Origin of the sequence: Paraburkholderia sp. RL17-380-BIE-A, assembly GCF_046028085.1 — a bacterium.
Lineage (GTDB): Bacteria > Pseudomonadota > Gammaproteobacteria > Burkholderiales > Burkholderiaceae > Paraburkholderia.
Genome location: NZ_JARESQ010000011.1, coordinates 170,668 through 228,338, shown reverse-complemented (window position 1 = coordinate 228,338; position 57,671 = coordinate 170,668). Strand labels below are relative to the sequence as shown.

Genomic DNA, 57,671 nt, shown 5'->3' with positions numbered 1-57,671 from the left:
CACGAGTTGCTTCAGGAAGCCGCCGAGGCGCAGAAACGCCGGGTCGAGGATCGTGCCGATCCGCAAGCGCCCGCGTACTTCGTGGCGCAGCGATTGCGCCGCCCGCTGCACGTCGTTCGCCGCGCCAAGCGCGCGTTCGGCGTGCGGCAGCAGCGCCTGGCCGTCGCGCGTCAGCGAAAGCCCGTGCGAGGTCCGCGTGAACAGCGTCACGCCGAGCGTCTCCTGCAAATGCTTGATTTGCAGGCTGACGGCGGGTTGGGTCAGGTGAAGCTGCACCGCGGCGCGCGTGAGGTTGCCCTCGCGCGCCACGGTGACGAAGGCCCGGAGCAGAGTCAGATCCATATCCTGATATTAACCCGCCTTATAACGCAGTTGAGCATTACTCATTGGATTTGCCGGCCCGAAGCGCCGTACGCTTCAGCTTCAGCACGCCTTGATCGAGCCGCAGGCGCCGGGGCGGAAGACTTCACAGGAAAGAGGACACCATGAGCGAGACATATCAGGACGAAGCCGTGCGCAGCGCGAAGAGCGCGAACGCGCTGACGCATTTCATCAATGGCAAAACCGTCGAAGGCACGAGCGGCCGCTTCGGCGACGTCTTCAATCCTGCTCAAGGCAGCGTCAGCGCACGCGTGCCGCTCGCGAGCGTCGCCGAAGTGGACGCGGCCGTCGCCGCCGCCAAAGACGCGTTCCCGGCATGGAGCGAAACCGCGCCGATCAAGCGGGCGCGTGTTCTGTTCAAGTTCAAGGAGCTGCTCGACCGTCATCACGACGAACTGGCGGAACTGATCACGCGTGAGCACGGCAAGGTGTTTTCGGACGCGAAGGGCGAAGTGATGCGCGGCATCGAAATCGTCGAGTTCGCCTGCGGCATTCCGAATCTGCTGAAGTCCGACTTTACCGATCAGATCGGCGGCGGCATCGACAACTGGAACCTGCGCCAGCCGCTCGGCGTGGTCGCCGGCATTACGCCGTTCAATTTCCCGATGATGGTGCCTTGCTGGATGTTTCCCGTCGCGATTGCGTGCGGCAACACGTTCGTGTTGAAGCCGTCCGAGCGTGATCCTTCCTGTTCGAACCGGCTGGCCGAATTGTTGAAGGAGGCCGGCTTGCCGGATGGCGTCTTCAACGTCGTGCACGGCGACAAGGTGGCGGTCGACGCATTGCTCGTGCATCCGGAAGTCAGTGCGTTGTCGTTCGTCGGTTCGACGCCGATCGCCGAATACATCTACACGGAAGGCACGAAGCACGGCAAGCGTGTGCAGGCTTTGGGCGGAGCGAAGAATCATCTGGTGGTGATGCCGGACGCGGATCTCGACCAGGCGGTCGACGCCTTGATCGGCGCGGCGTACGGCTCGGCGGGCGAGCGATGCATGGCCATTTCGGTGGCCGTCGCCGTCGGGCATATCGCCGATGAACTGGTCGAGCGGCTCACGCCGCGCGTGAAGAGCCTGAAGATTCTCAACGGCATGGAGTCGGATGCCGAGATGGGACCGTTGGTCACGGCGGTGCATCGCGAGAAAGTGGTGGGCTATATCGACTCTGGCGTCGCGGCGGGCGCGAAACTGGTTGTCGATGGGCGAGGCCATCAGGTCAGTGGACACGAGAAGGGATTCTTTCTTGGCGGCACCTTGTTCGACGATGTTTCGACCGACATGAAGATTTACCGGGAAGAGATTTTCGGACCCGTGCTTTGTGTGGTGCGCGTGCCGGATTTTGCGTCCGCGGTGGAACTCATCAACGCCAATGAGTTTGCCAACGGCGTGTCGCTGTTTACGTCCGATGGCGGTGTCGCTCGCGCGTTCTCGCGCCAGATCCAGATCGGCATGGTTGGCATCAACGTGCCGATTCCGGTGCCGATGGCGTGGCACTCGTTTGGTGGCTGGAAGAAGTCTCTCTTCGGCGACCATCACGCGTATGGTGAAGAAGGCGTGCGGTTTTACACTCGCTACAAGAGCATCATGCAGCGCTGGCCGGACAGCATCGCCAAAGGCGCTGAGTTTACGATGCCGGTGGCTAAGTAGATTGAGGCATTGGCCTTCGGCAGCGCTGCTCGTGGCGGTCGAAGGCAGTAGCGCAACGGCCGCCGCAGATGCAGAAGAAAGGCTGGAAACACAATTAGAGCCCAACGCCACGGTCGCATGCCAATCATGCGACCGGTCGGCAAAAAAGCTTAGGAGACTGAACAATGAGCGATTCCGACACCAGGCTCGAGACCGCGCGGCGGCTCGAAGGCGAGTTCGATTACATCATCGTGGGCGCGGGGACGGCGGGCTGTGTGCTGGCCAATCGCCTGAGCGAAGATCCGGACGTGCGGGTATTGCTGCTCGAAGCCGGCGGCAAGGACGACTACCACTGGATTCATGTGCCGGTCGGCTACCTCTATTGCATCGGCAATCCGCGCACGGACTGGCTCTACAAAACACAATCTGAGCCGCGGCTGAATGGCCGCGCGCTTTCGTACCCACGCGGACGCGTCCTGGGCGGAAGCTCCTCAATCAACGGCATGATCTACATGCGTGGGCAGCGCGAAGACTACGACGAATGGGCTCGCGTCACGAACGACTCGTCCTGGTCGTGGAACTCGGTGTTGCCCGTCTTCAGGCGCAGCGAAGATCACTATGCCGGCGCGACCGAGTCGCATGGCGCGGGCGGTCCTTGGCGCGTGGAGAAACAGCGGTTGAAATGGAAAATACTCGAAGAGTTTTCACGCGCTGCGCAGGAGACCGGCATCCCCGCCACGGACGACTTCAATCGCGGCGATAACACCGGTGTCGGCTACTTCGACGTCAATCAGAAGCGCGGCATTCGCTGGAATGCGTCGAAGGCATTTCTGCGTCCCGCACTCAAGCGGCCGAATCTCATGGTCATTACCGGCGCGCACACGCAACGCGTCGTATTCGAAGGTCGCCGTTGCACAGGCGTCGAATATCGCGGCGACAACACGGACTATCTGGCCAAAGCACGCTGCGAAGTGATCCTCAGCTCTGGTGCTGTCAATTCGCCGCAATTGCTCGAACTCTCCGGTATCGGCAACGGTGCGCGTCTGCAGAACCTGGGTATTGAAGTCGTCAACGATCTGCGCGGCGTGGGAGAAAATTTGCAGGACCATTTGCAATTGCGAATGGCCTATAAAGTCGATGGCGTGCGCACACTCAACACAGCGTCCGCGCATTGGTGGGGCAAGCTGATGATCGGCATGCAGTACGCGCTGTTTCAAAGCGGGCCGATGTCGATGTCGCCGTCGCAACTCGGCGCGTTTGCCAAATCAGACCCGAATGATCGCTCGCTGACGCGGCCCGATCTCGAGTATCACGTCCAGCCGCTTTCGCTCGATCGCTTCGGCGAACCGCTGCACCGATTCAACGCGTTCACTGCGTCCGTGTGCCAGTTGCGGCCCACCTCGCGCGGCAGCATTCACATTGAATCAGCCGATGCGTCAGCGCCGCCGTTGATCGCCCCCAACTATCTCTCTACCGATTACGACCGGCACGTTGCCGCCAATGCGCTGCGTCTCACGCGACGCATTGCCGCGGCGCCCGCGCTCTCGCGCTACCGGCCGCAAGAGATTTTGCCGGGCGTCCAGTACCAGACCGAGGAAGAGTTGCAGCAGGCTGCCGGCGCCGTCGGCACGACCATCTTCCATCCGGTCGGCACCTGCCGCATGGGCACGACCGACGACCCCGGCGCGGTGGTCGACAACCGGTTACGAGTTATCGGTGTTGACGGATTGCGGGTGGTCGATGCATCTGTCATGCCGACCATCACCTCGGGCAACACCAATTCGCCCACGCTGATGATCGCGGAGCGCGCCAGCGAGATGATCCGCGAGGATCGCCGTGCGCGCGTTGCCGGCAGTTCCGTGGCGCAAACAAGCTCGACGCCTTCCGTGTTCGCCGTGTGACAAGTGTCATACGGCTCGCATGAGATGCCCGTCCGACGTGCACGGCGGGCGTGTCATGCTTAGGGTCATGTTGCAGACCGGCATCATCCACTAAGTGCAAATCCCAATGAATGCGCTGCATCATTGGCGCGACAATGGCAGCCATGCTGCGTGTGGCCCCATGGATTACCGTCCGGATTGGTGCAGCACGCCAACGAGCGGCACGGGGTGCCGCCGTCATAAAAAGTCGCGCAGCGGTTCGCGCGGAAGATCGTAATGCTTCGCCTTACTCCGTATGGAAGGGAACATGATTCTCGGCGATACGATTCTCGAAACGCGCGGCCTCACCCGTGAGTTCAAAGGCTTTATCGCCGTGAACGGTGTGAACCTGCGCGTGCGCCGTGGCTCGATCCATGCGCTGATCGGCCCGAATGGGGCAGGCAAGACCACCTGCTTCAATCTGCTCACCAAATTTCTCGAACCGACTGCGGGTCAAATCGTTTTCAACGGTATCGACATTACGAGCGAACGCCCGGCGCAAATCGCACGGCGCGGCATTATCCGGTCATTCCAGATTTCTGCTGTATTTCCGCATCTGACAGCATTGCAGAATGTGCGCATTGGCTTGCAGCGTCAGCTCGGCACGGCATTTCATTTCTGGAAGAGCGAACGCACGCTTCGCCAACTCGATGATCGCGCAATGGATCTGCTCACGCAGGTCGGATTGACCGATTTCGCCGACGTGTTGACGGTCGAACTTTCCTACGGCCGCAAACGCGCGCTGGAAATCGCCACCACGCTCGCCATGGAGCCGGAGCTCATGCTGCTCGACGAGCCCACGCAAGGCATGGGCCACGAAGACGTCGATCGCGTGACGGCGCTGATCAAGAAGGTATCGAGCGGCCGCACCATCCTGATGGTCGAGCACAACATGAACGTGATCGCCGGCATTTCCGACACGATTACCGTGCTGCAACGTGGCGAAGTGCTTGCCGAAGGCAGCTACGCCGAAGTGTCGAAGAATCCGCTCGTGATGCAAGCCTATATGGGCAGCGCCGACGCGGCGCTTGCCGGAGCCCACGCATGAATACGATTGCCGAGCGCGAAAGTCTCGACGTTAGCGGGACGGATAACGCCGTGCCTGCGCTGGACATCAAGGGTTTGCAGGCGTGGTACGGGGAATCCCACATTCTGCATGGCGTCGATCTGACGGTGAACCGCGGCGAAGTCGTCACGCTTCTGGGCCGCAATGGCGCGGGACGGACCACGACGCTGCGCGCCATCATGGGTCTGAGCGGTCGGCGCACTGGTTCGATCCGCATTGCCGGTCGTGAAACGATCAATCTCCCCACGCATCGCATCGCGCATTGCGGCATTGGTTATTGCCCGGAAGAGCGCGGTATTTTTTCGAGCCTCTCCTGCGAGGAGAATCTGCTGCTGCCGCCGCCTGTCGGGGACAAGGCGCACATGATGTCGCTCGAAGAAATCTATTCGATGTTTCCGAATCTGCACGAACGCCGCATGAGCCAGGGCACGCGGCTCTCAGGCGGCGAACAGCAGATGCTCGCGGTAGCGCGCATTCTGCGCACCGGCGCAAGCTTGCTGCTGCTCGACGAAATCTCGGAAGGGCTTGCGCCTGTCATCGTTCAGGCGCTGGCACGCATGATCATGACGCTCAAGGCGCGCGGCTACACCGTGGTGATGGTCGAGCAGAATTTCCGCTTTGCCGCGCCGCTTGCCGATCGCTTCTACGTGATGGAGCACGGCGCGATTGTCGAGCACTTCGGGGCAAGTGAACTCGAAACCAAGATGCCGGTCCTGCACGATCTTTTGGGCGTTTAAAAAACCGCCCGATTTGCCTCTGATAACCACAAGCGAAGAAACCAGGAGACAGGAATGAAAAAGAACCCACTCGCGCGGCTAGCCTCCCTTTGTTTCGCGGTCGCCGCCGGCGCCGCTCTGACGATGGGCAGCGCGCAAGCGGCTGACGACGCGGTGAAGATCGGCTTCATCACCGACATGTCGGGTCTGTATGCGGATATCGACGGCCAGGGCGGTCTCGAAGCGATCCGCATGGCGGTGGCGGACTTCGGCGGCAAGGTCAACGGCAAGCCGATCACGGTGGTGTATGCGGACCACCAGAACAAGGCGGACATTGCGGCCTCACGCGCACGCGAGTGGTTCGACCGCGACGGCGTCGACCTGCTGATCGGCGGCACGAATTCGGCAACGGGTTTGTCGATGAACACCGTTGCCGGTGAAAAGAAGAAGGTGTACATCAGCATCGGCGCGGGCGCCGACACGCTGACCAACGAGCAATGCACGCCGTACACGATCCACTATGCGTACGACACCACGGCGCTGGCCAAGGGCACGGGCTCGGCGGTGACGAAGCAGGGCGGCAAGACCTGGTACTTCCTGACTGCCGACTACGCGTTCGGCAAGGCGCTCGAGAAAAACACCTCGGACGTGGTGAAGGCGAATGGCGGCCAGGTGCTGGGCGCGGTGCGTCATCCGCTGTCGGCATCGGACTTCTCGTCGTTCCTGTTGCAGGCGCAGGCGTCGAAGGCACAGATTCTGGGCCTCGCCAACGCGGGCGGCGACACGATCAATTCGATCAAGGCAGCCAAGGAGTTCGGCATCACCAAAACGATGAAGCTCGCCGCGCTGCTGGTGTTCATCGACGATATCCACAGCCTGGGCCTCGAAACCACCCAAGGTCTCGTTCTGACGGACAGCTGGTACTGGAACAAGGACGCGACCACTCGCAAGTGGGCGGAGCGCTACTTCGACAAGATGAAGAAGATGCCGTCGAGCCTGCAGGCCGCCGACTACTCGGCGACCATGACCTATCTGAACGCGGTGAAGGCGGTGGGCTCGACCGACTCCGACAAGGTGATGGCGCAACTGAAGAAGACCAAGATCAACGACTTCTACGCGAAGGGTTACATCCGTCAGGACGGCAGCATGATCCACGACATGTACCTGATGCAGGTGAAGACGCCGGCCGAGTCCAAGGAGCCGTGGGACTACTACAAGATTACGGCGACGATCCCCGGCGAGCAGGCGTTCACGACCAAGACGGAAACGCGCTGCGCGTTGTGGAAATAAACGTCGAATGGTAACCAGATAGCCGTCCGTCTGCTCGTACTGGCGGGCAATATACAGTGCTGCGTTGGTACACAGGCTGACGGCGAACCGTTTCACATGCCGCGCACGATCGGCGTCGCTGACGCTCACCGTGCGCCGGCCGGATCGTGCGTGACCGATCTCACCTTGGCGATGGCTTAAGGGGTTAAGGCTTCAATGGAAATCTTTGGCGTTCCGCTACCGGCGATGCTGAGCCAGCTGCTGCTGGGGCTCGTGAACGGCTCGTTCTACGCAATTCTGAGTCTTGGGCTGGCGGTGATCTTCGGCCTGCTCAATGTGATCAACTTTGCGCACGGCGCGTTATTCATGCTCGGCGCGATGCTCGCGTGGATGGGCCTGTCGTATTTCGGCTTGCCTTACTGGGTGATGCTCGTACTGGCGCCGCTGCTCGTCGGGTTGTTTGGCATGGCGATCGAACGCTCGATGCTGCGCTGGCTCTACAAGCTCGACCATCTGTACGGCCTCTTGCTGACCTTCGGACTCACGCTGGTCGTGGAAGGCGTGTTCCGTTCCATCTACGGTTCGTCCGGCCAGCCGTACGACGTGCCGTCGGCGCTTTCCGGTGCGACCAATCTCGGCTTCATGTTCCTGCCGAACTATCGCGCGTGGGTCGTGGTGGCCTCGCTGGTGGTTTGCTTCGCGACGTGGTTCGTGATCGAGAAGACGCGCCTCGGCGCCTATCTGCGCGCGGGCACTGAAAATCCGAAACTGGTCGAAGCGTTCGGCATCAACGTGCCGTTGATGATCACGTTGACCTATGGCTTCGGCGTCGCGCTGGCCGCATTTGCCGGCGTGCTCGCCGCACCGGTGATTCAGGTCTCGCCGCTGATGGGCCAGCCGATGATCATCACCGTGTTCGCGGTGGTGGTGATCGGCGGCATGGGTTCGATCATGGGCTCGATTCTCACCGGCTTGCTGCTGGGCGTGATCGAAGGGCTCACACGCGTGTTCTACCCGGAAGCGTCGGCGACCGTCGTCTTCGTGATCATGGCGCTCGTGTTGCTGGTGCGCCCGGCGGGTCTCTTCGGCAAGGAAAAATGATGCAGAGAAAAGTGCTCTACGGTCTGCTGCTGATCGTGCTTCTCGCGGTGCCCGTGCTCGGCATCTATCCGCTCTTCGTGATGAAAGTGCTGTGCTTCGCGCTGTTCGCGGCGGCGTTCAATCTGCTGATTGGCTATACCGGACTGCTGTCGTTCGGCCACGCCATGTTTCTCGCGTCGGCCGGCTACATTACCGGCTATGCGATGCAGACGCTCGGCTTCTCGCCGGAGCTGGGCGTGCTCGCCGGCACCGCGGCGGCGACCTTGCTTGGGTTGATCGTGGGCATCTTCGCGATTCGCCGCCAGGGCATCTACTTCGCGATGGTGACGCTGGCGCTCGCGCAGATGGTCTACTTCGTGTTCCTGCAGGCGCCGTTCACGCATGGTGAGGACGGTCTGCAAGGCGTGCCGCGCGGCAAGCTGTTCGGCGTGCTGGATCTCTCGTCCGATACGGCGTTGTACTTCGTCGTGCTCGCCGTGATGGTGCTCGCTTTCCTGCTGATTGTGCGGATCGTGCATTCGCCGTTTGGACAGGTGCTGGTGGCGATCAAGGAAAACGAGCCGCGCGCGGTGTCGCTCGGTTACGATACGGATCGCTTCAAACTGCTGGCGTTTATTCTGTCGGCGGGAATTGCCGGTCTCGCGGGTTCGCTCAAAGTGCTCGTGCAAGGCTTCGAGACATTGAGCGACGCGTATTGGACCATGTCGGGCCTCGTGATCCTGATGACGCTGGTCGGCGGCATGGGCACCTTGTTTGGACCGCTGCTCGGCGCCGCATTGATTGTCGCGCTCGAAGACCGGCTCGGCGATTTCGGCGGGGCGCTGGCGTCATCCACCGGCGTTGAGTGGTTCCGTTCGCTGGGCGAATCGGTAACCATTGTGACCGGCGTGATTTTCATCGCGTGCGTGCTGGCGTTCCGGCGTGGCATTGTCGGTGAGATCATCGCGCGGGTGCGGCCGCTGCGGGCCTGAACGCAGCGAAATTCGCCATTGTTTCGGTATCCGATATAGTTTGCCGCTCTTGATGTAATGAAGCGGGAGCGCGGGTTGCCAAGGCTCCCGGCGGGGTTGAACAGGTTCCGGCAAGCGTGCCCCAATTCAGTGCCGCAGTGCACCACTAGGGTAATTGCTAGTTGTAGTAGGGCGGGTGCTCCTTTAATCTTCATGCAGTTCTGATGCACCACGAAATTTGCAGGTGGAGAACGAGGAGACAATGAGGCACTCAGTGCCCAGACGAAAGCGCTGTTGGATTGATATCCAACAGCGCTTTTTATTTGTGTTTTCGGCTATTCGCTATTCGAATTTCCCGCTAATTCGGTGACCCTTTTTATTCACCGAACCTGTCTCTGTTTCGCAGCGCACAACCCTGCAAAACGCTTGCCGCGCATGGCTTCCGTCCGCTAAACTCGCTATTCACCGACCGCTGGGTCGGGATTTAAATCCACGGATTTAGATTCGAATGAATAACGGGGTAGACAGAGGAGCGGGATGAAGTCGGCATTGCGTTGGATCAGCGCGGCATTAGTCGCCACTGGAATCACTGCGGCATGGAGCGGCCATGCGTTCGCAGACGTGAAAATCGGCGTGACCGTGTCGGCAACGGGTCCTGCCGCGTCGCTCGGTATCCCGGAAAAGAACACGATTGCGCTCCTGCCTAAAGAAGTGGCGGGCCAGAAGATCGAATACATCGTGCTCGACGACGCCACTGATTCGACTCAGGCCGTCAAGAACACCCGCAAGCTCACCAGCGAAGATCACGTGGATGCGCTGATCGGCTCGACCGTCGTGCCGAACTCGCTGGCCATGATCGACGTCGCTGCCGAAACCACTACGCCCATGATCTCCATGGCCGCCGCGGCAAGCATTGTCGAGCCGATGGATGCGAAGCGCGCGTGGGTCTTCAAAACGCCGCAAAACGACATTCTGATGGCGACCGCGATCGCGCAGCACATGTCGAATCACGGCGTGAAGACGGTCGCGTTTATCGGCTTCTCGGACGCTTACGGCGAGAGCTGGTTCAAGGAATTCGGCAAGGCAGCGGACCTCGCGAAGATCAAGATCGTCGCGAACGAACGCTTCGCGCGCAATGATGCTTCGGTGACCGGCCAGGTGCTGAAGGTCATGTCGCAGAATCCCGATGCGGTGCTGATCGCAGGCGCGGGCACACCGGCTGCGCTGCCGCAGAAAACGCTCAAGGAGCGTGGCTACAAGGGCAAGTACTATCAGACGCACGGCGTCGCCAACAACGACTTCCTGCGCGTGTGCGGCAAGGATTGCGAAGGTACGTATCTGCCCGCCGGCCCGTTGCTGGTCGCGGATCAATTGCCCGATTCGAATCCGGTGAAGAAGAGCGCGCTCGCCTATAAGCGCGCGTACGAAACCGCTTACGGCGCCGGCTCGGTGTCGACTTTCGGCGGCCACGCATGGGACGCCGGCTTGCTGCTGCAACGCGCGATTCCGCTGGCGCTGAAGAAGGGGCAGCCGGGCACGCCTGCGTTCCGCGAGGCGTTGCGCGCAGCGCTGGAAAGCACCAAAGACATGCCCGCGTCGCACGGCATCTTCAACATGAGCGCGAATGACCACTCTGGCCTCGACCAGCGGGCGCGCGTGATGGTGGAGATTGTCGGCGGCAAGTGGAAGTTGTCCGGCGACTGAGCGAGGGCGAAGCGATACGGAACCTCATCGAAAAAGACGCGTGCAGTTGACGCGTCTTTTTTATTGTCCGCTTCACGTGAAAAAGTGTGGTTGCGCGGCTTCAGGACAAACCCGTATTTGGGTTGCGGTCTATTGACCGTCGTTCATGCAGAACGCAATACTACTAACATGTTAGTGTTTTGTTCGCAGGATTTCGCAGCAGTTTGCAGCCGTCGTACGTAGCAAAGGAGTGGCACCAAAGCGGCGAAGGCATCCGCGCTGAGCAGGGAAAACCATGCTTGGCACGCCTCCACCCGATAACTAGATTCAGACACCCGGCCCGTGAGTCGGATTACAGATACGCGCTTCAAAGCGTTTGGAGACTTGCAATGAAAAAGACAAAGCAATGGGTATGCACCGGCATCGCCATGGCGTTGATGTGTGGCGCGGGCGCGGCGTTTGCCCAAGTGAAGATCGGCGTGACACTTTCCACGACGGGGCCGGCCGCATCGCTCGGGATTCCTGAAAAGAACACGATTGCGCTGTTGCCGAAAGAGATCGGCGGCAAGACCGTGCAGTACATCGTTCTCGACGACGCATCGGACACCGGCAAGGCCGTGCAAAACACGCGCAAGCTGATCGACGAAGACCACGTCGACGCGATCATCGGCTCGACCGTTACGCCGAATTCGCTGGCCATGCTCGACGCCGCTTCCGAAGGCAAGACGCCGGTGATCTCGCTGGCGGCATCGGCGGCAATCATTTCGCCGATGGACGCGAAGCGCGCATGGGCCTTCAAACCGCCGCAAAACGACAGCCTGATGGCTGACGCCATCGCCGACTATATGGAGCATCACGGCGTGAAAACCGTGGGCTTCATCGGCTTCGCGGATGCGTACGGCGACGGCTGGAATAACGTCTTTACCGCTGCGGCCGCCGCGCACAATCTGAAGATCGTGTCCAACGAACGCTTCAACCGCACCGACGCATCGGTCACGGGCCAGGTGCTGAAGACGATTGGCGCGAACCCCGACGCGGTCCTGATCGCGGGTGCGGGCACGCCGTCGGCATTGCCGGCCAAGACGCTCAAGGAGCGCGGCTACAAGGGCAAGGTCTACCAGACGCACGGCGTCGCCAATAACGACTTCCTGCGCGTGTGCGGCAAGGATTGCGAAGGCGAATTCCTGCCGGCTGGACCGATTCTCGTGGCGGATCAACTGCCTGACTCGAACCCGGTGAAGAAGTCGTCGCTGGCCTATAAAGCGGCGTATGAGAAAGCATATGGCGCGGGCTCGGTGGCGACGTTTGGCGGTCACGCATGGGACGCCGGCCAGATGTTGCAAGCAGCCATTCCCGTTGCGCTGAAGACGGCGCAGCCGGGCACGGAAGCGTTCCGCGTGGCACTGCGCGGCGCACTTGAGAACATCAAGGAGCTGCCGGTTTCGCACGGCATCATGAACACCACCACGACCGACCACAACGGCCTCGACAAGCGCGCACGCGTGATCGTGCAGATCGTCGACGGCAAGTGGAAGCTGCAGAACGACTAAGCATAAAAGCGGTACGCGCCTCTCGCGCAACGTGCGGCATGTGACGCCGCATTGCCATTCTGTTCGATGACAATGGCATCGACCGCCGCGCCGTGTTCCGGCGCGGCGGTCGCCTTTTCAGGCATTGCGGGTCCGCGGACGGCCGCGAGTTTTGCCGCCACAACGGTTTCCCAGTTTCGATTACGACGCTTCAGGACGAGGAAGTATGGATCTATCAATTGCGGCGATCCTCGCGCAGGACGGCATCACCACCGGCGCGATCTACGCGCTGCTGGCGCTCGCGCTGGTGTTGGTGTTCTCCGTGACGCGGGTGATCTTCATCCCGCAGGGGGAGTTTGTTTCGTACGGCGCGCTGACGCTCGCCGCGCTACAGACACAGAAATTTCCGGCCACCTGCTGGCTGCTGATGGCGATGGGCGCGGCCTGCTTCGTCGTCGAGGTAGCGGGGCTGGTACGCCATCCCGAGCGGCGCCGGCATGCGGCGCGCACGCTGGTCATGCTGGTCGGCAAATACCTGCTGTTTCCGATCGCGGTCTACGCGCTCACGCAGGGCGTTTTCATGCATACGCTGCCGATGTTCGCGCAGATCGCGTTGACGCTGCTGATCGTGATTCCGATGGGACCGTATGTTTACCGGCTTGCGTATGAGCCGATCGCGGAGGCGTCCACGCTGCTGCTGCTGATCGTGGCGGTGGCGGTGCACTTCGCGATGGTCGGCCTGGGTCTCGTGATGTTCGGTGCGGAGGGTTCGCGCACCACGGCGTTTTCCGACGCGACCTTCAACGTGGGCAGCCTGTCGATCTCCGGGCAGAGCTTGTGGGTCGTCGGCACGGCGGTCGTGTTGATCGGTGCGCTGTATCTGTACTTCGACCGCTCGATCTCCGGCAAGGCGTTGCGCGCAACGTCGGTGAACCGGCTCGGCGCACGGCTCGTCGGCATCGGCACGACGCAAGCGGGGCGTCTCGCCTTCACGCTGGCGGCGGGCCTCGGTGCGCTGTGCGGCATCCTCGTCGCACCCCTCACCACCATCTACTACGACTCGGGCTTCCTGATCGGCTTGAAGGGCTTCGTGGGGGCGATTATCGGCGGCCTCGTCAGTTATCCGCTGGCGGCTGCGGGCTCGATCCTGGTCGGTCTGCTGGAGTCGTATTCGTCGTTCTGGGCGAGTGCTTATAAAGAAGTGATCGTGTTCACGCTGATCATTCCGGTGCTGCTCTGGCGAAGTCTTGCCAGCCCGCACACCGAAGAGGACGAGGAGTGACGCGATGAAACGGATCATGCAAAACAAGTTCTTCTGGTTGTTCCTCGTGGTGCTGTTCGCGCTACCCGTATTGCCGCAACCGATTCACGTGCCGGAATATTGGGTGACGCTGCTCAACTACATCGGCCTGTATTCGATCGTGGCGATCGGCCTGGTGCTGCTGACCGGTATCGGCGGAATGACGAGCTTCGGCCAGGCCGCGTTTGTCGGCATCGGCGCCTACGCGACCGCGTATCTGACGACGCGATACGGCGTCTCGCCGTGGCTCGCGCTGATCGCGGGCGTGGTGGTGACGGCCCTGATCGCGTTGATGCTCGGGTTGGTGACGATGCGTCTGTCCGGGCACTTTTTGCCGCTCGGCACGATCGCGTGGGGGCTCGCGCTGTTCTACCTGTTCGGCAATCTCGACATGCTGGGCAAGTACGACGGCATCAACGGAATTCCTGTGCTGAATGTTTTCGGCATCAACCTGGAGTCCGGGCGCCATATCTATTACCTGATCTGGGTGGTCGTGCTGGGTGCGGTGATTTCCGTTCAGAATCTGCTTAATAGCCGGCCGGGACGAGCAATCCGCGCGCTGCGCGGCGGCGGCATGATGGCCGAAGCAATGGGCGTGAACACCGGGTGGATGCGCGTGGTGATCTTTGTCTACGCGGCGGTGCTGGCTTCGGTGTCGGGCTTTCTCTACGCCCACCTGCAACGCGCGGTAAACCCGACGCCGTTTGGACTGAATCACGGTATCGAGTTCCTGTTCATGGCGGTGGTGGGCGGGGTGTCGCACGTCTGGGGCGCCGTGCTCGGTGCGGCGATCCTGACAGTGCTGCAGGATTATCTGCAAACGCTGCTACCCAAGCTGCTGGGTGAGAACGGCAACTTCGAAGTGATCGTATTCGGCATCTTGATGGTGCTGCTGCTGCAGTACGCGCGCCAAGGCGTATGGCCGTTTGTCGCGCGCTTTTTCCCGAAAGGTCCGCGTGCCCATTTGGCCGACCATGCCGAACCGTTGCCGCAGCGCAGCAAGCCGGAGGCCGGTGAAGATCTGCTGACGGTGAACAAGGCGCGCAAGCAATTCGGCGGTCTGGTCGCGGTGAACGATGTCAGCTTTGAGGTGAAAGCAGGGCAGATCATCGGCTTGATCGGGCCGAACGGCGCCGGCAAGTCGACGACCTTTAATCTCGTCACCGGCGTGCTGCAAACGACCAGCGGCGAGATCAAGTTCCGTGGCGAGCGAATCGATTCGTTGAGTTCACGTGAAATCGTCAAGCGCGGGATTGGCCGCACCTTCCAGCACGTCAAGCTGCTGCCGGGAATGACGGTGCTCGAGAACGTCGCGATCGGCGCACATCTGCGGGGGCAGGCGGGCGTATGGCGCAGCGTCGTGCGCCTGAACAGCGCGGAAGAAGCGCGCTTGATGGCCGAAGCCGCGCGCCAGATTCGCCGCGTCGGCCTGGAACAGCACATGTATGACGAGGCGGGCAGTCTTGCCTTGGGACAGCAGCGGATTCTCGAAATCGCACGCGCATTGTGCTGCGACCCGACGCTGTTGTTGCTGGATGAGCCGGCCGCCGGTCTTCGTTATCAGGAAAAACTCCAGCTGGCCGATCTGCTGCGTCGCCTCAAGGCGGAAGGCATGAGCGTGCTGCTGGTTGAGCACGACATGGATTTCGTGATGAATCTCACCGACCGGCTGGTGGTCATGGAGTTCGGGACCCGGATCGCGGAAGGTTTGCCGCAAGACGTACAACAGGATCCGGCTGTGCTGGAAGCGTATCTCGGTGGGGTGGAGTGATGGAGAACACGATGAATGCTGCTGATCCCATTCTCGACGTAGACGGATTGTCGGTCCGCTATGGCAAGGTCGAGGCGCTGCACGGCGCGGCGATCAAGGTGCGGGCTGGGCAGATCGTCTCGGTGATCGGCCCGAATGGCGCGGGCAAGTCCACGCTGCTGAACGCGATCATGGGTGCACTGCCGACCACGGGTCATGCCAAGGGCGCCGTGGTGTATCGAGGCGAAGATGTCAGCGCCGTGCCGGTCGAGAAACGTGTCGCGCGCGGCATGTGCCTTGTGCCGGAAAAGCGCGAGCTGTTTGCTTCGATGACGGTCGAGGACAACCTCGTGCTCGGCGCTTACCGTCGCAAGCGGGCAGGGGAGCGCAACTTTCTCGACCAACTTGAGCCGGTCTTCACGCTGTTTCCACGACTGAAGGAGCGCCGCAAGCAGGCGGCCGGCACCTTATCGGGTGGTGAACGGCAAATGCTTGCGGTGGGCCGGGCATTGATGGGCAAGCCCGATCTGCTCATGCTGGACGAGCCGAGTCTTGGCCTTGCGCCGCTGATCGTAAAAGAAATCTTCCACATCATCAGCGCGCTGCGGCAGACCGGCGTAGCCACGCTGCTGATCGAGCAGAACGCCCGAGCCGCGTTGCAAATCTCCGACTACGGTTATGTGTTGGAGACGGGCGAACTGGCGCTGGAAGGGCCGGCGGCAGACCTGGCGCAGAATCCGCGCGTGATCGAAACGTACCTTGGGCTGGCCAAAAAAGTGGCGTAACGCTCCCGCTCTACGCTGATCGCCGACGATTAAAGCGGTGTGTTTCACGTGAAACACACCGCTTTTTTTATGGATTGGCCGTTCGGACGAAATTCGGGCCTAAACCGAACCCGTTATAATTCGCCCATACATTTCCTTTGAAAGGCTCACGCGATGATCTGGCGTGAGATCCGCGATGCTCTTTCCCACAGAATTTGACGTAATCGTCGTCGGCGGCGGTCATGCCGGCACGGAAGCCGCGTTGGCTTCAGCACGCATGGGCAATACGACGCTCCTGCTGACCCACAACATCGAAACGCTCGGCCAGATGAGCTGCAACCCGTCGATTGGCGGTATTGGCAAGGGCCATCTGGTCAAGGAAGTCGACGCGCTCGGCGGTGCAATGGCGGCCGCGACGGACGAGGGCGGCATTCAATTCCGCATCCTGAATTCGTCGAAGGGCCCGGCCGTCCGTGCGACGCGCGCTCAGGCCGACCGTTTGCTGTACAAGCAGGCTATCCGGCATCGGCTGGAGAATCAGCCGAACCTTTGGTTGTTCCAACAGGCGGTTGACGATCTGATGGTGGAAGGTGACCGCGTGATTGGCGCTGTCACGCAGGTGGGGATCCGTTTCCGTGCGCGCGCGGTGGTGCTGACGGCTGGGACCTTCCTCGACGGCAAGATTCACGTGGGTTTGAACAACTATACGGGGGGGCGTGCTGGTGATCCGGCGTCCGTGTCGTTGTCGGCGCGTCTCAAGGAATTGAAGCTGCCGCAAGGTCGGTTGAAGACCGGGACGCCTCCTCGTATCGACGGCCGCACCATCGACTTTTCCCAACTCGAAGAGCAGCCGGGCGATCTGGATCCGGTGCCAGTGTTCTCGTTTCTGGGGCGTGTTGAGCAGCATCCGCGGCAGGTGCCGTGTTGGGTTACGCACACCAACGAGCGGACGCACGACATCATTCGCGGCGGCCTCGATCGTTCGCCAATGTACACCGGCGTGATCGAAGGGGTGGGGCCGCGGTATTGCCCATCGATCGAAGACAAGATCCACCGATTCGCATCGAAGGAATCGCATCAGATCTTCCTTGAGCCTGAAGGGCTGACCACCAACGAGTTTTACCCAAATGGGATCTCCACGAGCCTGCCGTTCGACGTGCAGCTGGAGTTGGTGCGTTCGATGCGCGGCTTGGAGCATGCGCATATCCTCCGGCCGGGATATGCGATTGAGTACGACTACTTCGATCCGCGTGGACTGAAGGCTTCGCTGGAAACGAAAGTCATTAACGGGTTGTTCTTCGCCGGTCAGATCAACGGCACGACTGGCTATGAAGAAGCCGCCGCGCAGGGTTTGCTGGCTGGGATCAACGCGGGTCTGTACGTGCAAGGTAAGGAAGCATGGTGCCCTCGGCGCGATCAGGCTTACCTTGGCGTGTTGGTCGACGATCTGGTTACGCGTGGCGTGTCGGAGCCGTATCGCATGTTTACGAGCCGTGCCGAATATCGCCTGAGCCTCCGTGAAGACAATGCGGATATGCGTCTGACTGAGATCGGCCGCGAGCTGGGCGTGGTGGATGACGTTCGGTGGGATGCCTTCAGCCGCAAACGCGACGCTGTTTCACGTGAAACAGAGCGCCTTCGCACCACGTGGGTCAATCCTAAGACGTTATCGGCTGACGAGGCGACGGCTTTGCTCGGCAAGCCAATCGATCACGAGTACAGCCTGGCGGATCTGCTGCGCCGCCCGGGTGTGTCTTACGACGGTGTTTGCGGGTTGCGTGCCGGTGCTTGCGCTGCGCCTGAAACGTTGGCGGAAGACGACGTTCTGCTTGCCCAGATCAAGGAGCAGATCGAGATCGGGATCAAATATCAGGGCTACATTGACCGTCAGGCGGGAGAGATTGAGCGGAACGAGGCGCACGAAAGCACGCGTCTACCTGAAGGATTGGATTACGCGGAAGTCCGGGGCCTTTCCTTCGAGGCGCGCCAGAAGCTGACGCAGTTCCGCCCTGAAACCATTGGTCAGGCCTCGCGCATCTCCGGCATTACGCCGGCGGCCATCTCGCTGCTCATGGTCCATTTGAAGCGTGGTTTGGGTCGTCGTCCGGCGAAACCCACTGAGCCGGGCACCGACAGCACGCCGGTGACGCAATGACGGTAGGCCAGAAGGGAAGCGGTAGGGAGGCGTTGGCGCCGCTGCTCACAGAGGGTGTGCGCGAGCTCGGCCTCGATCTGAGCGACACGCAACTCGGCAAGCTGCTCGACTACGTCGCGTTGCTGTCGAAGTGGAACGCCGTCTATAACCTCACGGCGATCCGCGATCCGCGGCAGATGCTGATTCAGCACATTCTAGACTCGCTTTCAATCGTGCCGCATCTGGCTCCGCTCGGGCCGTCCTCGGTACTCGACGTCGGCTCCGGTGGCGGTTTGCCGGGCATTGTGCTGGCGATTGTTTTGCCGGAGTGGACGGTGACGGTGAACGACATCGTTCATAAAAAAACGGCGTTCCAGTCTCAGGCCAAGGCAGAGCTCGGCCTTGCGAATCTCTCGGTGGTGACCGGCCGAGTCGAGACTTTGCAGCCGGGCGCCGAAGTACCGGCAAAGTTCGACGTAATTGTCTCGCGCGCATTCGCAGAACTCGCGGATTTCGTTACACTGGCCCGTCATCTCGTTGCGGAGCAGGGTGCGATCTGGGCTATGAAGGGCGTACGCCCGGACGGCGAGATCGAACGTTTGCCGGCGGGCGCCCACGTGGAACAGGTTATTCGGCTGAATGTGCCATCGCTCGACGCCGAGCGACACCTGATCAAGGTTTTGGTGGATGCCGGCAGCTAGCGGCGCGCTCAGGCTTGTCATGCATCCGCACCCTGTATCACCGACGATTTTCACTTTATCCAAGCAGCAAAAGGGACACACCAACGATGGCAAAAATCTTCTGCGTTGCGAACCAGAAGGGCGGCGTCGGTAAAACGACGACCACAGTCAATCTGGCCGCGAGCTTGGCAGCGCAGGGACAGCGAGTCCTTCTCATCGACCTGGACCCGCAAGGCAACGCCACGATGGGTAGCGGCATCGACAAAGCCGCGTGCGCGAGCACGGTCTACGAAGTGCTGGTGGATGGCGTCGCGGTGGCCGATGCGCGAGTGCGGCCCGAAGCCGTTGGTTACGACGTGCTCCCGGCGAACCGTGAACTCGCCGGTGCCGAGGTCGAGTTGGTCAGCGTGCAGAACCGCGAGCGTCAATTGAAGGTCGCGCTCGCGGCAGTCGAAAACGAATACGATTTTGTGCTGATCGACTGTCCACCGGCTTTGTCGCTGCTCACGCTCAACGGCCTGTGCGCCGCACACGGCGTGGTGATTCCGATGCAGTGCGAGTACTTCGCTCTCGAAGGCTTGTCAGACCTGGTCAACACGATCAAGCAGGTGCACGCGAACCTCAACCGTGACCTGAAAGTGATCGGCCTGCTGCGCGTCATGTTCGATCCGCGTATCACGTTGCAACAGCAAGTCTCAGATCAGTTGAAAGAGCATTTTGGTGACAAGGTGTTCGACGCCGTGATCCCGCGCAACGTGCGCCTCGCCGAGGCGCCCAGCTATGGTTTGCCGGGCGTGGTGTTCGACAGGGCATCGCGCGGCGCGCAAGCGTACGTGCAGTTCGGCGCGGAAATGATTGAGCGGGTGCGCGCATTGAATGACGCGCCCCAGGCATCCTAAGTGGATCGGGAAAGCACGATGAACGCAGTAGCGAGAAAGAAGGGGTTGGGACGAGGCCTGGAAGCATTGCTTGGCGGCACTGCGGACATCACCGAGGCGGTGACGATCGAGGGTGCGCCGAACGTGCTGCCACTCAGCAAGTTGCAGGCGGGCAAATACCAGCCGCGTACGCGTATGGATGAAGGCGCATTGCAGGAGCTGGCGGCCAGCATCCGGGCGCAGGGCTTGATGCAGCCGATTCTCGTGCGGCCCGTCTCCGCGGACAAGTACGAGATCATTGCCGGCGAGCGGCGTTTCCGCGCGGCGCGTCTCGCAGGTCTCGACGAAGTGCCGGTGCTGGTGAAGAACGTGCCGGACCAGGCCGCTGCCGCGATGGCGCTGATCGAGAATATTCAGCGCGAAGATCTGAATCCGCTGGAAGAAGCGCAGGGCATCCAGCGCTTGCTCGACGAGTTCAATTTCACGCACGAACAGGCGGCGGAGTCGGTCGGCCGATCGCGTAGTGCCGTGTCGAATCTGCTGCGCTTGCTCAATCTGGCGTCGCCCGTACAGACGATGCTGCTGGCCGGCGATCTCGACATGGGGCACGCCCGCGCGCTGTTGGCCGTCGACGCTGCAACGCAGATTACGCTGGCCAACCAGGTTATCAACAAGCGCATGTCGGTGCGCGAAACCGAAAAGCTGGTAACGACGACGACCAAAGCCGCGCCAGCAGTGAAGGCGCGTGCGAATCCGGACGGTGGTCGTGATACGCGACGACTCGAAGAAGAGTTGTCGGATTTGCTGGCGGCGACGGTCAAGATCAAACTCGGCCGACGCGGGCGAGGGCAGGTACTGGTGGACTTCGGCGATCTGGACGCGCTGGAAGGCATCTTGGTGAGGTTGCGCGGCAACGCCACCGCCTGATCGGCGCGTTGAACGTGAGTGGCAACGAAGGCTTGCGATCAGGCTCAATACAGATCGCAAGCTATTTGGTGCGCTGCGCGCCTTTGGCGCCCCAGCTTTCCTGGCGAGTCGCAAACACATAGAGATTGGGCCCGACTTGATGCATGTCAAACGGCCTATATTTAATGGATTCCTAAATAAATGCGGCGATAAATAATCAGGATCGCTGATATATTGGTCTGATCGCGCCGTTGGGGCGATGCCGAGCGCCGATGCGTTTGCAATGCCGCCTGATTCGCGTCAAGCATCCCGAGAGCGGTCGCGTCACCAACTCCGCGCTGATGAATTCACGAAGTAGGGCGTGCCCGAAACAAAAGGCGAAAGCGCATGCCGTTCTCGGTCGCCCATTCATTCGGCGCGGCGGTGTGATTACGGCGATCCCTCTTGTCATCGACACACACGAGTTTCCGAATACGCTCGCGCCGAGTCGCCGCCTAACTGGTGCCAACCCGTATGTCCACCTGCGGAGGCAAAAATCGGCGTTTGTTGCATTTTCGAGACGTCTGCTACTGCGTTTAAACGACCTGTCGGCGAGTGCAAAGTCGCTTGATCCAAACCGCATGATTTGACGCCCCCCGACAGCCTTACATTTGACGTGTTTCGTACCGCCAGGCAGCTGTTCCCGCATCGTGAGGAGGCTTTTCACGCCGGTTATTGAACGGCCTAAAGTCTTGAATTGCCTGCAACTATCGCTTACAATCGCCCGGATTTAATTGCACGGCAACCCCGTAATGGCAGCGTAAGCTCGCGGGCTGGAACAAGACTTTCGGAACACTGCGATGGCGGTCAAAACGTCGAATCAAGCGCCGAAGAATGGGCACGACGAACACCGCGCTGAACGCAAAGATTCCGTTGCGTCCACCGGTCAGCAAGCGACACCTGATGAAGCGTGGGATGTCGAGCAGCAAGATAACAATATCGTTCCGCTCACGCGGGCTGAAGCTGAAAAGCTGTTTGGTCCCAACGTGAGCCGTCCATCGCGCGTTACGCCTTTCAAGGTCGTGGCAGCGCAAATGGCTTTGTCCCTGGGTGCTACGCTGGTGTGGTGGCTGTTCTACAAGCCGCCGGGCGCTGCTGCGCTGTCCGCGCTCCTGGGAGGAGCGATCTGCTGGGTGCCGGGCGCGTTGTTCGCGGCACGGCTTAGAACGCTGAGCGGCGCCGGAACAGTCATGAGCTGGATGATCGGCGAAGCGCTCAAAATGGGGACAACGATCGCGATGTTCGTAGCCATCGCCTTCTGGTATCACGACGTACGCTGGGTTCCGCTGCTCGTGACCTACCTCATCGCGCTCAAGACGTACTGGATTGCCTTGGCCTGGCGCTAAGGTAGCAGCAACAAAAGTGGCAGCAAAAAAGTAGCAGCAAAAAATTCAGGCCGGCGCGCAGCGCCGGCAACAGGTGTGCGGATATGACACGGTCCGCACCCGGCGTGTTCCCGCAATACAGAATTGCAGCGGGAACGGCCTAAGACGATTTTCGACAATTTGGGTGGCTTTAACGATATGGCAGCTAGCGAAGGCACGCGCGCAATGGATCCGTCCGAGTACATCGCGCACCACTTGCAGAACTTTTCCACCGCGCACCAGACGTCGATTTTCGACATTCACGTGTGGAATCTGGACACCCTTTTCTGGTCGATCGTTTGCGGTCTGGCCACGATCTTCATCCTGCATCTCGCTGCCCGCAAGGCAACGTCCGGCGTGCCGGGCCGTTTCCAATGCGCGATCGAAATGCTGGTGGAGATGGTCGAGGATCAATCGAAGTCGATGATCCACGGCACGCGCACCTTCATCGCACCGTTGGCCCTGACCGTGTTCGTCTGGGTCGCGCTGATGAACTCGCTCGACTTTATCCCTGTCGACCTGCCGGGCCACGTGATTGGCTGGCTGGGTCTTTCCGAAGTCATCCCGCACCACCGCATCGTGCCGACCGCCGACCTGAACGGCACGCTCGGCATCGCACTCGGTGTGTTCGCGCTGATGATTTACTACAACTTCAAGATCAAGGGCGCCGGCGGTTTCGTGCATGAACTGCTGTCCGCTCCGTTCGGCGCACATCCGTTGCTGTGGATCCCGAACCTTGCACTGAACATCATCGAGTTCGTCGCGAAGACGGTCTCGCTCGGCATGCGGCTGTTCGGCAACATGTACGCGGGCGAACTGTTGTTCCTGCTGATTGCCCTGCTCGGCAGCATCTGGAGCTTCGGCGCGGACACGACGGTGCTTGGCTTCATCGGCCACGTGATCGCCGGCAGCGTGTGGGCAATTTTCCACATCCTGATCGTTCTGCTGCAGGCGTTCATTTTCATGATGCTGACGCTGGTGTACATCGGCCAGGCACACGACACGCACTAACCTGCGCCGTCGACAAAGAATCATCGTTTTTTAAATCCCAGTTCCAACCAGTTCTAAAAGACTTTTCACAAAGGAGTGATCATGCAAGCTTTCATCGCCAACATCCAGGGTCTGACCGCCATCGGTATCGGCATCATCATCGGCCTGGGTGCAATCGGCGCCTGTATCGGTATCGGCCTGATGGGCGGCAAGTACATCGAAGCATGTGCACGTCAGCCTGAACTGATGAACCCGCTGCAAACCAAGATGTTCCTGCTGGCTGGTCTGATCGATGCGGCGTTCCTGATTGGCGTTGGTGTGGCAATGCTGTTTGCGTTCGCGAACCCGCTGCTGTCGAAGCTGGCAGGCTGAGGTTCCTCGGAAGTTTGCGCCTGAGCTATAACTAGTGAGGGCGCAGGGCGGAACGGGCACTCGGGCGCTGATCGAACACAGAATCGATGAGCGCCTTGCCGTTTCACTTTCCGAACTAGCAACGTTTAAGGAAACACCGTGAATCTCAACGCAACCCTGTTTGCGCAAATGGTCGTGTTCCTGATCCTCGCGTGGTTCACGATGAAGTTCGTGTGGCCGCCGCTGATCAACGCCCTCGACGAGCGCTCGAAGAAGATTGCTGACGGTTTGTCGGCTGCTGAAAAGGGCAAGGCAGAACTCGAAGCCGCTCACAAGCGCGTCGACCAGGAACTCGCTCAGGCACGCAACGACGGTCAGCAACGTATTGCTGACGCGGAAAAGCGCGCTGTGGCAGTCGCTGACGAAATCAAGGCTCAAGCACAAGCTGAAGCCGCTCGCATCATCGCGCAAGCGAAGGCCGACGCGGAACAGCAAGTCGTGAAAGCGCGCGAAACGCTGCGCGGCGAAGTTGCTGCACTCGCCGTGAAGGGCGCTGAACAGATCCTGAAGCGCGAAGTCGACCAGGCAGCTCACGCTGACCTGCTGAATCAACTGAAAGCCGAGCTCTGATCATGGCCGAACTTGCAACCATCGCCCGTCCGTACGCAGAAGCGCTGTTTGGCGTGGCCGAAGCTGGTGACATCGCCGCCTGGTCCACGCTCGTGCAGGAGCTGGCACAGGTTGCGCGTCTGCCCGAAGTGCTGTCGATCGCCTCGAGCCCGAAAGTAAGCCGCGCCCAGGTCAGCGAACTGCTGCTCACCGCGGTCAAGTCGCCGCTCAAGGACAACGCACAAGCGAAGAATCTGGTGCAAATGCTGGTGGACAACCATCGCCTGCAATTGCTGCCGGAAATCGCCGTGCAGTTCGAAGAGTTGAAGAACGCCCGCGAAGGGGCGGCCGATGTGCTGATCGTCAGCGCATTCCCGCTCGAAGGCGCGCAGTTGAATGACCTCGTCGCAAGTCTCGAACGCAAGTTCAAACGCAAGCTGAAGCCGACGATCGAAGTCGACTCGTCGTTGATCGGCGGCGTGCGCGTGACGGTCGGCGACGAAGTGCTCGATACCTCGGTCCGCGCGCGGCTTGCCAGCATGCAGACGGCTCTGACGGCCTGAAGCGCCCAAGGCGCTGAAGCGGCTGGCACGCAACAGAATTGACTATCAGGAGCGAATAATGCAACTCAATCCCTCTGAGATCAGCGAGCTGATCAAGAGCCGGATCCAGGGCCTTGAAGCGAGCGCAGACGTTCGCAACCAGGGCACTGTGATCTCCGTGACCGACGGTATCGTGCGCATCCACGGCCTGTCGGAAGTGATGCAGGGCGAAATGCTCGAATTCCCGGGCAACACCTTCGGTCTCGCACTGAACCTCGAGCGCGACTCGGTCGGCGCCGTGATTCTGGGTGAGTACGAACACATTTCGGAAGGCGACGTCGTCAAGACGACGGGCCGTATTCTGGAAGTGCCGGTGGGTCCGGAACTGCTCGGCCGCGTGGTCGACGCGCTCGGCAACCCGATCGACGGCAAGGGCCCGATCAACGCGAAGAAGACCGACGCAATCGAAAAGATTGCTCCGGGCGTGATCTGGCGTAAGTCGGTTTCGGAACCGGTCCAAACCGGTCTGAAGTCGATCGACGCGATGGTGCCGGTTGGCCGTGGCCAGCGTGAGCTGATCATCGGCGACCGCCAGTGCGGCAAGACCGCAGTCGCAGTCGACACGATCATCAACCAGAAGGGCAAGAACCTCTTCTGTATCTACGTCGCGATCGGCCAGAAGGCTTCGTCGATCATGAACGTGGTGCGCAAGCTGGAAGAAACCGGCGCGCTGGAATACACGATCGTCGTGGCCGCTTCGGCTTCGGAATCGGCTGCCATGCAGTACCTGGCACCGTACGCCGGCTGCACGATGGGCGAATACTTCCGCGACCGCGGTCAAGACGCACTGATCGTTTATGACGACTTGACCAAGCAAGCTTGGGCATACCGTCAGATCTCGCTGCTGCTGCGCCGTCCGCCGGGCCGTGAAGCTTACCCGGGTGACGTGTTCTATCTGCACTCGCGTCTCCTGGAACGTGCGGCTCGCGTGTCGGAAGACTACGTCGAGAAGTTCACGAACGGTGAAGTGAAGGGCAAGAGCGGTTCGCTGACGGCGCTGCCGGTCATTGAAACGCAAGCAGGCGACGTGACCGCATTCGTTCCGACGAACGTGATCTCGATTACCGACGGCCAGATCTTCCTGGAAACCGACCTCTTTAACGCAGGTATCCGCCCGGCAATTAACGCCGGCGTGTCGGTGTCGCGCGTCGGTGGTGCGGCTCAAACGAAGGTCGTGAAGAAGCTGTCGGGCGGTATCCGTACCGACCTCGCGCAGTACCGTGAACTGGCCGCGTTCGCGCAGTTCGCGTCGGATCTCGACGAAGCAACCCGCAAGCAGCTGGAACGCGGCCGCCGCGTGACGGAACTGCTGAAGCAGCCGCAATATCAGCCGCTGCAAGTGTGGGAACTGGCTGTCGCGCTGTTCGCAGCGAACAACGGTTACCTCGACGATCTGGAAGTTTCGCAAGTGCTGCCGTTCGAAAAGGGCCTGCGCGACTACCTGAAGTCGAAGCACGCTGACCTGATCAAGCGCGTCGAAGACACCAAGGAACTCTCGAAGGACGACGAAGGCCTGCTGCACACGGCCCTCAAAGACTTCAAGAAGTCCGGCGCTTATTGATCCGCGAGTGACCCGCAAGGCATAAACGGACCTTGAAGCGGCGCGGGCCGCAGGAAACTGAACCCGCGCTGCTTCGATCGCTTTGCATGGGACCCGAGTAACCGCTAAAGCGGCAACTCGGGCCGACAAGGAGCAAGCAATGGCTGGAATGAAGGAAATTCGCGGCAAGATCAAGAGCGTGCAAAACACGCGCAAGATCACGAAAGCGATGGAGATGGTGGCCGCATCGAAGATGCGCCGCGCTCAAGAGCGTATGCGCGCTGCTCGCCCGTATGCTGACAAGGTCCGCGATATCGCTGCACACATGAGCCGTGCGAACCCGGAGTATCGTCACCCGTTCATGGTGTCGAACGAAGGCGCGAAGACGGCCGGCATCATCCTCGTCACGACCGATAAAGGTTTGTGCGGCGGCATGAACACCAACGTGCTGCGCGCGTCGCTGCAGAAGTTCAAGGAACTGGAAGGCCAGGGCAAGACGATCGAAGCAACTGCGATCGGCACCAAGGGTCTGGGTTTCCTGAACCGTCTGCGCGCCAAGGTGGTGTCGAATGTCGTGCATCTGGGCGACACGCCGCATCTGGAAAAGCTGATCGGCGCGGTGAAGGTGCAACTCGACCTGTACTCGGAAGGCAAGGTTTCGGCGGTGTACCTGGCGTACACGCGCTTCGTCAATACGATGAAGCAGGAGCCGGTGATCGAGCAACTGCTGCCGCTGTCGGCAGACCAGTTCGAGCGCAAGGAAGAAGACGGCACGACGCCGAGCACGCAGTGGGACTACATCTACGAGCCGGACGCGCAGGCAGTGGTGGACGAACTGCTGGTGCGTTATGTCGAAGCGTTGGTCTATCAGGCCGTCGCGGAAAACATGGCATCGGAACAGTCGGCACGGATGGTTGCGATGAAGGCCGCTTCGGACAACGCGAAGACGGTCATCAACGAACTGCAGCTCGTGTACAACAAGAGCCGTCAGGCCGCGATCACGAAAGAACTGTCGGAAATCGTCGGTGGCGCGGCGGCAGTCTGACCTTAACGGTCAAACACGCCGCTTCGTGTGCGCCTTCGTGGCGCACCCACCTTGGCGGCCCCATCGAAATTGCGCCTTTGCGCGAGTGAAGAATTGAGTATCTAAAGGAAAAGCGATGAGTACTACTGCTTTGGTAGAAGGCAAGATCGTACAGTGCATCGGCGCGGTGATCGACGTGGAATTCCCGCGTGACCACATGCCGAAGATTTACGACGCGCTCATTCTCGAAGGTTCGGAACTGACCCTCGAAGTCCAGCAACAGCTGGGCGACGGCGTCGTCCGTACCATCTGTCTGGGTGCATCGGACGGTCTGCGCCGCGGCACGGTCGTGAAGAATACCGGCAAGCCGATCAGCGTGCCGGTCGGCAAGCCGACCCTCGGCCGGATCATGGACGTTCTGGGTCGCCCGATCGACGAAGCCGGCCCGATCAACTCGGACGTGGTTCGCGGCATTCACCAGAAGGCTCCGGCGTTCGACGAACTGTCGCCGTCGACGGAACTGCTCGAAACCGGCATCAAGGTTATCGACCTGATCTGCCCGTTCGCTAAGGGCGGTAAGGTTGGTCTGTTCGGTGGCGCCGGCGTGGGCAAGACCGTGAACATGATGGAACTGATCAACAACATCGCGAAGGAACACGGTGGTTACTCCGTGTTCGCCGGTGTTGGCGAACGTACCCGTGAAGGGAACGACTTCTATCACGAAATGAAGGACTCGAACGTTCTCGACAAGGTCGCGCTGGTGTACGGCCAGATGAACGAGCCGCCGGGCAACCGTCTGCGCGTCGCGCTGACCGGTCTGACGATGGCTGAGCACTTCCGTGACGAAGGTCTCGACGTGCTGTTCTTCGTGGACAACATCTACCGTTTCACGCTGGCAGGCACGGAAGTGTCGGCACTGCTCGGCCGTATGCCGTCGGCAGTGGGCTATCAGCCGACGCTGGCTGAAGAAATGGGTAAGCTGCAAGAGCGTATTACGTCGACCAAGACCGGCTCGATCACGTCGGTTCAGGCCGTGTACGTCCCTGCGGATGACTTGACCGACCCGTCGCCGGCTACGACTTTCGGCCACTTGGACGCAACGGTCGTGTTGTCGCGTGACATCGCTTCGCTGGGTATCTACCCGGCAGTCGACCCGCTCGATTCGACATCGCGTCAGATCGACCCGAACGTGATCGGTGAAGAGCACTACTCGATCACGCGCGGCGTGCAGCAAACGCTGCAGCGCTACAAGGAACTGCGCGACATTATCGCGATTCTGGGCATGGACGAACTGGCGCCGGAAGACAAGCTCGCCGTGGCGCGCGCTCGTAAGATCCAGCGTTTCCTGTCGCAGCCGTTCCACGTCGCTGAAGTGTTCACGGGCTCGCCGGGCAAGTACGTGCCGCTGAAGGAAACGATCCGTGGCTTCAAGATGATCGTTGAAGGCGAATGCGACCACCTGCCGGAACAGGCGTTCTACATGGTCGGCACGATCGACGAAGCCTTCGAAAAGGCCAAGAAGATCCAGTAAAGGTCGGGTGTAACGAAGCGGGCGTCGGTTCTCGCGCGGAACGGATACTATTAAAGGTATCGGGATCGCAAAGCCGGCGCCTCTTAATACGCTCAACCCAGCCTTGCATGGGACGACAGTAAGCGTTAAAGCGCTCGCTCTCGTCGAGCTTTGCAAGGGACCCGAGTAAGCGCTAAAGCGCCAACTCTGGTCGTCACAGGAGTCGACACTTATGGCAACAATCAAGGTAGACGTCGTCAGCGCGGAAGAGCAGATCTTCTCGGGTCAGGCGAAGTTCGTCGCGCTGCCGGGCGAAGCGGGTGAACTCGGCATTCTGCCGGGACACACGCCGCTCATCACGCGGATTCGTCCGGGTGCGGTGCGAATCGAAGCTGAAAATGGCGAGGAAGAGTTTGTTTTCGTCGCCGGCGGTATTCTCGAAATCCAGCCGGGCGCTGTGACGGTTCTCGCCGACACGGCGATCCGCGGCAAGGATCTCGACGAAGCCAAGGCTGAAGATGCACGCAAGCGTGCGGAAGAAGCGCTGCAGAACACGGGTTCGAACCTCGAATACGCGACCGCGCAAGCGGAACTGGCGTATGCGACGGCTCAGCTCGCTGCGATTCAGCGTCTGCGCAAGCTGCGCGGTCAGCACTAAGCAACACGTATCAGAGAGAAAGCAGCCTTCTTGGCTGCTTTTTTTTGACCTTTAATTGACGTTTACGGAAAGGTCAGAAAAATTGTGTTCGAGCATTGATGGATGCCACGCTTTAATAGATGGTGATGCGCTGCGGGTAAGACTTGATGCCTGACGGACACATGCCGATGGCACAATCGATTTCAAATTCATTTCAATAAGCGAGCTTCCGCTCAGTTCACGGAGACAACACCATGGCAACGCACGTGTCAGGCGAAGGTGCACTCATCGAACCCAAAGACGGGCTGTCTTACGTCCGCGGTAAGACCGACATCCCGTTGAGCGACGCGACAGTTGGACAGTTTCTGCGCGATACGGCGGAGCGCTTTCCGGATCGTCCAGCCGTGGTGTTTCGCGAGCAGCGTATTCGCTGGACATGGAAGGAGTTCGCAGAAGAAGTCGACGTGTTGGCGGCCGGTTTGCTCGCGCTCGGCATCGTGAAAGGCGACCGGGTGGGCATCTGGTCGCCGAATCGGGTGGAATGGTTGCTTACCCAGTTTGCGACCGCGCGCATCGGCGCCGTGCTGGTCAATATCAATCCGGCATACCGGCTCGCGGAGCTCGAATACGCGCTGAACAAGGTCGGTTGCAAGGCGATCATTGCGGCCGAGCGTTTCAAGACCTCCATGTATCTGGAGATGTTGCGGGAACTCGCGCCCGAACTGGCCACGCAGGCGCCGGGAGAATTGCATGCGTCGAGATTGCCCGAACTGCGCTACGTGATTCGCATGTGCGATACCGAAACGCCGGGTATGTTGAGCTTTTCCGACGTGATCGAACAAGGTCGAGCGGCGCTGGATGTTCCAAAACTGGACGCCATCGGCGACACGCTTACGTGCCACGAGCCGATCAACATTCAGTTCACCAGCGGCACGACAGGCAATCCGAAGGGCGCGACGCTGACCCATCGCAACGTGGTCAACAACGCGCGCTACATCGCGATGGCGATGCGGCTGACCGAACAAGATGGCTTATGCATCCCGGTGCCGTTGTATCACTGCTTTGGCATGGTGCTGTCGGTGCTGGCGTGCGTATCGGTCGGCGCCAATATGGTGTTTCCCGGCGAGGGATTCGACCCGGCGGCAACGCTAGCCGCGGTCGCGGAAGAGCAGTGCACAGCGCTGCACGGCGTGCCGACCATGTTCATCGCAGAACTCGATCACCCTGACTTCGCCACCTACGACCTGTCGCGCCTGCGCACCGGCATCATGGCGGGCTCGCCGTGCCCGATCGAGACCATGAAGAAGGTGGTCTCCAGGATGCATCTGGCGGAGATCACCATCGCCTACGGCATGACGGAAACCAGCCCGGTCTCGTTCCAGAGTTCGACCACCGACCCGCTCGACAAGCGCACGACCACGGTGGGCCGCATCCAGCCGCATCTGGAGGTGAAAATCGTCGATCCCCTTGGGAACATCGTGCCGGTGGGCGAAACCGGCGAGCTGTGCACTCGCGGCTATTCGGTGATGCAAGGCTACTGGGACGACGAGACCAAGACACGCGAAAGCATTGTCGACGGCTGGATGCACACCGGCGATCTGGCGACGCTCGATGCTGAAGGCTACTGCAATATCGTCGGGCGCCTGAAGGACATGCTGATTCGCGGTGGCGAGAACATCTATCCCCGCGAGATCGAGGAGTTTCTGTTCCGCCACCCGAAGATCCAGAGCGTGCAGGTGTTCGGCGTGCCCGACTCGAAGTATGGCGAGGAGGTTTGCGCGTGGGTCGTATTGCGCTCAGGCGAGCAGGCTACCGCGGAGGAGATCCAGCAGTTCTGCCAAGGTCAGATTGCGCACTACAAGGTGCCGAAATACATCCGTTTCGTCGACGAACTGCCCATGACGGTGACCGGCAAGGTGCAGAAGTTCATCATGCGCGAACGGATGATTAGCGAATTGAAGCTGCGGGAAGACAAGACAGCGTGACGTCAATGGCCGGTCCGCGCGCGACGTAATGGCGCGACGGACCAGTCATTGAAGAACAGAAAACCAACCGTTTGCCCGGCGCAAGAGTTGCAAAACAACCGCTAACGCACTCTAAAAAGCGCCTTACTGCACTGCGCAAACGTTTGGCTAGGCGAAAAAAAAGCGGGCCTGGAGCCCGCTAAAAACCACACGCTACGGGGTTAGCGCGAGGAGACCAAAGAAGGAACCGACTGAGACGACGACCCTGCGTCGACTACGGCCCCAGCAGGGATGCCCCTTCACAGGGCTTCGGCATGCGCCGACCGGCAAGTGCATCGTATCCGCTCACACCACGCACCCAGCCACATCCGTGTTGAAACCGTTGAGGGCATTGTGGGCGAATTACCCTATGAGCGCGGTAACAAAGTGTTTCAGGTTGTAACGCCCGCCAGATAAGGCGCTGCGGGACATATTGCCAAAGAGAATTGTTTGAAACGTAATATTTACCGATGACTCGCTCGCAATTTCATACGCATGATTAATGCTATTCGCGAAGCATATTGCGGCGTATTCCGTTCAGTCGATTCCGCATGAAATGGTTGCATGGTCATCTTTTGGGGCGAAAAATCGCCTGTGTTACAGGGGCTGCCACCACCGGAAAAATCTCAGCAGCGCGAACGACGTCGCTTTGTTGTGTCGCAGCATATCGTCGGATATGCGATTGGCGCGTAAAGGGCTGGTTCGTCTGCTGGCGAACCGGGGTAATTGTTCCGCTTTTACTTAACGTCAGCCCTTCACCGTTACATGATTCGACGCGTGAGCGAAATCGGTCGGCATTTTCCGACCGCCCCCCCGGCTCACTGTGGGAGCGAAACGCGGGCGGCCGAGGCAAAGCGCCTTGCTACTTCAGCCACTTGTCCGAAATGGCCTGATATTCGCCGGTTGCCCGCGCGAGGTGTAGCCATTGGTCGACATACTCCTGGAATGCCACATCACCACGCGGCAGCAGCCAGGCCTTTTCTCCGTATTGGAAGGGCTTATCCGGATGCACTGAGCAAAGGCCCGGATTCAGCTTTTGCTGCAGCAGCGTTTCAGAAGCGTCGGTCACCATGACATCGGCCTTGCCGGCGAGGATCTGCTTGAAGATCGTCACGTTGTCCGGATAGACGGTCAGGTTGGCGTGCGGGAAATACTGCTTCGCGAAGCGCTCGTTGGTGCCGCCCGGGTTGACGATTACGTGAGTAGCAGGCTGGTCGATCTGCGCGACCGTCTGATATTTGGCGACGTCATCGCACCGAACGATTGGCGTTTTGCCGTCGATCATGTACGCCTGCGTAAAAAACGCGCGCTTCTGGCGCTCAAGTGTTGGCGATACACCGCCTACGCCTACGTCGCATTTGGCGACGAAGTCGTTCATCAGGTTTGGCCACGACGTCTTGATGTACTCCACCTTGACGCCGAGTGATTTGGCGAGCGACTCCGTCATGTCGATATCGATACCTTCGAACTGGCTGTCTGCCTTGTAGAACGAGTAGGGTTTGTAGTCGCCAGTCGTACAGGCGCGCAGTGTGCCACGGGCGATGATTTCGTCGAGCCGCGAAGGGGCTGCGGCAGCGGCGGTGCTCTGAGCCTGAGCCGCGCCCGCGTGCATCAAAACCCCGGTTAGCGCGCCGAGCAGCGCGAGTGTCGCCTTGTTCATCGAGTCTCCTTGCTTGTATGTAATTGCGTGGTAAGTCCGTTCGATCATAGCGCGGCAATTCGGGCTTGAACATTGGCCGTTCAGCCAGGTGCGGCGCTGCCGCCGCCCCCTGCAAAACCCGTCGCGGGCGGGGCGCGCAACAGATATTGCCCGCATCAAGCGAGATGTGGCGAGCCCGCTCCGGTAAAATGCCTTTTTGCCCTGAGTCGTACGCAACGTGGCCCATAAACTCCAGAACGACACTTTCCTGCGCGCGCTGCTGCGCCAGCCGACCGACTACACGCCGATCTGGCTGATGCGGCAAGCCGGCCGCTATCTGCCGGAATACAACGCCACGCGAGGTCGCGCGGGCAGTTTCCTCGGTCTGGCGAAGAACCCTGCATTCGCGACGGAAGTCACACTGCAACCGCTCGAGCGCTATCCGCTCGACGCCGCGATCCTGTTCTCCGACATCCTGACCGTGCCCGACGCCATGGGGCTCGGCCTTGAGTTCGTGACGGGCGAGGGCCCTCAGTTTGCGCGCCCGGTGCGAACAGAAGACGATGTCGCGCGCCTCGCGGTGCCGGACATCGACGCCACGCTGCGCTACGTGACCGACGCGGTGCGCGAAATCCGCACCGCGCTCACAGACGCGCAGGGACGTCAGCGCGTGCCGCTAATCGGTTTTTCGGGCAGTCCGTGGACGCTCGCGTGCTACATGGTCGAAGGCGGCGGTTCGGCCGATTTCCGCACGGTCAAGTCGATGCTGTATGCGCGTCCGGACCTGATGCATCGCATTCTCGACGTCAACGCGCGCTCGGTCGCGGCTTACCTGAACGCGCAGATCGAAGCTGGCGCGCAAGCCGTGATGATTTTCGACACGTGGGGTGGGGCGCTGGCGGACGGCGTGTATCAGCGCTTTTCATTGCACTACATCCAGCAGGTGGTCAGCCAGTTGAAGCGCGACCACGACGGCGAAAAGGTGCCGGTAATTACCTTCACGAAGGGCGGCGGCCTGTGGCTCGACGAGATCGCTGAGATCGGCGTGGATGCGGTCGGCCTGGACTGGACCGTGAATCTGAGCAAGGCCCGCGAACGCGTGGGCGGGAAGGTGGCGCTGCAAGGCAATATCGATCCCTCGGTGTTGTTTGCCCCGCCGGCTACGATCCGCATGGAAGCGCGCGCTGTGCTCGACAGTTTCGGCAACCATCCGGGCCACGTGTTCAATCTCGGCCACGGCATTTCGCAGTTCACGCCGCCGGAGAATGTCGCCGAACTGGTCGACGAGGTGCATCGCCATAGCCGGGCTATTCGCAGCGGCGCTCATGCACCGGTATGAGGCCGTAATCGTTACCAATTTTGCTGCAGCGCAGCGAACTGGGCTCTCGGTCTAAGGGAAAATTTGCGGTTGGCGGGCCGTCAGATGGCGGTCCTGCGAAAGTCAAGACTTGACTTATGCACATTCATCACGCTGCGGCGCGGTAGAAGCTTTAGTCGCATCACAACCCTTGCACATTGCAGGCGCATTTGATCTAAGCCTTGTCTGGCAAGGGTTTGACGGGGGCGATACAGAATGTGCGGAAGCCCACAGAAGGCCGCTGCGCCGTGCTTTCGGGGCGTTCCGGGCAAAGTTCTCAACAAAGTTATCCACAGGCACGCGGGCCGATTGCAATTGTTCAGCGGAATCCAAAACTTAGCGCCGAAATTGAAGTTTTACTTTAACTTCGGGGGGAGCGCCGTATGCTCGACGGGCACCACGATGCGGCGTCGTGTCGCGCCCGTGCTTCTGATTTCCGCCCACGCGTGAGTGACGTGTTCGTTCGCGTCGCGCTGGATCATCCGCTGCCGACCCTGTTCGACTACCGGTGCGACACGCCCGAGCCGGTCGCGCCGGGCATGCTGGTGAGCGTGCCGTTTGGCAAGCGCGATGTCGTGGGACTCGTCTGCGAAGTGACCACTCACAGTGAGGTCTCGCCCGACCGCCTGCGCGCAGTCAATGGCGTGTGCACGGCGTGCCCGCCCGTCTCGTCCGAATGGTTGAGGTTGGCCGCGTTTGCCGCGGACTATTACCAGCGCGGTCTTGGCGAAGTGGCGTTGCCGGCTTTGCCGCAGGCGTTGCGCGATGCTTCCCGGTGGTCGCGCCTGTTTGCGCCGCAGGAGCGCTACAGCCTCACGCCCGCTGGCCACGCGTCGCTACCTGACGCACTGCCTGCGCGGGCGAGCGCGTTGCGCAAGCTCGCGCAGACATTGGCCGGGACCGACTTCCTGCTGGCTGCCGACGCTCGCGCGCTGCATCCCAAAGCGATCGCGACGCTCGATGCCTGGCAGGCGGAAGGCTGGGTGGCGCTCGACATCATCGAAGCCGCCGCAGCGCTTGCTATTCCAGCGTCGTCCGACGCGCCCGCGCCCAGGCTGCCGACGCTCACCGACGAGCAGGCCGCCGCAGTCGAAGCGATTCGCGACGCCAACGGCTTCGCGCCGTTCCTGCTGCACGGTGTGACGGGGAGCGGCAAGACCGAGGTCTATTTGCGCGCGTTGGCCGAGATCCTAGCGGCAAAGCCCGACGCTCAGGCGCTGGTTCTCGTGCCCGAAATCAATCTGACGCCGCAATTCGAGTCGGCCTTCCGCGCCCGCTTCGCCGCGCTCGAGGGCACGTCGATCGTCACGCTGCACAGCGGTCTCGCGGAAGGCGAGCGTGCTCGCAACTGGTTCGCCGCTCACACGGGCCGCGCCCGCATCGTACTCGGCACCCGGCTGGCGGTGCTCGCCTCGCTGCCGAAGCTCGCGATCATCGTCGTCGATGAAGAGCACGACCCGGCGTACAAGCAGCAGGAAGGCTTGCGCTATTCAGCCCGCGATCTGGCCGTCTATCGCGCCAAGCAACTCGGCTTGCCGGTCGTGCTCGGCTCGGCCACACCGTCGCTGGAAAGCTGGTGGCAGGCCGATCAGGGGCGCTACAAGCGGCTCACCTTATCGCGCCGCGCGGTCGCCGAGGCCGTGCTGCCTACCGTGAAGCTGATCGATCTGGAAGAAGAGCGGCGGCGCGGGCGGGCTTCTGTGGAAGGGTTGTCGGGGCCGTTGATTGCCGCGCTGAAAGCGCGGCTCGAACGCGGTGAGCAAAGCCTCGTGTTCCTGAACCGCCGCGGTTATGCGCCGCAACTGGCCTGCGATGCCTGCGGCTGGGTCGCCGGCTGCCCACGTTGCAGCGCGTATGTCGTGTTGCATAAGCCCGAGCGCGCGCTACGCTGCCACCACTGCGGCTGGGAAGCGCGCATTCCGCGTTCGTGCCCCGAGTGCGGCAACGTCGACATCGCACCGATGGGCCGCGGCACGCAGCGCGTCGAAGAAACACTGGCGAGCGCGGTGCCTGGCGCCCGGGTGTTACGTATCGATGCCGACAGCACGCGCCGCAAAGGCAGCGCACAGGCGCTGTTCTCCGACGTGCACGCGGGCGAAGTCGACATCCTCGTCGGCACGCAGATGATCGCCAAAGGGCATGACTTCCAGCGCGTGTCGCTGGTCGGCGTGCTGAACGCCGACACCGCGCTCTTTTCCCACGACTTCCGCGCGAGCGAGCGGCTTTTCGCGCAATTGATGCAAGTGAGCGGCCGGGCGGGCCGCGCGGGTTTGCCCGGCGAAGTGCTGGTGCAAACGCGCTATCCGCGCCACGCGCTCTACCACGCGCTGGGCCGCCACGACTATGTCGGCTTTGCCAACTCCACGCTGGCCGAGCGGCGCGACGCGCACTTGCCGCCGTTCGTCTATCAGGCGTTGCTGCGGGCCGAAGGCCGCACGCTCGAGGCCGCGCTGGCCTTTCTGCAGCAGGCGGCGGCCGCACTGGGCGACATTCCCGCTGCAGAACGCGTGACCGTCTATGACGCGGTGCCGCTCACTATCGTCAAGGTGATGCACGTGCATCGCGCACAGTTGCTGATCGAGAGTGCGTCGCGTGGCGCGTTGCACGCCACCTTGCGCGCCTGGCAGCCGCTGCTGCGCGGCATGAAGGGCGTGCTGCGCTGGAATCTCGAAGTCGATCCGCTCGACATTTGAGGCACGTCGCCAGCACGGCGGCGCCGTTACTCCTTTCGGTCATATTCATAGAGCGAATGGTCGTTTCGTTTTGCGACGCCGCTCGCCTATATTTCGCCGAATCGGCGCACATTCAGGCAAAACTCCAACATTCAGGCGCCGACGCACCTCAACTCTCTCGGGGCATGGCGATGAGCGATACCAATCAAACGCTGCCAACCGGCGCCGCTCCGGCGAACCGGCAAAGCACGCACGGCGGTGGACTTTTTTCGACCGAAGACTGGTGGGCGGTCTGGGTCGGGCTGCTGGTGGTCGTGATTGCCTGGGCGCTGTTCGCGTCCGGCAGCAGCATCAAGTGGCTCGCGGTTGCGCCGGCTAAATGGTCGAGCGTCGCGCAGGCCGTGCAGGACGCCGGCAAGCATGTGCCGAACTATGCCGCGCTGTTCGGCGTGTTCGCGCTCCTGTTCGGCGTGAGCCTCGCAGCGCTCAAGCAGCGGGTCGGCGCTTTCCTCGGCTCATTCCTGATTCTGTTCATCGCATCGGCGCTGATTTTTACGCTGGGCGCGTGGGTCAACGCGTCGAAGTACAACCTCGAACCACCGCTCGTCGCGCTGGCGCTGGGCCTTTTGATCTCGAACGTGTTCACGCTGCCCGAGTGGTTTTCGGCGGGCTTGCGCGTCGAGTTTTACATCAAGGTCGGTATCGTGCTGCTCGGCGCGACATTGCCGTTCACGCTGTTGGTGTGGGCCGGACCGGTGGCGGTCGGGCAGGCGAGCATCGTCTCGCTCGTCACGTTCTTCGTGATCTTTTTTGCTGCGACGGCGTTTGGCCTCGACCGGCGTTTTGCGGCCGTGCTCGGCGTCGGCGGCGCGGTGTGCGGCGTCTCGGCAGCGATCGCGATTGCCGGCGCGGTGCGGGCCAAGCGCGAACAGGCTTCGGTGGCGATCACGCTGGTGGTGCTGTGGGCGATCGTGATGATCTTCGTGTTGCCGTTCGCGTCCCGCTCGCTCGGATTGTCCACCGCGGTCGCTGGCGCATGGATCGGCACGTCCGAATTCGCCGACGCCGCCGGGATCGCGGCGGCGCAAGCTTACGGCGACCTCGCCAAACACGCGGGTGGAGCGATCGCGGGTGCGCCGGAGGCGTCGCTACAGGCGTTCACGCTGATGAAAGTGGTCGGCCGCGATATCTGGATCGGTATCTGGGCGTTCGTGCTCGCAATCGTCGCGAGCACGCGCTGGGAGTCGCAAGATAGCGGCGTCAAAGCAAAACCCAACGCCGGCGAGATCTGGGCGCGCTTTCCGAAGTTCGTGATCGGCTTCGTGATTGCGTCGGCACTGGTGACGTGGGTCGCCAGCCACTACTCGCTGGCCGATTACCGCAAGGTCGTGACGCCCGAATTCGTCGCCCCGATCACCGCGTTGCGCACATGGGCGTTCACCTTCTGTTTCCTGAGCATTGGGTTGACCACGCGCCTGCGTTCGCTGAGCGCCACTGGCCTCAAGCCGTTCCTGGCCTTTACGGTAGGCGTGGTGGTCAATATCGCCATCGGCTACGCGCTGTCCGCGCACGTGTTCGCGCCGTACTGGAATAGCTTGGGGCAGGGCTCGTGACGAGCGGCGCGCTTCGCATCTCCAGCACAGCGGACGCGCGCGACGATGCGTGCGCGCCGTGCTGCGCCGGCTGCCGGTATCGTGCTGAGAGTCGGGACTCGCTGGAGCAGAGCATGCCGGGTCTCTCGGTGTTGGGTTCGGCATTTGGCGCGAGCGTGGCGGACAGCCGGCTTTGCCGGCTGCACGACCAACTCGTCTCGCCCGCCGACGCCTGTCCGCGGTTCGAGCCGATTTTGCGGCACTGATACCGCCTGCGCTTTGCCGCGGCACCAAGCCGGGTGTTACCCGCGGCTTCCCGCCGTGCAGGCCGGAAGCCGGTGTCGCTCACTCCGGCATGCCACGCCGGACATCCCTATTCAATCGTTCAGCGCGGCCCGCGGATCGCCCGCCGATGCGCGCGAAGCCGCAGGTGTTCGTTCCTGCGCGGGTTCCCGCCTGCCCGGGCCACTTGTCGCACCGCGGATGAACAACACCGCGCAAGTCGCGCACATTGCCCAGATGCCCAGTACCACCAGCCATTTTTCCATTTCGCCTGTCCTCTAAAACCCCGTACCGTTTTTTTGTGCGTGCCCCAAGGAGGCCGCGCGCCGCTATGTTCCGTATAACGGCGCGCCGACCCGTTCTGATAAGGGTAAATGCAAAAAGAATCACGCCAGGGAAAGTACCGATCGCAACCGGCGTCGCCCCGCGCGGCGCCATCGCGCGCAAACCCCCGTCACATAAGGCTCACAACAGGGTGCAACCGCGCGCCTGCGATGGTTGCACCTTTTTATTGGGAGGCGTACGATTCGCCCAACTTTTAGTCTTTTTGCCAGCGCATTCGTCTGGTCTCCGAAGAAGGAAACATGGCTAGCACCACCCTTGGCGTTAAGGTCGACGACCTCCTGCGTTCCCGGCTGAAAGATGCCGCCACCCGTCTCGAACGCACTCCGCACTGGCTCATCAAGCAGGCCATCTTCGCGTACCTCGAAAAGATCGAGCACGGTCAACTGCCGCCCGAACTGTCGGGCGTGGCGGGCTCGGCCGATCTGACCGACGGCTCTGCGGTTGAGCACGAGGAAGACGGTGCATCGCACCCGTTCCTCGATTTCGCGCAGAACGTGCAACCGCAGTCGGTGCTGCGCGCCGCGATCACGGCGGCGTACCGTCGTCCGGAGCCGGAATGCCTGCCGTTCCTGCTCGGTCAGGCGCGTTTGCCGGCCAACCTCGCGGGCGACGTGCAGGCCATGGCCGGCAAGCTCGTGGAAACGCTGCGCAGCAAGAGCAAGGGCGGTGGCGTCGAAGGTCTGATCCACGAGTTCTCGCTGTCGAGCCAGGAAGGCGTGGCGCTAATGTGTCTCGCCGAAGCGCTGCTGCGCATTCCCGATCGCGCCACGCGCGACGCGCTGATCCGCGACAAGATCAGCAAGGGCGACTGGAAATCGCACATGGGCCAGGCGCCGTCGATGTTCGTCAATGCCGCGACCTGGGGCCTGATGATCACCGGCAAGCTGGTGACGACCAATAGCGAAACGAGCCTCTCGTCGGCGCTCACGCGTTTGATCGGCAAGGGCGGCGAACCGCTGATCCGCAAGGGCGTGGACATGGCGATGCGCCTGATGGGCGAGCAGTTCGTCACGGGCGAGAACATCTCCGAGGCGCTCGCCAACAGCCGCAAATACGAAGCACGCGGCTTCCGCTACTCGTACGACATGCTCGGCGAAGCGGCCACCACCGAAGCCGACGCGCAGCGCTACTACGCGTCGTACGAACAGGCGATCCACGCGATCGGCAAGGCCGCCGGCGGACGTGGCATCTACGAAGGCCCGGGTATCTCGATCAAGCTCTCCGCGCTGCACGCACGCTACTCGCGTTCGCAGCAGGAACGCACGATGAGCGAGCTGCTGCCGCGCGTGCGCTCGCTCGCGATCCTCGCGCGCCGCTACGACATCGGCCTGAACATCGACGCGGAAGAAGCCGACCGCCTCGAAATCTCGCTCGATCTGCTCGAAGCGCTGTGCTTCGATCCGGAGCTGGCCGGCTGGAACGGCATCGGCTTCGTGGTGCAGGCGTATCAGAAGCGCTGCCCGTTCGTGATCGAATACCTGATCGATCTGGCGCGCCGCAGCCGTCACCGCATCATGGTGCGCCTCGTGAAGGGCGCGTACTGGGATACCGAAATCAAGCGCGCGCAAGTGGACGGCCTCGAAGGCTATCCGGTCTACACGCGCAAGATCTACACGGACGTGTCGTACCTCGCCTGCGCGAAGAAGCTGCTCAGCGCGCCCGACGCGGTCTATCCGCAGTTCGCCACGCACAACGCGCACACGCTGTCGGCGATCTATCACCTCGCGGGCAACAACTACTATCCCGGCCAGTACGAGTTCCAGTGCCTGCACGGCATGGGCGAACCGCTGTACGAAGAAGTCACCGGCCGTGACAAGCTGAACCGTCCGTGCCGTGTGTACGCGCCGGTCGGCACGCACGAAACGCTGCTCGCTTATCTCGTGCGCCGTCTGCTGGAAAACGGCGCGAACACGTCGTTCGTGAATCGTATTGCCGACGAAACCGTCGCAATCAAGGACCTGATCGCCGACCCGGTCGACGAAGCCTCGAAGATCGTCCCGCTCGGCGCGCCGCACGCGAAGATTCCGCTGCCGCGCCATCTGTACGGTTCGGAGCGCCTCAACTCGATGGGCCTCGACCTGTCGAACGAGCATCGTCTGGCGTCGCTGTCGTCGGCGTTGCTGGCGAGCGCGCATCATCCGTGGCGCGCCGCGCCGATGCTCGAAGACAACGAGATCGCCGTGGGTCTCGCGCGCGACGTGCGCAATCCGGCCGATCATCGCGACCTCGTCGGCACGGTCGTCGAAGCAACGGCGGAGCACGTGAGCGCTGCTTTGGCTCACGCAGTCGCCGCCGCGCCGATCTGGCAAGCCACGCCGGTCGATGCGCGCGCCGATTGCCTCGCACGTGCCGCCGATCTGCTCGAAGCGCAGATGCATACGCTGATGGGCCTCGTGGTGCGTGAAGCCGGCAAGTCGCTGGCGAACGCCGTCGCGGAAATCCGCGAAGCGATCGACTTCCTGCGTTACTACTCCACGCAGATTCGCGACGAGTTCTCCAACGACACGCATCGTCCGCTCGGCCCGGTGGTGTGTATCAGCCCGTGGAATTTCCCGCTGGCGATTTTCATGGGTCAGGTGGCCGCTGCGCTTGCAGCCGGCAACACCGTGCTCGCCAAGCCCGCTGAACAGACGCCGCTGATCGCCGCGCAAGCCGTGCGCATTCTGCGCGAAGCCGGCGTGCCGGCCGGCGCGGTGCAACTGCTGCCGGGTAACGGCGAAACGGTCGGTGCCGCGTTGGTGGCCGATCCGCGAACCCGCGCCGTGATGTTCACCGGCTCGACCGAAGTCGCGCGTCTGATCAACAAGACGCTGTCGAGCCGCCTCGATCCGGACGGCAAGCCGATTCCGCTGATCGCCGAAACGGGCGGCCAGAACGCGATGATCGTCGACTCGTCGGCGCTCGCCGAACAGGTGGTGGCGGACGTGCTGCAATCGTCGTTCGACTCCGCAGGTCAACGGTGTTCCGCGTTGCGCGTTCTTTGTCTGCAGGACGATGTTGCGGACCGCACGCTGGAGATGCTGACCGGCGCGATGCGCGAACTGGCCGTGGGCAATCCGGACCGCCTGTCGATCGACGTCGGCCCGGTGATCGACCTCGACGCGAAGCGCGGTATCGACGCGCACGTCGCGGCGATGCGCGAGAAGGGCCGCAAGGTCGAGCAACTGCCGATGCCGGACGGTTGCGCGCAAGGCACCTTCGTGCCGCCGACGCTGATCGAGCTCGACAGCATCGACGAATTGAAGCGTGAGGTGTTCGGTCCGGTGCTGCACGTGGTGCGTTACCGCCGCAGCCAGCTGGACAAACTGCTCGAGCAGATCCGCGCGACCGGTTACGGCCTGACGCTCGGCATTCATACGCGGATCGACGAAACGATCGCGCATGTGATCAGCCGCGCGCACGTGGGCAACATCTACGTGAACCGCAACGTGATCGGCGCGGTGGTCGGCGTGCAGCCGTTCGGCGGCGAAGGTCTGTCGGGCACGGGGCCGAAAGCGGGCGGCGCGCTGTATCTGCAGCGCCTCCTCGCCACGCGTCCGGCAGGTTTGCCGAAGTCGCTCGCGCAGGCGTTGGTCGTGGATGTACCGCGCGCTGCCGAAAACGGCGACAATCCGTCCGCTGCGTTGACTGCTTATCGTGACTGGCTGATCACCGAGCGCGAGCCGCAACTGGCCGCGCGCTGCGACGGCTATCTGTCGCATGTGCCGGCGGGCGCCACGGCGGTATTGTCGGGACCGACCGGCGAGCGCAATACGTACACGCTGGGCGCGCGCGGCACGGTGCTGTGTGTCGCGTCGACGGCAAGCGGTGCGCGCGTGCAGTTCGCCGCGGCGCTGGCTACGGGAAATCGCGCGTTGTTCGAAGGCGCGGCTGGGGAACAATTGGTGTCGCAGTTGCCCGCCTCGCTGAAGTCGCATGCAAGCGTGAAGAAGAGCGCGGATACGCCGTTCGACGCCGTGCTGTTCGAAGGCGATAGCGACGAACTGCTGGCGCTGGTGAAGGAAGTCGCGAAGCGCGCGGGCCCGATCGTGTCGGTGCAGGGCGTCGCGTCTCGCGCGCTGGAAAGCGGCGACGAGGATTACGCGCTCGAGCGTCTGTTGACGGAACGCTCGGTCAGCGTGAATACGGCAGCTGCAGGCGGTAATGCGAATTTGATGACGATCGGTTGAGCGAACCTCTCTGATCACTCAATAAAACGGAAGCGGTACGGCGACCCCGAAACCGCTCCATCCACACCTGGTACCAAGGAGAAGCTATGCAACACAAGATGAAACAGCTGGCAGGCGCTGCACTGGTTGCGGCGATGTCGCTGGCGGGGACGGCCAACGCTCAATCGACGGAAGACGTGAAGGTCGGCTTTGCCGGCCCGATGACTGGCGCGCAGGCGCACTACGGCAAGGACTTCCAGAACGGCATTACGCTGGCAGTGGAAGACATGAACGCGACCAAGCCGGTGATCGGCGGCAAGCAAGTCCGCTTCGTGCTGGACTCGGCCGACGACCAGGCCGACCCGCGTACGGGTACGACCGTTGCGCAAAAGCTGGTGGATGACGGCATCAAGGGCATGCTCGGCCACTTCAACTCGGGTACCACGATCCCGGCTTCGCGCATTTACGCGAACGCGGGCATCCCCGAAATCGCCATGGCGACGGCGCCTGAATATACGCAACAAGGTTTCAAGACCACGTTCCGTATGATGACGTCCGACACGCAGCAAGGTTCGGTCGCCGGCACGTTCGCGGTGAAGACCTTGGGCATGAAGAAGATCGTGATCGTCGACGACCGCACGGCCTACGGCCAAGGTCTGGCCGATCAGTTCGAAAAGGCAGCGAAGGCAGCGGGCGGCCAGATCGTCGATCGTGAATACACGAACGACAAGGCAGTCGACTTCAAGTCGATCCTGACCAAGCTGAAGGCTGTTCAACCGGACCTGATCTATTACGGCGGCGCGGATTCGCAAGCGGCACCGATGGTCAAGCAGATGAAGGCACTGGGCATCAAGGCGCCGCTGATGGGCGGCGAAATGGTCCACACGCCGACGTTCATCCAGATCGCGGGTGACGCGGCGAACGGCACGGTGGCTTCGCTGGCCGGCCTGCCGCTGGAAGAAATGCCGGGCGGCAAGGACTATGTCGCAAAGTACAAGAAGCGTTTCAACGAAGACGTGCAAACGTACTCGCCGTACGCTTACGACGGCGCAATGGCCATGTTCGACGCAATGAAGAAGGCGAACTCGACCGATCCGGCCAAGTATCTGCCGATGCTCGCGAAGACCTCGATGCCGGCAGTGACGTCGTCGAACCTCGCTTACGACAGCAAGGGCGACCTGAAGAACGGCGGCATCACGCTGTACAAGGTTGTCGACGGCAAGTGGACGACGCTGCAAAGCGTGGGTGGGAAGTAAGCCGTTTTTTTGCTTGAGCATCGGGCTGCTGCGTCATGCTATGACGCAGCGGCCAGCGCAAAAAAAAGCCCTGTGGTTTCTTAACCGCAGGGCTTTTTGTTTGCCGCTTCGTTACGCGTGCGGATCGCACGACAACGCAGTTATTCCCCCCGCAACTTCCTCCCCTGCTCGCGAATCTGCTCCAGCGTCGCCCCCGGCGTGCTCGCTTCCTGCGGCATACGAATTTCGATCACCGCGGCGCGCTTCGCCTCCATCGCACGCATCAGCGCAGGCAGAAAATCTTCAGTCCGCTCCACCGTCTCGCCATGCGCGCCGAACGAGCGAGCGAACGCCGCGAAATCCGGATTGGTGAGTCCGGTGCCGTGCACGCGATTCGGATAATGCCGCTCCTGATGCATCCGGATCGTGCCGAACTGGCTGTTATTCACCACGATGAAAAGCACGTGCAGGTCGTACTGCATCGCCGTTGCGAGTTCTTGCGCGGACATCATGAAGCAGCCGTCGCCAGCCAGCGCGACGACAGCGCGTTGCGGATACATCGACTTCGCCGCGATCGCCGCCGGCACGCCATAACCCATCGCGCCGCTCGTCGGCGCGAGTTGCGAACGAAAATGACGATACGAGAAGTGCCGATGCAGCCACGTCGCGTAATTACCCGCACCATTGGTGAGAATCGCGTCGTCCGGTAGATGCGTGCGCAACTGCTGGATCACTTCGCCCATCTGCACGTCGCCGGGAATCTGGCGCGGTTTGCGCCAGTCGAGATACGCCTGATGCGCCTCGCTCGCGGCGCCGGACCAGGCAAGTTGCTCGGACGAAGGCTCCAACTCCGCAAGCATTGCCGCCAGCTCCGGCATGCCGGAGACGATCGGCAGATCCGCCGCATACACGCGTCCCAACTCCTCCGCGCCTTGATGCACATGCACGAGCGTCTGCTTCGTTTTTGGAATGTCGAGCAGCGTGTAGCCGTTCGTCGTCGCTTCGCCTAAACGAGGTCCGATCGCGAGCAATACGTCGGCGTCGCGGATACGTTGCGCCAGCGCAGGATTGATACCGAGGCCGACATCGCCGGCATAGTTCGGATGCTCGTTATCGAGCGTGTCCTGAAAGCGGAACGCGAGGCCGACCGGCAGTTGCCAATTCTCGACGAAGCGTTGAAAGTCCGCGCACGCAGCAGGCGTCCAGCCGCTGCCGCCCGCGATCACCATTGGCCGCTGTGCGCCTTCGAGCAACGCGCGCAATTTCTCGATCTGCGCCGCCGAAGGCGACGCCGCGACGCGTTGATACGCCGGCGCCCCTGCTACGGCGTCGCATGCGTCGCTCAACACGTCTTCCGGCAGCGACAATACGACGGGACCAGGCCGTCCGGACGTCGCTGTGTGAAACGCATGGCTCAGATACTCGGGAATGCGTTTGGGATCGTCGATTTGCGCGACCCATTTCGCCATCTGACCGAACATGCGCCGATAGTCGATCTCCTGAAACGCCTCGCGGTCGAGATGCTCGCGTGCGCATTGGCCGATCAGCAGGATCATCGGCGTGGAATCCTGAAACGCGGTGTGCACGCCGATCGACGCGTGCGTGGCGCCCGGCCCGCGCGTGACCAGCGCGACGCCGGGCCGGCCGGTCAATTTGCCGACGGCTTCGGCCATATTCGCCGCGGCCGCTTCGTGACGGCACACGATGGTCTGGATCTGTTCGGTTTCGTCGTGCAGCGAATCCAGCACGGCGAGAAAACTTTCACCGGGCACACAGAAAACACGTTCGACACCGTGCGTCAGCAAAGCATCGACGACAAGACGCGCGCCGGTGGTTTGAGCGGCGGAGGAACCGGAAACTGAAACGGGAGCATTCGGCTGCGACATTGCGATGAAGCCTCCAGGCAGTGCATGAGTGCGATGTGAGAATGGAAGCATCGACCGGACGCTGGCCGATGTGGCGCTTCGACAGCTTACGCCGCCAGCGCCTGCGCTGTCACGGCGCAGCGCAACTGTAGCGCTCGCGCATTGCGCGCCGCGCAAATGAAAACGCGGGCCCGAGAGCCCGCGTGATTGCCGTCATGCGCCATGAAGCGCGGAACTCAGCACTCGACGATATTCACCGCCAGGCCGCCGCGCGACGTTTCCTTGTACTTGGTCTTCATATCCGCGCCGGTTTCACGCATGGTTTTGATCACCGAATCGAGCGACACATAATGGCTGCCGTCGCCGCGCAACGCCATGCGCGCCGCATTGACCGCTTTCACCGATGCCATCGCATTGCGCTCGATACACGGAATCTGCACCATGCCGCCGACCGGATCGCACGTCAGGCCGAGGTTGTGTTCCATGCCGATTTCCGCGGCGTTCTCGACCTGCCGGGGCGTGCCGCCCATGACCGCGGCGAGTGCGCCCGCCGCCATCGAACAGGCGACGCCCACTTCACCCTGGCAACCCACTTCGGCGCCGGAAATCGACGCGTTCAGCTTGTACAGAATGCCGATCGCCGCCGCGGTCATCAGGAAGTCGATCACGCCTTGCTGATTCGAGCCGGGCATGAAGCGCGTGTAGTAATGCAGCACTGCCGGGATGATGCCGGCCGCGCCGTTGGTCGGCGCGGTGACCACACGTCCGCCGGCGGCGTTTTCTTCGTTGACGGCGATCGCATAGAGATTGATCCAGTCGACCATGGAAAGCGGATCGCGCAGCGCCAGTTCAGGATTGCCCGACAGCGCGCGATACAGCTGCGGCGCACGGCGCTTCACCTGGAACGGGCCGGGCAAGTTACCGTCGGCGTCCGGGTTGTTGATGCCACAACCGCGTGCGACACACGCTTGCATTACGTCCCAGATCTTCAGCAGGCCGGTGCGCGTTTCTTCTTCCGTATGCCAGACGCGCTCGTTTTCCCACATTAACTGAGCGATGCTTTTGCCAGTCGATTCGCACAGCGCAAGCAACTCGTTGCCGCTGCGAAACGAGTGCGGCAATTGATCGACGGCGCTCAGCACTTTCGTGTTCGGCGCACCCGCCGTCACCACGAAACCGCCGCCCACCGACAGATAGGTCGACTCGCGCAACGTCTCACCCAGTGCATCGTAAGCGCGCAGCTTGAGACCGTTCGGATGCTCGGGCAGCGCCTGGCGATAAAACGCAATCTGATCTTTCTGCACGAACGGCACCTCGTGCGTGCCGAGCAGCGCCAGCTTGCGGGACACGCGCACGTTTTCGAGCCGCTCGGCGATCGTGTCCGGGTTCACGGTGTCGGGCGCATCGCCCATCAGGCCGAGCATTACGCCGCGATCGGTGCCATGCCCCTTGCCTGTCGCGCCGAGCGAGCCATACAACTCCGCCTTCACCGATGCGGTCGCAGCAAGCAGCCCATCGCGTTCAAGCCCTTGAGCGAACATCAGCGCCGCGCGCATCGGCCCGACCGTATGCGAACTGGACGGACCAATGCCGATTTTGAAGAGATCGAACACGCTGACTGCCATTTACTGCTCCCTGCTGATAGATGGTTGGTTCATCGCGCCGGCAGCGGCAAACACACGGCGAGCCAGGCAGGCGGCGTGGGTGCGAGCTGTAGCGCGATCGGCGTATAGCGCCCATCGAGGCGTGCCGCCAGGTGAAACAGTTCGGTCGCGTTCTTCGGGTCCCACTGACCTGAATAGCCTGGCAAGCCGGCTTCGCGACGTTTTGCATCGAACGGAACGCTCGAATGCACGAATTCTTCGTGGGTCTTGTTGCCGGCCGCGTATGGCGCGAGCCAGTTCAGCGCGGCTTCCAGCGAAGCGCCGTCCGTGCCCTTCTCCGGCAGCCAGTTGCGGTTATGGCGGCGCGCGGCGAGTGCGGCGGTCACGAGCGGCTGCAGATCGTAGGTGACGTAATGCAGCGCGTCGCGCTCGCTGAAATCGACCGTCGAACCATCCGGTCCGATGTTGTCGCCGATATGCTCGACGAACAACCGCTGGGCCGCGTTGATCATCTTGCGGTTATCGAGCGTGAACGCGGCCATGGCGATCAGTTTGACCCGATGGCTCTGCCAGTTGTTTTTGAACGTGCCTTTGAGCGGCCGCGGCTGCGCGTCGATTTGCCCGATATAGCCGGTCGCGAGTTTCGTGAGAAACGCCATCGACGCATTGCGCGTCTTAACCGGCAACGCGCTCGCCGTCATGTCGTACGCGAGAATCAGCCCTTCGAAGCGGGTTTCGTCGATGGGATTGAAGCTCGGTTGATACGTCGTGACCCACGCGAACAGCAAGCGGTCGACGAGCTTCAGATACCGGTCGTCGCTGGTGGCGCGCCAGGCGAGCGCGGCGTCGCGCATCAGATCGAGATCCTGCTCCGCTTCGACGCTCTGGTCGTAAATGCCTTCGTGCGGCAGCGTGCCTTCGGTATGCAGTTTCGCCAGCGCATGCGGCTGGTCGTTCAGATGAGCCTGCACGTTGCTCACCAGCGCTTTCACGCCCGGATCGGCGTTCGTGCGTTCACTGGTTTGCAACGCGGGCGCCGCACAAAAATTCATCGCGGCCTGCGCTTGCGCCAGCGGCAGCAGCACGGCCGCGCCTGCCAGCAACAGTGTGCAGGTTTGCCGCCACGTGGGGGCTCGCCCTGGTTCGGTCCGGCTTTGCATCGATCGCACCTTTCGCGCCATGCGAAACTCCTCGTTAGGCTGATTCGGTGTGTGATGTTAGCCGTTTGCGGCCAGGAGCGACAGAGAACTCAGGAGAGAACCGCGCAGCGCCCTGCCGCCTCTTTTCGAGACAGCGGGCGCTGCGCGGCAGCGGTCCGCTTACTCGTAGTCGGCGATCGGCACGCAGGAGCAGAACAGATTGCGGTCGCCGTACACGTTGTCCGCGCGCCCGACCGGGGGCCAATACTTCTTCGCGATCAGCGTGGGCAGCGGATACGCTGCGGTTTCGCGCGCATACGCGTGCTTCCAGTCATTCGCGATGACCACCGCCGCCGTGTGTGGCGCGTGCTTGAGCGGATTGTCCTCGCGGTCCGAGCGGCCATCTTCGACCGCGCGGATTTCCTCGCGGATCGCGATCATCGCTTCGATGAAACGGTCGAGTTCTTCCTTCGATTCCGATTCGGTCGGCTCGACCATCAGCGTGCCCGGCACCGGGAAGCTCATGGTCGGCGCATGGAAGCCGTAGTCGGCGAGACGCTTGGCGACGTCGTCGACGGTGATGCCGCTGGTTTCCTTGATCGGACGCAGATCGAGAATGCACTCGTGCGCGACCAGTCCGCCCGGGCCCGAATACAGCACCGGATAGTGCGGCGCGAGTTTCTTCGCGACGTAGTTCGCGTTGAGGATCGCGGTTTCGGTCGCGGCGGTGAGGTTCTTCGCGCCCATCATCGCGATATACATCCACGAGATCGGCAGGATCGACGCCGAGCCGTACGGTGCGCCGGACACTGCGCCAATGCCGTTCGGCGCGCGTTCATAGCCCGACGAGATCTGGTTCGGCAGGAACTGCGCGAGGTGCGCGCCGACTGCGACCGGACCGACGCCCGGTCCGCCGCCGCCGTGCGGAATGCAGAACGTCTTGTGCAGGTTCAGGTGCGAGACGTCGCCGCCGAACTGGCCCGGCGCGGTGAGGCCGACCATGGCGTTCATGTTCGCGCCGTCCACATAGACCTGGCCGCCGTGCGCGTGCACGATCTCGCAGATTTCACGCACGTTCTGCTCGAACACGCCGTGCGTGGACGGGTACGTGATCATGATCGCCGCGAGTTTGTCGGCGTGCTGATCGGCCTTCTTCTTCAGGTCTTCGATATCGACGTTGCCTTGCGCGTCGCAGGCAACCACGACTACCTGCATGCCGGCCATCTGTGCCGACGCCGGGTTGGTGCCGTGCGCCGAAGCGGGAATCAGGCAGACATTGCGATGGGCTTCGCCGCGCGAGGCGTGGTAGGCGTGGATGATCAGGAGGCCCGCGTACTCACCTTGCGAGCCGGCGTTCGGTTGCAGCGATACGGCCGCGTAGCCGGTGGCCGCGACCAGCATTTCTTCGAGCTGATCGATCATTTCGCGGTAGCCGACGGTTTGCTCAGCCGGTGCGAACGGATGGATCTGGCCGAATTCCGGCCACGTGACCGGCAGCATTTCCGAAGTCGCGTTCAGCTTCATCGTGCACGAACCGAGCGGGATCATCGAGCGGTCGAGCGCGAGATCCTTGTCGGACAGGCTGCGCAGATAGCGCAGCATTTCCGTTTCCGAATGATGACGGTTGAACACGTGGTGCGTGAGGTACGCGCTGGTGCGTTCGAGCGCGGCCGGCACGGATGCGGTGTTCGATGCGGCCAGTTTTGCGTCGAGCGTGTCGACTTGCGGAATGTCTTTCGCGCCCGCGGCTTGCGCCAACACTTCGAGCAGATCGGCCAGATCGCGGCGCGACGTGGTTTCGTCGATCGACAGGCCGACTTGCGTATCGCTCACGCGGCGCAGGTTGATGCGCTTCGCAATCGCTGCGTCGTGCAGCGCTTGCGTGCGTGCGCCGGTTTCGAAGGTGAGCGTGTCGAAGAACGTTTCGTTGACGAGCGTATAGCCGAGTTGCTTCGCACCTTCGGCCAGCAACGCGGCGATCCGGTTCACGCGCAGCGCGATCGTCTTCAGGCCGTGCGGGCCGTGATAGACGGCGTACATGCTGGCCATGATCGCGAGCAGCGCTTGCGCGGTACACACGTTCGAGGTGGCTTTCTCGCGACGGATATGTTGTTCGCGCGTTTGCAGCGCGAGACGCAGCGCGGGGTTGCCTTGTGCGTCGACGGTCACGCCGACGAGGCGGCCCGGCATCTGACGCTTGAATTCGTCGCGCACAGCGAGGTAAGCCGCATGCGGGCCGCCGAAGCCGACCGGCACGCCAAAGCGCTGCGTATTGCCCACGGCCACGTCCGCGCCCCATTCGCCCGGCGGCGTGAGCACGGTCAGCGCGAGCAGGTCGGCGGCGACCACCACGTGGCCGCCGGCTGCGTGGATTGCCTCGGTGAGCGCGCGATAGTCGCGCACGTCGCCGTTCACGCCCGGGTATTGCAGCAGCACGCCGAACGCATTCGCGTTCGCCGCCTCCGCAGCCGGGCCCACTTTCACTTCGATCCCGACCGGCGTGGCACGAGTCTTCACCACTTCGATGGTTTGCGGCAGCACGTCGTCGGCCACGAAGAACACGTTCGACTTTGGCTTGCCGATGCGCTGCAGCAGCGTCATCGCTTCAGCGGCGGCGGTTGCTTCGTCGAGCAACGACGCATTCGAGATCGCCAGACCCGTCAGGTCGACGATCATCTGCTGGAAGTTCAGCAGCGCTTCCAGACGGCCTTGCGAGATTTCCGGCTGATACGGCGTGTACGCGGTGTACCACGCCGGATTTTCCAGTACGTTACGCAGGATCACCGTCGGCGTGTGCGCGTTGTAATAGCCCTGCCCGATATACGAGCGGAACACCTGGTTCTTGTCCGCGAGTTCACGCAGCGCGGCGAGCGCTTCGGCTTCGCTTTTCGGTTGCGCGAAGGGGCCGAGCGGCAGCGTTTCGGTGCGGCGGATCGTCTTCGGAATGACGGCGTCGATCAGCGCGGCGCGCGACGCGAAGCCGAGGGCTTCGAGCATCGCGTGCTGGTCGGCCGCATCCGGGCCGATGTGCCGTTCGGCGAAGGCGTCATGCACTTCGAGCGCGGCGAGCGAGAGAGGAGTGCGGTTCATCAGACGATCCGGGTGTTCGAGCTTCATGGGTGTTCCTGGCGGTGCGGCTATCTCTGCGCGAGGGACGCGCCGCACCAATCGGGTTAAACGTAAAGGTGAATCAGGCGCCGATCGACTTGCTGTACGCGTCGGCGTCGATCAGACGGTCTTGCGTGGCGTCCGCGGCCGGCTTGATCTTGAAGAGCCAGCTTTCGTACGGCGAGGTGTTGACCGAGTCCGGGGTGTCGGCGACAGCCGTGTTCGCTTCGATGATTTCGCCCGAGACCGGCGCGTAGATATCGGAAGCGGCCTTCACCGATTCGATCACGGCGACGGTGTCGCCGGCGGTCACGGTTTTGCCCAGTTCCTGGACTTCGAAGAAGACGATATCGCCGAGCGCTTCCTGCGCGTGGTCGGTGATGCCGACCGTCAGCGTGCCGTCCGCTTCGGTACGGACCCATTCGTGCGATTCGGTGTATTTCAGATCGGCCGGGATGCTCATCGGATGCTCCTATGCGGTGTGATTCGGTAATGACTTAAAGGGCCCCCAAACCTGTCGCTTCGCGCCAGGTTCCCCCGAGGGGGAACAAGAAAACTTGGGGCGGCCCGGCGTTTTCTTGTGAAGGTTTGCGCACGCGCCGGCTTGCTTAAACCGCGAGCACTTTGCCGTTGCGCACGAACGGCAGTTTTACCACGCTTGCGGGAACGTTCTTGTCACGAATTTGAACGTGAACGGTGTCGCCCGGCTGCACGCCTTTCGGCACGCGCGCAAAGGCGATCGATTCCTGCATGGTCGGGGAAAACGTGCCGCTGGTGATTTCGCCTTCGCCTTGCGGCGTGACGACTTTCTGATGAGCACGCAGCACGCCTGCTGCCTTGCCGTTGTCCTTCAGCAGGATCAGGCCGACGAACGCGGCCTGCGATCCGTCCGCTTCCAGCTTGCCCTTGCCGACGAAGTCGCGCGGCGAGCTGAGGTCGACCGTCCAGGCGAGGCCGGCGTCGAGCGGCGAGACGTTGTCGTCCATGTCCTGGCCGTACAGATTCATGCCGGCTTCGAGGCGCAGCGTGTCGCGCGCACCGAGTCCGGCCGGGCGCACGCCTTGCGCCTGCAGCGCGTTCCACAGCGCTTCGACGTGATCTGCGGGAACGATGATTTCGAAGCCGTCTTCGCCGGTATAGCCCGTGCGGGCTACGGTCAATTCGCCGAACGGCGTGTCTTCGATGCGGGCGGCGTTGAACGGCTTCAGCGCTTCGGTGGCGGCGCGCGCGGCCGGCACGGTTTGCCAGACTTTCTCGCGAGCATTCGGGCCTTGCACGGCGACGATCGCGTAGTCGCGGCGCGGCGTGATGGTCAGGCCGAAGCTGCCTTCGGCGTTGAGCTGGCCGAACCAGGCGATGTCTTTGTCGGCGGTGCCGGCGTTAACGACCACGCGGAAGTGATCTTCGCCGAAGTAATAGACGATCAGGTCGTCGATCACGCCGCCGTTCGGGTTCAGCAGACAGGAGTACAGCGCGCGGCCGGGCGTTTGCAGCTTGGCGACGTTATTGGCCAGCGCATATTCGAAGAAGGCGCGCACGCGCTCGCCGGTGAAATCGACGACGCACATGTGCGAGACGTCGAACATGCCGGCGTCGGTACGCACGGCGCGGTGTTCGTCGATTTGCGAGCCGTAGTTGACGGGCATGTCCCAGCCGCCAAAATCGACCATGCGGGCATTGAGCGCACGATGGGTGGCGTTGAGCGGGGTGTGTTTGAGTTCGGTCATGGGGCCTCGGGCATCTCGCGAAACAAAAAAGGCCATGCGGCGCTACGCCTCGCGGCCTTTTAGCTGCGAGCGATGCGTTGCATGGCCCCTCTGTCCTCGATACCTGAGAGATTGCGTTGCCGTGAGAATGTGAATTCGTCACGGTGAAACGCGCGCCCCTTCGGTGGGCAGCCTGCCAGATCCGCTCGATTTATAACGACGCAGACGGCTACTGCCGCTCTCCAGAGTGCGAAAAACCTGTGCGCTGAGCTTGATTCAACGCGGGTTCTTCGACGCGGTCGGTCCTTTTGCCTGAGAGTTTGCGGGTGTGCCCCTTCGGCGGCGCGGCCTGCGGTTTCCTGCGGCCAGCGCGCTCTCCCGACGCGTGCGGCGAATGTACGCGAGGGCCGGGGGCTTGTCAAATCTAGGCCCGCGAGCGGCACGGCGGTTGACGCGGCGTCTTGTCCTCGCCAAAAAAGCGCGGGACGCGATGCCCGCGCTTGCACTGCTTCGGCGCCTGAGCGCGCGATTATTCGCCGATGGCGTGTGCCGCGTTGTCCAGTTCCTGATTCAGCACGCGCTGTTCGTCGCTGGACAGGCCACCGCCGTGTTGCGCGGCCATGTCATGCGCTTCCTGACGGATCACATCGAGACGATGGTGCAGCGCGCCGCCTTGCGGAGGAGGGTAATAGCCCTGATTCACGCGATTGTCGATACGGCGGCTGAGATTCTCGATGCGGCCGTCGACCTGCCGCAGGCGCTGATCCGCGATCTGCTGCGGGTTGGGGCGCGGTGCCGGCGCGGGTTGAGGCGTCACCACACAGGCGGCGAGCGAACTGAGCAGGGCGCACGCGGCGAGCGCGCGGATAGTACGGGGCATGAACTCTCCGGAAGTCATAGTCGTTTTGTCTTGCTACTTGGGTAGCAACGGCTGACTGCCGGAGCGCGCTGACCGGCGGCGCGTTCTTATTTGTAACGTTATGTTCCTTTCGGGTCCGTCAGGATCGTGGCCCGCGCGGGAGGCGGCAAGTGCCATTTTAGGTACACAAGGCGTTTCGACGCGCGGGCAAACAGTTCAGCGAACGCGCTCGAACGGCAGCCGGACGCCTTCTTCCGAACTCCGGGCGGCGAGTTCGATAATTGTCATTACGTCCACAGCGTCCTGAGCGCTGACCGGGAACTTCACGCCGTTCTGGATGGCGTCGGCCACGGCGATATAGAAGCCAACGTAATCTCCATTACGCGTCGGCAGCTCGCGCTCGACTTCCTGATCGCCTTCCAGCACGCGCAGCAACCCGGCCGCATTGCCCGCGCCGAAGCCTTCGTCGCCGGGCCGCAGGCCGGCTTTCAATTGATCTTCCTGCGTGTCGAGCCCGGTTTTCACATAGCTGCCGCGCGTGCCGTGAATCGAGAAGCGCGGCGCGACCAGCGCGGTCAACGCGCTGGCATGCAACACCACTTCGAACTCACCGTAGCCGAGCTGGATATGCACGTAGTCAGGCGCGCTGGCATTGTCGCGATGCGTGCGCACGGTGGCCGACACGCTCTGCGGCGTGCCGAACAGGGCCAACGCCTGGTCGACCAGATGCGGCCCCAGGTCCAGCAGCAGACCGCCGCCTCGCGACGCTTCTTCACGCCAACGCTGTCGCACCTCCGGCCGGAAACGGTCGAAATGCGATTCGTATTGCGTGATCCGTCCCAATTCGCCGCTCGCGAGCAGGTCGCGCACGGTCAGAAAATCACCGTCCCAGCGACGGTTGTGAAACGGCATGAAGAGCTTGCAGCGGGCGAGTGCGATGTTGGCCAGCGTGCGGGCGTCGGCGGCATTCAGCGTGACCGGCTTGTCGACCACCACGTGTTTGCCCGCTTCCAGCGTGCGCCGCGCCAGTTCGAAGTGCGTGTCGTTCGGCGTGGCGATCACGACGCAGTCGATGTCGTCGAGCGCGAGCAGCGCGTCGAGGTCGGCCACCACCTTCGTGTGCGGATAGTCGGCGAGCGCGCGCTCGGGCTGGCTCGTGGCGATGGCCGCAACGCTCGCGCGGCCGCAGTGCGCGATTACCGGCGCGTGAAAGGTCGCGCCGGCGAAACCGTAACCCATCAATCCAATCTTCAGCGATGCGGACATGCGTGTCTTCCTGCAAAAACGGCGCGCCGCTTTGCCACCGTGGCGGCGGCGCGCAACACCGCAATTGTGGCATGTCCTGAAGGTGGATCGTCAGCGTCGTGGTGGTACTGGCGGCCGTCATGGGGCGCGGGCATCGGTTGCGTACATCCGTGTTAACATCGCTCCTCTTGCGCGTTTGCGAAGCGGGCCAGAACACCCTCCGCACCGTGCGGGGCGCCTGTTCCGGCACGGCGCCGCGCAGCATGCCCCCGGGCCTTCGGCCGGCGTTTCGCCACCGCGCCCTCAACCGCCGCTTTAACCGCATCACCCATCCACAGACGATGTCCGCAGGCCTGAACCCCGCTCAAAATGAAGCGGTCCGTTATCTCGACGGTCCGTGTCTCGTGCTCGCCGGCGCAGGCAGCGGCAAGACGCGCGTGATCACGCAGAAAATCGCGCATCTGATCGAGGCCAAGGGCTTCGAGCCGCGCCACATCGCCGCCGTCACGTTCACGAACAAGGCCGCGCTGGAAATGCGCGAGCGCGTGGGCAAGCTGCTCGAAGGCAAGACGCTCACCACGCCCGGCAAGGAAGGCCGCAAAGTGCCCGTCAATCAGTTGACGGTCTGCACCTTCCACTCGCTCGGCGTGCAGATTCTGCGGCAGGAAGCGGAACACGTCGGCCTGAAGCCGCAGTTCTCGATCATGGATTCGGACGACTGCTTCGGCATGATCCAGGAACAGGTCGGCTCGACGGACAAGGGTTTCATCCGCAAGATCCAGTCGATCATCTCGCTGTGGAAGAACGGCATGATCATGCCCGAGCAGGCGATTGCCATTGCCGCGAACGAGGACGAGCATCAGGCCGCGATTGTCTACCGCAATTACGTGGCGACGCTGCATGCCTATCAGGCAGTGGATTTCGACGATCTGATCCGCCTGCCCGCCGAACTGTTCGAGAAGAACGAACAGGTGCGCGACCGCTGGCAGAACAAGCTGCGCTATCTGCTGATCGACGAATATCAGGACACCAACGCCTGTCAGTACGAACTGGTGAAACTGCTGGCCGGCAAGCGCGCGGCGTTCACGGCGGTCGGCGACGACGATCAGGCTATCTACGGCTGGCGCGGCGCGACGCTCGAAAACCTCGGGCAGCTCAGCAAGGATTTTCCGAAGCTGCATCTGATCAAGCTGGAGCAGAACTATCGCTCGACGGTGCGCATTCTGACGGCCGCGAACAACGTGATCGCGAACAATCCAAAGCTGTTCGAAAAGAAGCTGTGGTCCGAACACGGCATGGGCGACACGATCACCGTCACGCCGTGCAACGACGAAGAACACGAGGCCGAGTCCGTGGTGTTTCGCCTGTCGGCGCACAAGTTCGAGCGCCGCGCGAATTTCCGCGACTACGCGATCCTGTATCGCGGCAATTTCCAGGCGCGCATCTTCGAACAGGTGTTGCGGCGTGAGCGGATTCCGTATGTGCTGTCCGGCGGCCAATCGTTCTTCGACAAGGCCGAGATCAAGGACATCTGCGCCTATCTGCGTCTGATCGCCAA

Annotated in this window: 43 protein-coding genes and 2 riboswitches (2 of these 45 only partly in view); of the genes, 33 read left to right on the top strand and 10 right to left on the bottom strand. The window is 62.0% G+C overall.

Going from position 1 to position 57,671, the window contains the following annotated elements; all coding sequences use genetic code 11:
* On the bottom strand, window positions 1-342 hold the start of the coding sequence (locus P0D68_RS20395) for a LysR family transcriptional regulator (RefSeq protein ID WP_408299748.1). It extends 558 nt beyond the left edge of the window; the window shows 342 of its 900 coding nt (coding positions 1-342); the start codon lies at window positions 340-342; the stop codon falls past the left edge of the window.
* A gap of 143 nt (window positions 343-485) precedes the next feature.
* Between P0D68_RS20395 and P0D68_RS20390 the strand changes: the two genes are divergently transcribed.
* The 26 genes from P0D68_RS20390 to P0D68_RS20265 all read left to right on the top strand — a co-directional run bounded on the left by P0D68_RS20390 (window position 486) and on the right by P0D68_RS20265 (window position 31,299).
* Entirely contained in the window at window positions 486-2,024 is a 1,539-nt protein-coding gene (locus tag P0D68_RS20390; protein WP_408299750.1) for a CoA-acylating methylmalonate-semialdehyde dehydrogenase, read from the top strand.
* A 164-nt stretch (window positions 2,025-2,188) separates the two neighbouring features.
* Window positions 2,189-3,904, top strand: coding sequence for a GMC family oxidoreductase (locus tag P0D68_RS20385; RefSeq protein WP_408299752.1), 1,716 nt, complete (start codon window positions 2,189-2,191; stop codon window positions 3,902-3,904).
* Between the two features lie 286 nt (window positions 3,905-4,190).
* Complete coding sequence (locus P0D68_RS20380) at window positions 4,191-4,970, top strand: ABC transporter ATP-binding protein (protein WP_038457148.1); 780 nt, start codon at window positions 4,191-4,193, stop codon at window positions 4,968-4,970.
* Window positions 4,967-5,725, top strand: a complete 759-nt coding sequence (locus tag P0D68_RS20375) for an ABC transporter ATP-binding protein (protein ID WP_408299754.1) — start codon at window positions 4,967-4,969, stop codon at window positions 5,723-5,725. The genes P0D68_RS20380 and P0D68_RS20375 overlap by 4 nt, the downstream gene beginning before the upstream one ends.
* 54 nt (window positions 5,726-5,779) lie before the next feature.
* Window positions 5,780-6,994, top strand: a complete 1,215-nt coding sequence (locus P0D68_RS20370) for an ABC transporter substrate-binding protein (protein WP_091797817.1) — start codon at window positions 5,780-5,782, stop codon at window positions 6,992-6,994.
* A 195-nt stretch (window positions 6,995-7,189) separates the two neighbouring features.
* On the top strand, window positions 7,190-8,074 hold the full coding sequence (locus P0D68_RS20365; protein WP_091797820.1) for a branched-chain amino acid ABC transporter permease: 885 nt from the start codon (window positions 7,190-7,192) through the stop codon (window positions 8,072-8,074).
* Window positions 8,074-9,045 (top strand): branched-chain amino acid ABC transporter permease, encoded by a 972-nt coding sequence (locus P0D68_RS20360; protein ID WP_177205092.1) that lies wholly within the window; start codon window positions 8,074-8,076, stop codon window positions 9,043-9,045. Before P0D68_RS20365 ends, P0D68_RS20360 begins: the two co-directional genes overlap by 1 nt.
* 516 nt (window positions 9,046-9,561) lie before the next feature.
* Window positions 9,562-10,728: an ABC transporter substrate-binding protein gene (locus tag P0D68_RS20355; RefSeq protein ID WP_091797826.1), complete on the top strand. Its 1,167-nt coding sequence runs from the start codon at window positions 9,562-9,564 to the stop codon at window positions 10,726-10,728.
* A 368-nt stretch (window positions 10,729-11,096) separates the two neighbouring features.
* Entirely contained in the window at window positions 11,097-12,257 is a 1,161-nt protein-coding gene (locus P0D68_RS20350; protein ID WP_408299757.1) for an ABC transporter substrate-binding protein, read from the top strand.
* 205 nt (window positions 12,258-12,462) lie between these two features.
* Window positions 12,463-13,518 carry a branched-chain amino acid ABC transporter permease gene (locus tag P0D68_RS20345; protein ID WP_408299758.1) on the top strand — a complete coding sequence of 352 codons (1,056 nt, stop codon included), beginning with the start codon at window positions 12,463-12,465 and terminating at the stop codon, window positions 13,516-13,518.
* Between the two features lie 4 nt (window positions 13,519-13,522).
* Window positions 13,523-15,307: a branched-chain amino acid ABC transporter ATP-binding protein/permease gene (locus P0D68_RS20340; protein WP_408299760.1), complete on the top strand. Its 1,785-nt coding sequence runs from the start codon at window positions 13,523-13,525 to the stop codon at window positions 15,305-15,307.
* An 11-nt stretch (window positions 15,308-15,318) separates the two neighbouring features.
* Window positions 15,319-16,071 carry an ABC transporter ATP-binding protein gene (locus tag P0D68_RS20335; protein ID WP_177205050.1) on the top strand — a complete coding sequence of 251 codons (753 nt, stop codon included), beginning with the start codon at window positions 15,319-15,321 and terminating at the stop codon, window positions 16,069-16,071.
* 175 nt (window positions 16,072-16,246) lie between these two features.
* On the top strand, window positions 16,247-18,205 hold the full coding sequence (gene mnmG, locus P0D68_RS20330; RefSeq protein WP_408299762.1) for a tRNA uridine-5-carboxymethylaminomethyl(34) synthesis enzyme MnmG: 1,959 nt from the start codon (window positions 16,247-16,249) through the stop codon (window positions 18,203-18,205).
* On the top strand, window positions 18,202-18,885 hold the full coding sequence (gene rsmG / locus P0D68_RS20325) for a 16S rRNA (guanine(527)-N(7))-methyltransferase RsmG (RefSeq protein WP_408181713.1): 684 nt from the start codon (window positions 18,202-18,204) through the stop codon (window positions 18,883-18,885). Before mnmG ends, rsmG begins: the two co-directional genes overlap by 4 nt.
* 86 nt (window positions 18,886-18,971) lie before the next feature.
* Window positions 18,972-19,763: a ParA family protein gene (locus tag P0D68_RS20320; RefSeq protein ID WP_408299764.1), complete on the top strand. Its 792-nt coding sequence runs from the start codon at window positions 18,972-18,974 to the stop codon at window positions 19,761-19,763.
* Window positions 19,764-19,781: 18 nt separating this feature from the next.
* Window positions 19,782-20,669 carry a ParB/RepB/Spo0J family partition protein gene (locus P0D68_RS20315; RefSeq protein WP_091800939.1) on the top strand — a complete coding sequence of 296 codons (888 nt, stop codon included), beginning with the start codon at window positions 19,782-19,784 and terminating at the stop codon, window positions 20,667-20,669.
* 818 nt (window positions 20,670-21,487) lie between these two features.
* Window positions 21,488-22,033 carry an ATP synthase subunit I gene (locus P0D68_RS20310; RefSeq protein ID WP_408299767.1) on the top strand — a complete coding sequence of 182 codons (546 nt, stop codon included), beginning with the start codon at window positions 21,488-21,490 and terminating at the stop codon, window positions 22,031-22,033.
* A 177-nt stretch (window positions 22,034-22,210) separates the two neighbouring features.
* Complete coding sequence (gene atpB / locus P0D68_RS20305) at window positions 22,211-23,062, top strand: F0F1 ATP synthase subunit A (protein ID WP_091797855.1); 852 nt, start codon at window positions 22,211-22,213, stop codon at window positions 23,060-23,062.
* Between the two features lie 81 nt (window positions 23,063-23,143).
* Window positions 23,144-23,413: a F0F1 ATP synthase subunit C gene (gene atpE / locus P0D68_RS20300; protein ID WP_007180033.1), complete on the top strand. Its 270-nt coding sequence runs from the start codon at window positions 23,144-23,146 to the stop codon at window positions 23,411-23,413.
* 138 nt (window positions 23,414-23,551) lie between these two features.
* The gene (locus P0D68_RS20295; protein WP_006050845.1) at window positions 23,552-24,022 is read left to right on the top strand and encodes a F0F1 ATP synthase subunit B; all 471 of its coding nucleotides are present in this window, start codon (window positions 23,552-23,554) and stop codon (window positions 24,020-24,022) included.
* A 2-nt stretch (window positions 24,023-24,024) separates the two neighbouring features.
* Complete coding sequence (locus P0D68_RS20290; protein ID WP_091797857.1) at window positions 24,025-24,564, top strand: F0F1 ATP synthase subunit delta; 540 nt, start codon at window positions 24,025-24,027, stop codon at window positions 24,562-24,564.
* A 58-nt stretch (window positions 24,565-24,622) separates the two neighbouring features.
* Window positions 24,623-26,164, top strand: a complete 1,542-nt coding sequence (gene atpA / locus P0D68_RS20285; RefSeq protein ID WP_091797860.1) for a F0F1 ATP synthase subunit alpha — start codon at window positions 24,623-24,625, stop codon at window positions 26,162-26,164.
* A 139-nt stretch (window positions 26,165-26,303) separates the two neighbouring features.
* On the top strand, window positions 26,304-27,188 hold the full coding sequence (atpG, locus tag P0D68_RS20280; RefSeq protein WP_011490290.1) for a F0F1 ATP synthase subunit gamma: 885 nt from the start codon (window positions 26,304-26,306) through the stop codon (window positions 27,186-27,188).
* Between the two features lie 115 nt (window positions 27,189-27,303).
* Window positions 27,304-28,698 (top strand): F0F1 ATP synthase subunit beta, encoded by a 1,395-nt coding sequence (gene atpD, locus P0D68_RS20275; RefSeq protein WP_091797865.1) that lies wholly within the window; start codon window positions 27,304-27,306, stop codon window positions 28,696-28,698.
* Window positions 28,699-28,909: 211 nt separating this feature from the next.
* Window positions 28,910-29,335, top strand: a complete 426-nt coding sequence (locus tag P0D68_RS20270) for a F0F1 ATP synthase subunit epsilon (RefSeq protein ID WP_007180027.1) — start codon at window positions 28,910-28,912, stop codon at window positions 29,333-29,335.
* A 233-nt stretch (window positions 29,336-29,568) separates the two neighbouring features.
* Complete coding sequence (locus P0D68_RS20265; RefSeq protein ID WP_408299771.1) at window positions 29,569-31,299, top strand: AMP-binding protein; 1,731 nt, start codon at window positions 29,569-29,571, stop codon at window positions 31,297-31,299.
* An 880-nt stretch (window positions 31,300-32,179) separates the two neighbouring features.
* On the opposite strand, the gene P0D68_RS20260 is transcribed toward P0D68_RS20265, so the two are convergent.
* Window positions 32,180-32,977: a transporter substrate-binding domain-containing protein gene (locus tag P0D68_RS20260; RefSeq protein WP_408299773.1), complete on the bottom strand. Its 798-nt coding sequence runs from the start codon at window positions 32,975-32,977 to the stop codon at window positions 32,180-32,182.
* Window positions 32,978-33,194: 217 nt separating this feature from the next.
* Here P0D68_RS20260 and hemE point away from each other — a divergent pair, with 217 nt between their 5' ends.
* From hemE to P0D68_RS20230, 6 genes are all read left to right on the top strand, one after another.
* Window positions 33,195-34,295 carry a uroporphyrinogen decarboxylase gene (gene hemE, locus P0D68_RS20255; protein WP_408299775.1) on the top strand — a complete coding sequence of 367 codons (1,101 nt, stop codon included), beginning with the start codon at window positions 33,195-33,197 and terminating at the stop codon, window positions 34,293-34,295.
* A gap of 464 nt (window positions 34,296-34,759) precedes the next feature.
* Window positions 34,760-37,006 (top strand): primosomal protein N', encoded by a 2,247-nt coding sequence (locus P0D68_RS20250; protein WP_408299945.1) that lies wholly within the window; start codon window positions 34,760-34,762, stop codon window positions 37,004-37,006.
* A 170-nt stretch (window positions 37,007-37,176) separates the two neighbouring features.
* Complete coding sequence (locus P0D68_RS20245) at window positions 37,177-38,598, top strand: YeiH family protein (RefSeq protein ID WP_408299777.1); 1,422 nt, start codon at window positions 37,177-37,179, stop codon at window positions 38,596-38,598.
* Between the two features lie 113 nt (window positions 38,599-38,711).
* A complete protein-coding gene (locus P0D68_RS20240) occupies window positions 38,712-38,843 on the top strand; it encodes a hypothetical protein (protein ID WP_408299779.1) in 132 nt (43 codons plus the stop codon).
* 600 nt (window positions 38,844-39,443) lie between these two features.
* On the top strand, window positions 39,444-43,373 hold the full coding sequence (putA, locus tag P0D68_RS20235; protein ID WP_091797876.1) for a trifunctional transcriptional regulator/proline dehydrogenase/L-glutamate gamma-semialdehyde dehydrogenase: 3,930 nt from the start codon (window positions 39,444-39,446) through the stop codon (window positions 43,371-43,373).
* Between the two features lie 86 nt (window positions 43,374-43,459).
* Window positions 43,460-44,608 (top strand): branched-chain amino acid ABC transporter substrate-binding protein, encoded by a 1,149-nt coding sequence (locus tag P0D68_RS20230; RefSeq protein ID WP_091797879.1) that lies wholly within the window; start codon window positions 43,460-43,462, stop codon window positions 44,606-44,608.
* A gap of 140 nt (window positions 44,609-44,748) precedes the next feature.
* On the opposite strand, the gene P0D68_RS20225 is transcribed toward P0D68_RS20230, so the two are convergent.
* The 8 genes from P0D68_RS20225 to P0D68_RS20190 all read right to left on the bottom strand — a co-directional run bounded on the left by P0D68_RS20225 (window position 44,749) and on the right by P0D68_RS20190 (window position 56,134).
* Window positions 44,749-46,473 carry a thiamine pyrophosphate-binding protein gene (locus P0D68_RS20225; RefSeq protein WP_408299781.1) on the bottom strand — a complete coding sequence of 575 codons (1,725 nt, stop codon included), beginning with the start codon at window positions 46,471-46,473 and terminating at the stop codon, window positions 44,749-44,751.
* Between the two features lie 215 nt (window positions 46,474-46,688).
* Window positions 46,689-48,077 carry an L-serine ammonia-lyase gene (locus P0D68_RS20220; RefSeq protein ID WP_408299783.1) on the bottom strand — a complete coding sequence of 463 codons (1,389 nt, stop codon included), beginning with the start codon at window positions 48,075-48,077 and terminating at the stop codon, window positions 46,689-46,691.
* Between the two features lie 29 nt (window positions 48,078-48,106).
* Window positions 48,107-49,237 carry an alginate lyase family protein gene (locus tag P0D68_RS20215; RefSeq protein WP_408299785.1) on the bottom strand — a complete coding sequence of 377 codons (1,131 nt, stop codon included), beginning with the start codon at window positions 49,235-49,237 and terminating at the stop codon, window positions 48,107-48,109.
* Between the two features lie 138 nt (window positions 49,238-49,375).
* Window positions 49,376-52,312 carry an aminomethyl-transferring glycine dehydrogenase gene (gene gcvP / locus P0D68_RS20210; RefSeq protein ID WP_408299787.1) on the bottom strand — a complete coding sequence of 979 codons (2,937 nt, stop codon included), beginning with the start codon at window positions 52,310-52,312 and terminating at the stop codon, window positions 49,376-49,378.
* A gap of 73 nt (window positions 52,313-52,385) precedes the next feature.
* On the bottom strand, window positions 52,386-52,766 hold the full coding sequence (gcvH, locus tag P0D68_RS20205) for a glycine cleavage system protein GcvH (RefSeq protein WP_408299788.1): 381 nt from the start codon (window positions 52,764-52,766) through the stop codon (window positions 52,386-52,388).
* Between the two features lie 145 nt (window positions 52,767-52,911).
* Window positions 52,912-54,030 carry a glycine cleavage system aminomethyltransferase GcvT gene (gene gcvT / locus P0D68_RS20200; RefSeq protein WP_408299790.1) on the bottom strand — a complete coding sequence of 373 codons (1,119 nt, stop codon included), beginning with the start codon at window positions 54,028-54,030 and terminating at the stop codon, window positions 52,912-52,914.
* An 80-nt stretch (window positions 54,031-54,110) separates the two neighbouring features.
* A riboswitch (glycine riboswitch) is annotated at window positions 54,111-54,265 on the bottom strand.
* Window positions 54,266-54,308: 43 nt separating this feature from the next.
* Window positions 54,309-54,391: riboswitch (glycine riboswitch) on the bottom strand.
* A 147-nt stretch (window positions 54,392-54,538) separates the two neighbouring features.
* Window positions 54,539-54,889 carry a YdgH/BhsA/McbA family protein gene (locus P0D68_RS20195; RefSeq protein WP_091797901.1) on the bottom strand — a complete coding sequence of 117 codons (351 nt, stop codon included), beginning with the start codon at window positions 54,887-54,889 and terminating at the stop codon, window positions 54,539-54,541.
* Between the two features lie 195 nt (window positions 54,890-55,084).
* A complete protein-coding gene (locus P0D68_RS20190) occupies window positions 55,085-56,134 on the bottom strand; it encodes an oxidoreductase (RefSeq protein ID WP_091797904.1) in 1,050 nt (349 codons plus the stop codon).
* A 320-nt stretch (window positions 56,135-56,454) separates the two neighbouring features.
* On the opposite strand from P0D68_RS20190, the gene P0D68_RS20185 reads away from it, so the two are divergent.
* Window positions 56,455-57,671, top strand: the 5' portion of a protein-coding gene (locus P0D68_RS20185) for a UvrD-helicase domain-containing protein (protein WP_091800949.1). 874 nt of this gene lie beyond the right edge of the window; 1,217 of the gene's 2,091 nt are visible here — the first part of the coding sequence; the start codon lies at window positions 56,455-56,457; its stop codon lies beyond the right edge, outside the window.

Excerpts from the sequence above, each read along its gene's own strand:
- P0D68_RS20390 (WP_408299750.1), top strand. The coding sequence starts at position 486 with ATGAGCGAGACATATCAGGACGAAGCCGTGCGCAGCGCGAAGAGCGCG.
- P0D68_RS20385 (WP_408299752.1), top strand. The coding sequence starts at position 2,189 with ATGAGCGATTCCGACACCAGGCTCGAGACCGCGCGGCGGCTCGAAGGC.
- P0D68_RS20380 (WP_038457148.1), top strand. The coding sequence starts at position 4,191 with ATGATTCTCGGCGATACGATTCTCGAAACGCGCGGCCTCACCCGTGAG.
- P0D68_RS20375 (WP_408299754.1), top strand. The coding sequence starts at position 4,967 with ATGAATACGATTGCCGAGCGCGAAAGTCTCGACGTTAGCGGGACGGAT.
- P0D68_RS20370 (WP_091797817.1), top strand. The coding sequence starts at position 5,780 with ATGAAAAAGAACCCACTCGCGCGGCTAGCCTCCCTTTGTTTCGCGGTC.
- P0D68_RS20365 (WP_091797820.1), top strand. The coding sequence starts at position 7,190 with ATGGAAATCTTTGGCGTTCCGCTACCGGCGATGCTGAGCCAGCTGCTG.
- P0D68_RS20360 (WP_177205092.1), top strand. The coding sequence starts at position 8,074 with ATGCAGAGAAAAGTGCTCTACGGTCTGCTGCTGATCGTGCTTCTCGCG.
- P0D68_RS20355 (WP_091797826.1), top strand. The coding sequence starts at position 9,562 with ATGAAGTCGGCATTGCGTTGGATCAGCGCGGCATTAGTCGCCACTGGA.
- P0D68_RS20350 (WP_408299757.1), top strand. The coding sequence starts at position 11,097 with ATGAAAAAGACAAAGCAATGGGTATGCACCGGCATCGCCATGGCGTTG.
- P0D68_RS20345 (WP_408299758.1), top strand. The coding sequence starts at position 12,463 with ATGGATCTATCAATTGCGGCGATCCTCGCGCAGGACGGCATCACCACC.
- P0D68_RS20340 (WP_408299760.1), top strand. The coding sequence starts at position 13,523 with ATGAAACGGATCATGCAAAACAAGTTCTTCTGGTTGTTCCTCGTGGTG.
- P0D68_RS20335 (WP_177205050.1), top strand. The coding sequence starts at position 15,319 with ATGAATGCTGCTGATCCCATTCTCGACGTAGACGGATTGTCGGTCCGC.
- mnmG (WP_408299762.1), top strand. The coding sequence starts at position 16,247 with ATGCTCTTTCCCACAGAATTTGACGTAATCGTCGTCGGCGGCGGTCAT.
- rsmG (WP_408181713.1), top strand. The coding sequence starts at position 18,202 with ATGACGGTAGGCCAGAAGGGAAGCGGTAGGGAGGCGTTGGCGCCGCTG.
- P0D68_RS20320 (WP_408299764.1), top strand. The coding sequence starts at position 18,972 with ATGGCAAAAATCTTCTGCGTTGCGAACCAGAAGGGCGGCGTCGGTAAA.
- P0D68_RS20315 (WP_091800939.1), top strand. The coding sequence starts at position 19,782 with ATGAACGCAGTAGCGAGAAAGAAGGGGTTGGGACGAGGCCTGGAAGCA.
- P0D68_RS20310 (WP_408299767.1), top strand. The coding sequence starts at position 21,488 with ATGGCGGTCAAAACGTCGAATCAAGCGCCGAAGAATGGGCACGACGAA.
- atpB (WP_091797855.1), top strand. The coding sequence starts at position 22,211 with ATGGCAGCTAGCGAAGGCACGCGCGCAATGGATCCGTCCGAGTACATC.
- atpE (WP_007180033.1), top strand. The coding sequence starts at position 23,144 with ATGCAAGCTTTCATCGCCAACATCCAGGGTCTGACCGCCATCGGTATC.
- P0D68_RS20290 (WP_091797857.1), top strand. The coding sequence starts at position 24,025 with ATGGCCGAACTTGCAACCATCGCCCGTCCGTACGCAGAAGCGCTGTTT.
- atpA (WP_091797860.1), top strand. The coding sequence starts at position 24,623 with ATGCAACTCAATCCCTCTGAGATCAGCGAGCTGATCAAGAGCCGGATC.
- atpG (WP_011490290.1), top strand. The coding sequence starts at position 26,304 with ATGGCTGGAATGAAGGAAATTCGCGGCAAGATCAAGAGCGTGCAAAAC.
- atpD (WP_091797865.1), top strand. The coding sequence starts at position 27,304 with ATGAGTACTACTGCTTTGGTAGAAGGCAAGATCGTACAGTGCATCGGC.
- P0D68_RS20270 (WP_007180027.1), top strand. The coding sequence starts at position 28,910 with ATGGCAACAATCAAGGTAGACGTCGTCAGCGCGGAAGAGCAGATCTTC.
- P0D68_RS20265 (WP_408299771.1), top strand. The coding sequence starts at position 29,569 with ATGGCAACGCACGTGTCAGGCGAAGGTGCACTCATCGAACCCAAAGAC.
- P0D68_RS20260 (WP_408299773.1), bottom strand. The coding sequence starts at position 32,977 with ATGAACAAGGCGACACTCGCGCTGCTCGGCGCGCTAACCGGGGTTTTG.
- P0D68_RS20245 (WP_408299777.1), top strand. The coding sequence starts at position 37,177 with ATGAGCGATACCAATCAAACGCTGCCAACCGGCGCCGCTCCGGCGAAC.
- P0D68_RS20240 (WP_408299779.1), top strand. The coding sequence starts at position 38,712 with ATGCCGGGTCTCTCGGTGTTGGGTTCGGCATTTGGCGCGAGCGTGGCG.
- putA (WP_091797876.1), top strand. The coding sequence starts at position 39,444 with ATGGCTAGCACCACCCTTGGCGTTAAGGTCGACGACCTCCTGCGTTCC.
- P0D68_RS20230 (WP_091797879.1), top strand. The coding sequence starts at position 43,460 with ATGCAACACAAGATGAAACAGCTGGCAGGCGCTGCACTGGTTGCGGCG.
- P0D68_RS20225 (WP_408299781.1), bottom strand. The coding sequence starts at position 46,473 with ATGTCGCAGCCGAATGCTCCCGTTTCAGTTTCCGGTTCCTCCGCCGCT.
- P0D68_RS20220 (WP_408299783.1), bottom strand. The coding sequence starts at position 48,077 with ATGGCAGTCAGCGTGTTCGATCTCTTCAAAATCGGCATTGGTCCGTCC.
- P0D68_RS20215 (WP_408299785.1), bottom strand. The coding sequence starts at position 49,237 with ATGGCGCGAAAGGTGCGATCGATGCAAAGCCGGACCGAACCAGGGCGA.
- gcvP (WP_408299787.1), bottom strand. The coding sequence starts at position 52,312 with ATGAAGCTCGAACACCCGGATCGTCTGATGAACCGCACTCCTCTCTCG.
- gcvH (WP_408299788.1), bottom strand. The coding sequence starts at position 52,766 with ATGAGCATCCCGGCCGATCTGAAATACACCGAATCGCACGAATGGGTC.
- gcvT (WP_408299790.1), bottom strand. The coding sequence starts at position 54,030 with ATGACCGAACTCAAACACACCCCGCTCAACGCCACCCATCGTGCGCTC.
- P0D68_RS20195 (WP_091797901.1), bottom strand. The coding sequence starts at position 54,889 with ATGCCCCGTACTATCCGCGCGCTCGCCGCGTGCGCCCTGCTCAGTTCG.
- P0D68_RS20190 (WP_091797904.1), bottom strand. The coding sequence starts at position 56,134 with ATGTCCGCATCGCTGAAGATTGGATTGATGGGTTACGGTTTCGCCGGC.